The sequence below is a fragment of the Pelomonas sp. KK5 genome (assembly GCF_001984095.1).
Lineage (GTDB): Bacteria > Pseudomonadota > Gammaproteobacteria > Burkholderiales > Burkholderiaceae_C > KK5.
This window is the reverse complement of the sequence record NZ_LYVQ01000023.1, coordinates 1-44,288: the sequence shown is the minus strand read 5'-3', so window position 1 is coordinate 44,288 and position 44,288 is coordinate 1. Positions and strand designations below refer to the sequence as shown.

Genomic DNA, 44,288 nt, shown 5'->3' with positions numbered 1-44,288 from the left:
GTCGCCGGGGTCGAAGGACGTGCAGGCCAGCCGCCGCCAGATCTTCGACGGCCTCGCCGCGCTGGAGCCCACGCTGCGCGCCACCGGCGTGCGCATCGCGCTGGAGCCGCTGCACCCGGTCTACGCCGCCGACCGCAGCCTGCTGAATACGCTGGACCAGGCGCTGGACTGGTGCGAGCACCTGGACCCGCAATGCTTCGGCGTGGCGGTCGATGCGTACCACGTCTGGTGGGACCCGCAGCTGGCCCCGGCCATCGCCCGCGCCGGCCACCGCATCCTCGCCCTGCACGTCTGCGACTGGCTGCGCGAGACCCGCGACCCGCTGCAGGACCGCGGAATGATGGGCGACGGGGTCATCGACCTGCGCGCCCTGCGGGCCACCGTCGAGGCGGCCGGTTATGGCGGCCCGGTCGAGGTGGAGATCTTCTCCAAGCTCGACTGGTGGCAACGCCCGCCCGATGAAGTGCTGGGCGTCTGCCGCGGGCGCCTGCTCGAAGTCTGCTGAAACACGAAACCACGCGAGACAAGACGATGACCAACTCCTCGATCCTTCTCCCCGATGCTGCCGGCAAGCTGACGCCCTACGCGCTGCGCGGCACGCCGTTGCCGGTGCGCGCGCCGACCGCGCCCTTCAACCGCGTGGTCTTCTCCGCCGCCCATGTCGTCGCCGACCCCTTCGCCGAGGGCGACCCCTCGCAGGGCGGCGCCATCGACTGGGACTCGACGCTGGCCTACCGCCGCCACCTGGCCGCCCTGGGCCTGGGCATCGCCGAGGCGATGGACACCGCCCAGCGCGGCATGGGCCTGTCCTGGGCCGACTCGCTGCTGCTGATCCGCCGCACCCGCGAGGAACTCGCCGGCACGCGCGTGCCGATCTTCAACGGCTGCGGCACCGACCACCTGGATCCGGCGAGCGTGCGCACGCTGGACGACGTCGTGCGCGCCTACCTGGAGCAGGTCAACGCGATCCAGTCCGCCGGCGGCCGGCTGATCCTGATGGCCAGCCGCGCGCTGGCCCGCGTGGCCCGCACGCCGGAGGACTACCTGAGCGTCTACCGCCGCGTGCTGGCCGAGGCGCAGGAGCCAGTCGTGCTGCACTGGCTGGGCGAGATGTTCGACCCGGCGCTGGCCGGCTACTGGGGCACCGACGATCTCGACGCCGCCCGCGATATCGCCCTGCAGGTGATCGCCGAGTCGACGCCCAAGGTCGACGGCATCAAGATCTCGCTGCTCGACAAGGCCCGCGAGATCGACATGCGCCGCCGCCTGCCCGCGGCGGTGAGGATGTACACCGGCGACGACTTCAACTACCCGGAGCTGATCGCCGGCGACGAGCAGGACGGCCGCTACTCCCACGCGCTGCTGGGCATCTTCGACGCGATCGCGCCCGCCGCTTCCTTGGCCCTGGGCGAGCTGGCCGCCGGCCGCCGCGAGCGCTTCCTCGAACTGCTCGAGCCGACCGTGCCGCTGTCGCGCCGCATCTTCGGCGCGCCCACCCGCTTCTACAAGACCGGCGTCGTCTTCCTCGCCTACCTGAACGGCCACCAGCCGCACATGGTGATGCTGGCCGGCCACCAGGCGATGCGCTCGCTGCCCTACTTCGTCGACATCTTCAAGCTGGCCGACGCGGCAGGCCTGCTCGCCAAGCCGGATCTCGCGCTGGCGCGCATGCGCGATTTCCTTGCCTTGTACGGCGTGCGTTGAAACACATGGGCACCCTGATTGTTCACCGCGAGGGCCAGGTCTTGCGCCTGCGCCTGCAGAACCCGGCAAAGCGCAACGCGCTGGACCTGGCGATGCTGGCCGCGCTGGACGAGCAACTGGCGCTGGCAGAGCGCGACGGGTCGATCCGCCTCGTGCTGTTGTCCGGCACGCCTGGTGGCGGCTTTTCGTCCGGCGCCGATATCCGCGAGTGGGCCCCGATGGACCCCGACACCTTCGCCGGCGAGTGGATCGCCCACGGCAATGCGATCTTCCGCCGCCTCGAAGCGCTGCGCTGCCCGACCGTCGCCGTGATCGAGGGCGCCTGCTGGGGCGGCGGCCTGGAACTGGCGCTCTGCTGCGACCTGCGCGTGGCAACACCGGCAGCGCGGCTGCGCTTCCCGGAGCTGACGATAGGCGCCATCCCCGGCTGGGAGGGCGGCCCGCGGCTGGCCCGCCTCGCCGGCCGCGGGCGGGTGCTGGAGGCCGTGCTGACGGCCCGCGAGATCGACGCCGGCACGGGGGAGCGCTGGGGCGTGTTGAACGCCGTGTGGCCGGCGGAAGAACTGCCGCAACGCCTCGCCGAGCTGAGCCGGCAGTTGTGCGCCGTGTCCCCGCAGGCGGCCACGCTGGCCAAGGCCCTGATCGTCCAGGACGGCGACGCCGCGGCCCATGCCGCCGCCGCCCGCCGCATCAAGGCCAGCACCGATTCCCGCCTGGGCATCCAGGCCTTCTTCGACAAGAAGACCGCGGTCTTCTGACACGCACCCATTCAAGGAGACGACAGACATGATCCGATCGCTGCCCGCCGAGCCCCGGCGCTTCCAGATGTTCATCAACGGCCGCTTCACCGACGGCGCCGGCACCGAGCTGATGACGCGCCTGAGCCCCGCCCACGGCGTGCCGGTGGCGCAATGGCCGTCCGGCGTGGTGGCCGACAGCGAGGCCGCGATCGCCGCTGCCCGCGCGGCCTTCGACCATGGCCCCTGGCCGCGCATCGGCGCCGCGGGACGCTCGGCGCTGCTGTTCCGCGTCGCCGACCTGATCGAGCAGAAGGCCGAGGAGCTGGGCTATGTGGAGTGCCTCGAAACCGGCAAGCCGCTGGCCCAGGCGATCGGCGAGGTGCGCGGCGCGGTGGATGTGTGGCGCTTCGCCGCCGGCGCCTGCCGCACGATGAGCGGGGAGAGCTTCAACAACCTCGGCGAGCGCGTGCTGGCCCTGGTGCTGCGCCAGCCGCTCGGCGTCATCGGCGTCATCACGCCCTGGAACTTCCCCTTCTTCATCCTGGCCGAGCGCCTGCCCTTCCTGCTCGCGGCGGGCTGCACGGCAGTCATCAAGCCCGCCGAGGCCACCAGCGGCACCACGCTGATGCTGTGCGAGTTGCTGCTGCAGGCGGGCCTGCCGGAGGGCGTGGTCAACGTCGTGAGTGGCCGCGGCGCGGTGGTGGGCCAGGTCCTGCTGGACAGCCCGCAGGTGGACATGGTGTCTTTCACCGGCTCCACCACGATCGGCCGCAAGGCGATCGAGGCTTCGGCGCAGAGCATCAAGAAGCTGGGCCTGGAGCTGGGTGGCAAGAACCCGCACATCGTCTTCGCCGACGCGAAGCTGGACGAGGCGGCCGACGGCGTCGCCTTCGGCATGGCCTTCAATGCCGGACAGTGCTGCGTCGGCGGCAGCCGGCTGCTGGTGCAGCGCTCGGTGGCCGACGCCTTCACCGCGAAGCTGGCCGACAAGATGCGCAGGATCCGCGTCGGCGATCCGCTGGAAGAGGGCACGCAGGTCGGCGCGCTGTTCGACGAGGCCCACATGCGCAAGGTGCTGGGCTATGTGGACGAGAGCCTCGGCGAAGGCGCGCGCCTCGTCTGCGGCGGCAAGCGCACGGCGAGCGAGCAGGGCTTCTTCGTCGCGCCGACGCTGCTGGCCAACGTGCCGGCGGGCTCCCGCCTGCTGCGCGACGAGATCTTCGGCCCGGTGCTGGCGGTGATCCCCTTCGACACCTACGAGGACGCGATCCGCATCGCCAACGACAGCGAGTTCGGCCTCTCCGCCTCCATCTGGACGCAGGACCTCACGCTGGCGCTGCGCGCGGTGCGCGAGGTGCAGGCCGGCCGCGTCTGGGTCAACACCACACTGGACAACGGCCCGGAGACGCCGCTGGGCGGCATGAAGCAATCGGGCCTGGGACGGGATGCAGGATTGACCGGCATCGAGGAATATACGGAACTCAAGACCGCCCACATCAACCTGCAGCCGCGCCAGGCCTGGATCGCATGAACTCCACTGCCACCGCCACTCCCGTGAGTCGACAGCCGGCCGCCGTGCGCAGCGGACCGGCGGCGGACTACGACTACATCGTCATCGGCGCCGGTTCCGCCGGCTGCGCACTGGCCGCGCGGCTGAGCGAGCAGCCCGACGCACGCGTGCTGCTGCTGGAAGCCGGCCCGCCCGACAGCAACCCGTACATCCACATGCCGGTGGGCTTCTACAAGATGACCGCCGGCCCGCTGACCTGGGGCCTCACCACCGCGCCGCAGCAGCACGCGATGGGCCGCGAGATCCCCTACGCCCAGGCGCGCGTGCTGGGCGGTGGCGGCTCCATCAACGCCGAGGTCTACACCCGAGGCGTGCCGCAGGACTACGACGCCTGGGCGGAAGAGTTCGGCTGCGAGGGCTGGCGCTTCAAGGACCTGCTGCCGCTGTTCGTACGCAGCGAGGACAACGACACGCTGGCCGGCGAGTGGCACGGCACCGGCGGCCCGCTGGGCGTGTCGAATCTCGCTCCGCCGCATCCGCTGACCAAGGCCTTCGTCCAGTCCTGCCAGCAGATGGGCATGCCCTACAACCCGGACTTCAACGGCCCCAGCCAGGCGGGCGCCGGCGCCTACCAGACGACCACCCGCGGGGCGAAGCGCTGCTCGGCGGCCGTGGGCTATCTGCGGCCGGCGCTGCAGCGGCCCAACCTCACGCTGCGCACTAACGCGCAGATTCAGCGCATCGTGATCGAGCGCGGCCGCGCCATCGGCGTGGAGCTGGTCGAAAAGGACGGCCAGCCGGTGCTGATCCGCGCGGCCCGCGAAGTGCTGCTCAGCGCCGGCGCCATCGGTTCGCCCAAGCTGATGCTGCTGTCGGGCCTGGGCCCGGCGGATGAGCTGCGCGCGCTGGGCCTGCCGGTCCATGCCGACCTGCCCGGCGTTGGTCGCAACCTGCACGACCACTACGGCGTGGACATCGTCTACGAGCTGAACGGCCCGCACAGCTTCGACAAGTACGCCAAGCCGCACTGGATGGCCTGGGCCGGGCTCGAGTACGCGCTGTTCAAGAAGGGGCCGGTGGCTTCCAACATCGTCGAGGGCGGCGCCTTCTGGTACGCGGACCGGGACGCCGTGACGCCGGACCTGCAGTTCCACTTCCTCGTCGGCGCCGGCGTGGAGGCGGGCGTGCCCAAGATCGGCTCGGGCTCCGGCGTGACGCTGAACTCCTACACGCTGCGCCCGCGCGCCCGCGGCTCGGTGAAGCTGCGCAGTGCCGATGCCGCCGACAAGCCCATCGTCGACCCGAACTTCCTCGGCGACGAGTACGACCTGAAGACCTCGATCGAAGGCCTGCGCCTGAGCCGCGAGATCTTCCGCCAGTCGGCGCTGGGCAGGTACATCCGCAAGGAGCACTTCCCGGGCGAGGCCGTGAAGACCGATGCCGAGCTGGAGCAGTACACCCGCCGCTACGGCCGCACCTCCTACCACCCGGTGGGCACCTGCCGCATGGGCGTGGACGCCGAGGCGGTGGTGGACCCGAGCCTGCGCGTGCGCGGCATCGAGGGCCTGCGCATCTGCGACAGCTCGGTGATGCCGCGGCTGGTCAGCTCCAACACCAATGCGGCCTCGATCATGATCGGCGAGAAGGCCTCGGAGCTGGTGCGGGCCGCGGCGCGGGTGTCCTCAACATGAGCGGGCTGCCGTCGACGATGCGCGCCGCCGTGCTGGTGGCGCCCGGGCGCTTCGAGCTGCGCAGCGTGCCGGTGCCCCGGCCCGGGCCGGACGAGGTGCTGATCCGCGTGCGGCGCTGCGGCCTCTGCGGCACCGACATCCACATCTTCAAGGGCCACTATTCGGCCGACCGCCTGCCGCTAATCCCCGGCCACGAGTTCGCCGGCGAGGTGGCGGCGCTGGGCGAGGGCGTGCGCTCGCTGAAGCTGGGGCAGACGGTCACGGCCGACATCAATATCGGCTGCGGCGCCTGCTTCTACTGCCGCAAGAACGAGGTGCTGAACTGCCCGGACATGGCGCAGGTGGGCATCCATGTGGACGGCGGCCTGGCCGAGTACGTGCGCGTCCCGGCCAGCCATGTGGTGCCGGTGCCGGCGAACACGCCGGTCGAGCTGGCGGCGCTGGCGGAGCCGGTGTCCTGCATCGTCCGTGCGGTGAAGAAGAGCGGCCTGCGGCTCGGCGAATCGGTGCTGATCCTGGGCAGCGGGCCGATCGGCAACCTGCACCTGCAACTGGCCCGCCGTGCCGGCGCAGCGCCGATCATCGTCTCCGAGCCGAACCCGGGCCGCGCGGCCTGGGCGCGCGAGAGCGGGGCCGACATCGTCGTGACTGATCCGGCGCTGCTGCGCCAGGCCGTGCTCGATGCCACCGGCGGCCGCGGCGCCGACCTGGTGATCGAGTCGGTCGGCCTGACGGCGCTGTACGAGCAGGCCTTCGAGCTGGTGCGGCCCGGCGGCCGCGTGCTGGCCTTCGGCCTGGCCGAGCCCTCGGCGCGCGCGCACTACCTGCCCTTCCAGGTCGTGCTGAAGGAGCTGGGCCTGATCGGCAGCGTGGCCGGCATGGGCGACGACATGCACGAGGCGATGACGCTGATCGCGCATGATCGTGTTCGGCTCGGCAACTTCATCGAGACCGTCTACCCGCTGGCACGCATCGCCGAGGCGATGGAGGCCTTCATCAACGACCGCAGCATCAACAAGGTGCAGATCGCCCTATGAACATCCTGTTCCAGAAGACCCACCAGCGTGGCTTCGGCACCTGGCCGCTCAGTGGCGAGGTGCTGACGAAGGCGATAGCCGACGCGCTGGCCGCCGGCTATCGCGCCTTCGACACCGCGCAGATGTACGGCAACGAGGCCGAGGTCGGTGCCGCGCTGGCGGGTGCCGGCGTGCCGCGCGGCGAGCTGTGCATCACCACCAAGATCCACCCGGACAACTTCGCCGAGGAGCGCTTCCTGCCCTCGCTGCGCGAGAGCCTGGACAAGCTGCAGATCGCGCAGGTGGATGTGCTGCTGCTGCACTGGCCACCGGTCGGCGGCGACGTCGCCCCCCCGTTGAAGCTGCTGGAGGAGGCGCACCGGCTGGGCCTGGCGGCGAACATCGGCGTCAGCAATTTCAACGCCGCGATGATGCGCACCGCGCATGCCGCCGTCGCCGTGCCGCTGGTGACGAACCAGGTCGAATTCCATCCGCTGCTGGACCAGCGCAAGCTGCTGGCGGCGGCCGAGGAGACCGGCATCCCGCTGTCCTCCTACTGCTCGGTGGCGCGCGGCGAGATCTTCAAGTACCCGCGGTTCGACGAGATCGGCCAGGGCTACGGCAAGAGCGCCGCGCAGGTGGCCCTGCGCTGGATCCTGCAGACCGGCGTGACGATCAACACCATGTCCACCAAGCCCGACAACATCCGCGCCAACTTCGAGCTGATGGACTTCACGCTGTCCAGCGTGGACATGGCGCGCATCGACGCGCTGCGCAGCGTCGGCTACCGGCTGACGGACACGTGGAACTCGCCCTGGGCACCGTCATTCGATTGAGGAGACAAGCATCGTGAACCCTTCGCAGAAGAACAAGTTCGGCCGCGTGGACCTCGAGGTCAGCGCCTTCTCCTTCGGCACCGCGCCGATCGGCAACATCTTCAGCCCGATCTCCGAGGCCGAATCGGCCGCGATGATCGACACCGCCTGGGACGCCGGCGTGCGCTTCTTCGACACCGCGCCGATGTACGGCCATGGCCTGGCCGAGCTGCGCACCGGCCAGGGCCTGCGCTGGAAGCACCGAGACGACTTCGTGCTCGCCTCCAAGGTCGGCCGCGTGCTGAAGCCCGCCCGCCGGCAGGACATCGACTTCACGCCCTGGGTCGACGCCGCGCCGTTCACGATGCACTTCGACTACAGCTACGACGGCACGATGCGCGCCTTCGAGGACTCGCTGCAGCGCCTGGCGCTGGAGCGCATGGACATCTGCTTCATCCACGACATCGACGTCTTCACCCGCGGCGCCGAGCAGCCCGAGGTGTTCCGCCAGGCGATGGACGGCTGCTGGCGCGCGCTGGAGTCGCTGCGTTCGCAAGGGCTGGTGAAGGCCATCGGCGTCGGCGTCAACGAGTGGCAGGTCTGCCACGAGGCGCTGAAGCAGCGCGACTTCGACTGCTTCCTGCTGGCCGGGCGCTACACGCTGCTGGAGCAGGAGGCGCTGGACGAGTTCCTGCCCCTGTGCGAGCAGCGCGGCGCGGCGGTGGTGGTGGGCGGCGGCTTCAACTCCGGCATCCTCGCCACCGGCGCGAAGCCGGGCGCCAAGTACAACTACGCGCCGGCCCCGGCCGACGTGATGGACAAGGTGGCCCGCATCGAGCGGGTCTGCGCCGAGTACGGCGTGCCCCTGCCGGCGGCGGCGCTGCAGTTCGTGGTGGCGCATCCGGCCGTGCCGTCCTTCATCGCCGGCACCCGCACGGTGGCGCAACTGCAGCAGAACCTCGCCTGGTTCGCTCACCCGATCCCGGCCGAGTTCTGGGCCGCGCTGAAGCACCAGGGCCTGCTCCGCGAGGACGCGCCCGTTCCCATCTGACCCCTAATCCCTCGGGCTCCTAGGGCATTCCCTGAATGCACAGCCCGATCTGCGATCTAATATTAACCATCTAGTGAGTTAACAGAAAACCAGACGGCATCCAGCCGACGCCCGCCCCACGCGCAGTCGGGGAGAAGACGACCCACGGAGACGAAAGCCATGTCCTTCATCAAGACCTTCATCGAACAGGAAACCACCCGTCGCCGCGACTTCCTGCTGGCCAGCGCCTACGGCCTGGTCGGCGCGGCCGCCGCCACCTCGGGCCTGCCCGCGCTGGCGCAGGGGCCGAAGCCGCCCGTCGCCTGGAGCTACCGCGACCGCAACAACCCCTACTGGCACGCCATCGTGTCGGGCGGCGAGTCCTTCATCGAGAGCGTCGGCATGAAGAAGTCGGAGCTGGTGCACCTGCTGAACAACGGCAGCTCCGAGAAGTCGCTCTCGGACATCAAGGCCTTCCTCTCCAAGACCGGCGGCAAGTGCGCCATCGCCTGCGATGCCAACGACGCACCGAACTGCCGCCCGGTGGTCGAGTCCTGCGCCAAGGCCGGCGCCTTCGTCTCGACGATCTGGAACAAGCCGGACGATCTCCATCCCTGGGACTTCGGCGACAACTGGGTCTCGCACATGAGCTGGTCCGACGAAGGCCCGGCCGAGCAGACGGCCCGCACGCTGTTCGCCGCGATGGGCGGCAAGGGCGCGATCGTCGGCGTCGGCGGCATCGCCTCGAACAACCCGGCGATCGAGCGCAAGGCCGGCCTGATGAAGGCGCTGAAGGACTTTCCCGGCATCGAGCTGCTCGACTACCAGCCCGCCGACTGGGCCACCCAGAAGGCCAACGAGGTGATGCAGGGCTTCCTGACCCGCTACGGCAAGAAGATCACCGGCGTGTTCTGCGCCAACGACTCGATGGCCTACGGCGTGCTGGAAGCGCTGCGCGCCGAAGGCCGCAAGCTGCCGGTCGTCGGCTACGACGGCAACCCCGAGGCGACCGACCTCGTCATCAAGGGCGAGATGCTGGCAACGGTCTTCACCAACCCGCACTGGGGCGGCGGCATCAGCGCGGCGCTGGCCTATCACGCAGCCATCGGCACCTTCAAGCCCAGCAAGGAGCCGAAGGCGCATCGCGAGTTCTACGGGCCCTCGATCATCGTGACGCAGAAGGAGGCCGCCGCCTTCAAGGCCAAGTACATCCAGTCCACGCCCAAGTACAACTGGAACGACTTCTGGGGCCCGACCACCGGCCAGATCAAGTACAAGGCGGCTTGAGATGAAGGCCGGCACGCTCGCGGCGCAAGGCGCCATCGCAGGCCGGTCGGCGCCGGTCACCTTCGACCGCGCCGGCTTCCTCGCCCGCTGGGCGCCCACGCTGGTGCTCGCCGCGCTGCTGCTGGGCTTCGGCGCCGCCAACCCGGATTTCCTCAGCCTCGCCAACCTCGCCCGCATCACGATCGCCGCCACGCCGGCGCTGATCGTCGCTTTGGGCGTGACCTTCATCATCATCATGGGCTCCATCGACCTGTCGATGGAAGGCACGGTGGCCAGCACCGCGGTGATCTTCGCGATCGTCTTCAACAAGCTGGGCGGCGAGCTGCTCGGCTGGGGCTGGCTGGCCGTGCCGATCGCGCTGACCGCCGGCGCGGTGATCGGCCTGGTCAACGGCCTCGTGCACGTGAAGCTGAAGATCCCGTCCTTCATGGCCAGCCTGGCGGTGGGCTTCGTCGGTGTCGGCGTGTCGGTGCTGCTGACCGGCGGCGACATCGTCCGCGTCAACGACGAGGTGTTCCGCGCGCTACTGCTGGAGCGGGTGTTCGACTTCCCGCTGATGGTCTACGCGGCGGTGCTCGTCGTGCTGATGGCCTGGTTCATCCAGGAGAAGACGACGCTGGGCCGCAACTTCTATGCGGTCGGCGGCGGCGAGGACCTGGCGCATGCCTCCGGCCTGAACGTGCAGAAGGTGAGGGTGCTCGGCTTCATGCTGGCCGGCGTGTTCTTCGCCATCGGCGCGATCCTGGCCGTGGCGCGCGCGGGCATGGCGGAGGCGCTGACCGGCTCCAACTACATGTTCGTCTCCATCACCTCGGTGGTCGTCGGCGGCACCTCGCTGATGGGCGGGAACGGCGGCGTGTGGAAGACGGTGGTCGGCGTGCTGATCGTCAACGTGATCAACAACGGCATGGTGGTGATCGGCCTGCCGCGCTACCTGCAGGACGGTGTGCTGGGTGTGCTGGTGATCGTGGCGGTGGTGCTGTCCACCAACCGCCGCGGCTTGACTCTCGTGAAGTAACGGAGTGGTGACATGCTTGAATTCCGCAAGGTGGAGAAGACCTTCCCAGGCGTGCGCGCGCTGAAGGGCATCGATTTCAAGATCGAACGCGGGGAGATCGTCGGCCTGGTCGGCGAGAACGGCGCGGGCAAGTCCACGCTGATGAAGGTCATCTACGGCGCCTACCGGCACGACGGCGGCGAGGTGCTGATCGACGGCAAGCCCACCCGCTTCGACAGCCCGCGCGAGGCCATGCAGGCCGGCATCGGCATGGTGTTCCAGGAGCAGTCGCTGATCCCCTGCCTGTCGGTGATGGAGAACATCTTCCTGGGCTTCGAGCAGCAGTTCGTGCGCTTCGGCGTGATCAGCTGGAAGCGCATGGCCGCGGCGGCGCGCCAGCAGCTGGCCAAGGTGCACCTGGACATCGACCCGGCCACGCCCACCTCGCAGCTCTCCTTCGCCCAGCGCCAGATGGTGGAGCTGGCCAAGGTGCTGACGCTGGAGGAGCGGGTGGACGGCGACCTCGTGATCCTGCTGGACGAGCCCACCTCGGTGCTCGCCAAGGAAGAAGTGGCGCTGCTGTTCGAGCGGGTGCGCGAACTGCGCTCGCGAGCCGCCTTCATCTTCATCTCGCACCGGCTCGACGAGGTGATCGAGATCTCCGACCGCATCTATGTGCTGAAGGACGGCGAGGTGGTCGACACGGTCAAGCGCGCCGACGCGGTGATCGAGCAGATCCAGCAGAAGATGGTCGGCCGCGAGGTCAGCAAGGCCTACTACCGCGAGGAGAAGCAGCAGGCGGCCTCGGCCACCGAGGTGCTGGTGGAGGCGCGCGGCCTGACCCAGCGCGGCCACTACGAGGACATCTCCTTCAAGCTGCACAGGGGCGAGGTGCTGAGCCTGGTCGGCGTGGAAGGCTCGGGCGGCGAGGCGATCATGCGCAGCGTGTTCGGCCTGGAGGCGCCCGATGCGGGCACGCTGACCGTCAAGGGCGCCGAAGTGAAGCGCCACAGCGCCGAGGCCGGCGTGGCCCGCGGCATCGGCTACATCCCGCGCGAGCGCAAGGTGGAGGGCATCGTCGGCGGCATGTCGGTGGCGGAGAACATCACGCTGCCGCAGATGGGCCGCTTCAGCCGCGCCGGCGTGCTGCGCACCGGGCGCGAGCAGGTGCTGGCCGAGCACTGGATCAAGCGGCTCGAGATCAAGACGCCTTCGGCCGATGCGCCGGCCGGCAAGCTGTCCGGCGGCAACCAGCAGAAGGTCGTGCTCTCCAAATGGCGCAGCAGCGGTGCCGACGTGATCCTGCTGGACCACCCGACCCGCGGCGTCGACATCGGCGCCAAGGAGAACATCTACGAGGTGATCCGCGACATGTGCAGCGACGGCTGCGGCGTGCTGCTGATGGCCGACACGCTGGAGGAGGCGATCGGCCTCTCGCACACGATCGCCGTCGTCAAGGACGGCCGCATCGTGCGCTGGTTCGACTGCAAGCCCGGGGCGAAGCCTTCGCCCTACGACCTTGTCCACCACATGACCTGATGCAAGAAGGAACGGCCATGAACTTCGACCGCCTCCGCCCCCATTTCCCCTGGATCACGCTGGTACTGCTGACCCTCGCCGTCAGCGCCATCAACCCGACCTTCCTCGCGCCGGCCAGCCTGCTGCAGATGGTGGCCGACGTGTCCACCCTGTTCGTGATGGCGCTGGGCATCACGCTGGTGATCTACATCGGCGGCATCGATCTCTCGGTGCAGTCGGTGGCGAACATGACGACGGTGCTGGCAACCCTTGCGCTGCCGGTGCTGGGCGCCTGGTCGCTGCCGGCCGTGCTGCTGGTCGGCGCCGTGATGGGCTTGGCCTCGGGCATCGCGTCCACGCGGCTGAAGGTGCCGTCCTTCATCGCCACGCTGGCGATCGGCGGGGTGGCGCTGTCGGTCGGGCAGTACGCCTCGGGCCAGCGCGCGCTGTTCATGGATGCGGAGATGCGCGACCGCGAGTTCGGCTGGATCATCGGCAGCACGGCCGGCGTGCCCAACGAGATCCTGATCGCCGGCGCGCTGCTGGCAGTGCTGCTGTTCATCGAGCGGCGCACGACACTCGGCCGGGCGCTGAAGGCGATCGGCGCGGGCGAGCCGGCGGCGGCCGCCGCGGGCCTGCCGGTGGGGCGCTACAAGATCGCGGTCTATGCGATCTCCGGGCTCATCGCGGCCTTCGCCGGCCTGCTGTTCTCGGTCAAGCTGGCCGGCGGCGCGCCGAATATCGCCGAAGGCTTCCTGCTGCCCGCCATCGTCGCGGTGCTGATCGGCGGCACACCGCTTACCGGCGGCGTCGGCGGCGTGCTCAACACCTTGATCGGCGCGCTGATCGTGGCGGTGATCCGTACCGGCATGGTCTATCTCGAAGTGCCGCCGCAGGCGCAGCAGATCGTCTTCGGCGGCGTGCTGATCGTGGCGATCGCGCTGACGATCGACCGCAGCAAGCTGGCGATGGTGAAGTAACAAGATGCCCTTGCTCTTCGACGAGATCGAGCCGGGCCTGGCCTTCACCAGCCCCGGCATCGTCGTCACCGAATCGCACATCGTGCAGTTCGCGGGCCTGTCGGGCGATTTCTTCGAGGTCCATATGGACGACCAGTTCGCGCGCAGCGTCGGCTTCCCGCGCCGCGTCGCCCATGGCCTCCTGTGCCTCGCGCTGATCGACGGGCTGAAGAACCGCGCCGCCACGCGGCTCGCGGCCATCGCATCGCTGGAGTGGAACTACGCCTTCCGTGCGCCCGTCTTCATCGGCGACCGGCTGGAGGCCCAGCTGACCGTCATCGACAAGCGGCCCACGCGCCGGCCCGACCGCGGCGTCGTGCGGCTGAAGGTCGAAGCGCGCCAGCAGGACGGCGTGCTGGTGCAGGAGGGCATCAATACGCTGATGGTGCGCAGCGCGGTCTGATAATCTCGAATCACCACGCTGAGCAAGAAGAACGACGACATGGGCGAAAAGACGACCCCCCGCGTACGCGACGCCGAGGCCACCAAGGCCGACATCCTGGCCGCGGCCCGCATCGAGTTCGCCAAGGCGGGCCTCTCCGGCGCGCGAGTGGACAAGATCGCGGAGCAGTCCGGCGCCAACAAGCGGATGATCTACTACTACTTCGAGGGCAAGGAGCAGCTGTTCGCCGCCGTCATCGAAGACGCCTACACCAACATCCGCGGCCGCGAGCAGGCGCTGCATTTCGACGAGCTGGAGCCGATCGAGGCCATCGACCAGCTGGTGCGCTTCACCTGGGAGTACTACCTCGCGGTGCCCGAGTTCATCACGCTGGTGAACAGCGAGAACCTGCACCTGGCCAAGCACGTCAGTGGCAACAAGACGCTGCGCAAGCTGCAGAAGAACTATGTGGACACGGTGGCGGGCATCCTGGAGCGCGGCGTCGCCGCCGGCGTGTTCCGCCCGGGGCTCGACGCGACGCAGCTCTGCATCACCATCGCCGCGATCGGCTTCTACTACCTGAACAACCGCCACACCGGTGCCGCGCTGTTCGGCTTCTCGTTCACGAGCAAGGACGCGTTGGCCAGGCGGCTGGAGTTCAACCTGGACACGATCCGGCGCCTGGTGCTGGTCAAGCCGGGGCCCTGAAGTGGCGACCGAGGTGCTGCGCGAGATGGTCGGGCAGTGCCTGCGGGAGATCCTTGCGCAACTGGACGCGCTGCCCGACGCCGAGGCGGTCCATCGGCTGCGCATCGGCATCCGCCGCTTGCGCAGCGCGCTGAAGCTGTTCGGCGATGGCGGGCCGCAGCTTGCCGGCTGGGACGAGGCGCTGGCTGCGCAGGCGCGCATGCTGGGCCGCGCGCGTGATCGCGACGTGCTGGAACAGGAGCTGCTGCCGCAGCTGAAGGCGCTCGGCTGCCCGCCGCTGGCGCTGCCGCCGCTGCGCGAGGAACCGGGCGCCGGCCTGCGCTCGCGCAAGTTCGCCCGGCTGCTGCGGGACCTGCTCGGCTTTGCCAACACACCATCCATGGAAGCCGGGAGCGAGCTCGTGCGGGCCCGCCTGAAGAAGTTCGAGCGCCGCCTGCGCCGCGAGGCCGCCGGCTTCGCCACCGCCGACGAGCCGGCCCGCCACCGCCTGCGCAAGCGCCTCAAGCGGCTGCGCTACGGCATCGAGCTGGCCGGCGTGCGCAAGCGGCGCCTCGCCGGGATGAAGACGCTGCAGGACGCCCTCGGCCGCTACAACGACATGCACCAGGCCCTGCTGCTGTTCCGCTCGCTGCAACCGCAGCCCGGTGCCTGGTTCGCCACGGGCTGGGCGACGGCGCGCCGCGAGGAACTGCTGCGGGACGCGCTGCGAGCCGTCGAGGATTGGCGTTAGGGCAGGGCCTTGCGGATCACCTTCGCCAGCCGCGCGAAGGCCGGGACGATCTCTTCTTCCGTCACCGCGCCGTAGCCCAGTACCAGGCCCTTGCGCGGCGCCGGCTCCCGGATCGAGTACATCGACAGCGGCCGTGTCGCGATGCCGGCGCGCAGCGCCTCGCGCACGACCGCCGCGTCGTCGACATGCGGCGGCAGGCCCAGCACCAGGTGCAGGCCGGCATCGCCGCCGAGGATGGGCAGCTCCGCCTCGTCGAAGTGCCGGCGTATCGCGCCGATCAGCGCCGCGCGCCGCGCGCTGTAGACGCCGCGCATGCGCCGGATGTGGCTGGCGTAGTGGCCTTCGGCGATGAAGCTGGCCAGCACGCTCTGGGGCAAGGTCTGTCCCTCGCGGAACAGCTCGCTCAGCGCGCGGGCGAAGCCCTCGGCCAGTTCCACCGGCAGCACCAGGTAGGCGATGCGCAGCGAGGGGAACAGCGTCTTTGAAAACGTGCCCAGGTAGATCGTGTGGCCCGCGGCGTCCAGGCCCTGCAGCGCGGGCAGCGGCCGGGCGTCGTAGCGGAACTCGCTGTCGTAGTCGTCCTCGATCATCCAGACGCCCTGCGCCGCCGCGTAGTCCAGCAGCTGCCTGCGTCGGCCGTGGCTCATCAGCGCCCCGACCGGGTACTGGTGCGAGGGCGAGACGAACATCAGCCGTGGCGGCTCGCGCAGCTGCTTCGGCGTGGGCGCCGCGCCCTCCTCGTCCACGTCGATCGGCACCAGCTTCAGCCCGGCGTTGCGGAACACGCTGCGGGCGCCCCAGTAGCCCGGGTCTTCCAGCCACACCGCGTCACCGGGATCGGCGAGCAGCTGCGCGATCAGCTGCAGCGACTGCTGCGTGCCGCTGGTGACGACGACCTGGCCGGGTGCGCAGTCCACGCCGCGCGTGCCCTTCAGGTAGTCGGCGATCGCCTGGCGCAGCGTGGCATCGCCGCCGGCCGTGGCATAGCTCATCTGCTCGGGCGTCGGCCGGCGCCAGGCGCGGGCCTGCAGCCGGTTCCAGACGGCGGTGGGGAACAGCCGCACCTCCGGCACGCCGGGCACGAAGGCGCCCCATTGCTGGGGGCTGGCACTGGCGCCAGCCAGCAGCTGGCGGCCGCGGCCGGACAGCGTGGCCGCGCGCCGCTGCCGCGCGACCGCGGGCGCGAGCCGTGGCGCCTGCGGGGCCACGTAGGTGCCACGCCCGACCCCGGCGCGCACGAAGCCTTCCAGGGCCAGCTGCTCGTAGACGTGGACGATGGTGTTGCGGGCGATGCCCAGCGCCTCCGCCAGCGCACGCGTCGGCGGCAGCCGCGTGCCGGCGGCCAGCGCACCGTCGCGGATGCCCTTCTGGATCACCGCGTAGAGCTGGCGGTGCTGCGCCTGGCCGCTGGCCGGGTCGAAGTGGGCCTGGACATAGTCCGGCAGGGCGATTGGTTCCATGAAATCGTATTAATTGGTTCCAATGATGGAGCCAATTGAACCATAGACTGGATCGCATCGAATGACCGTCCCTGCGAGACCCGCCATGAACACCCCCACCAATGCCTCCCTCGACGCCCGCCGCGTCGCCGCCACGCCGCGCGGCGTCGGCATCGGCTTTCCCGACGTCTATGCCCAGCGCGCGCTGAACTCCGAACTGTGGGATGTGGAGGGCCGCCGCTTCATCGATTTCGGCTCGGGCATCGCCGTGCTGAACACCGGCCACTGCCACCCGCGCATCGTTGCGGCGATCCGCGCCCAGCTCGACTGCTTCACGCACACCGCCTACCAGGTCGTGCCTTATGAGAGCGCCGTCGCGCTCGCCGAGCGGCTCAACCGGCTGACGCCCGGCACCCACGCCAAGAAGACGGCGTTCTTCACCACCGGCGCCGAGGCCGTCGAGAACGCGATCAAGATCGCCCGCAACCACACCAGGCGCTCCGGCGTCATCGCGCTGGGCGGCGGCTTCCACGGCCGCACCTTCATGGGCATGGCGCTGACCGGCAAGGTCGCGCCCTACAAGATCGGCTTCGGCCCCTTCCCGGCCAGCGTCTATCACGTGCCGGCGCCGATCGCGCTGCACGGCGTGTCGGTCGAGGACTCGCTGGCGGCCATCGAGCAGCTGTTCAAGTGCGACATCGAGCCCACGCAGGTGGCGGCCATCATCGTCGAGCCGGTGCAGGGCGAGGGCGGCTTCTACCAGCAGCCGATCGAGTTCATGCGCGCGCTGCGCAGGCTGTGCGACCAGCACGGCATCCTGCTGATCGCCGACGAGATCCAGACCGGCTTCGCCCGCACCGGCAAGTGGTTCGCGATGGACCACTACGACGTCGTGCCCGACCTGATGACGATGGCCAAGAGCCTGGCCGGCGGCACGCCGCTGTCGGCCGTCTGTGGCCGCGCCGAGATCATGGATGCGCCGGCACCCGGCGGCCTGGGCGGCACCTACGCGGCGAACGCGCTGGCCGTGGCCGCCGCCCATGCGGTGCTGGACGTGATCGAAGACGAGAAGCTGAGCGAGCGTGCCGAGCGCCTCGGCTCCACGCTGAAGGCGCATCTCAACGAGCTGCGCGCCAGCGTGCCGCAGATCCGGGATGTGCGCGGCCCCGGTTCGATGGTGGCCGTCGAGTTCGCCAAGGCCGACGGCACGCCGGATGCGGACTTCACCAAGCGTGTCCAGACCCGTGCCAAGGAGATGGGCCTGCTGCTGCTGACCTGCGGCACCTACGGCAACGTCGTGCGCTTCCTGTTCCCGCTGACGATCCAGGACGCCGTGTTCGAGGAAGGCCTGGCCATCCTGGCCAAGGCGATGAAGGAGTGATCGCGATGAGCCTCGTCCTGAAAGACCCGAGCCTGCTGCGCCAGCAGGCCTATATCGCCGGCGCCTGGGTGGATGCCGACGAGCACGGCGCCGTCGCCGTCGTCCGCAACCCCGCCACGGACGAGCAGATCGGCACCGTGCCGATGTGCGGCGCCGCCGAGACCGTGCGCGCCATTGCCGCGGCCGACAAGGCGCAGAAGCAATGGGCCAAGGTCCCGGCCAAGGAGCGCGCCGCGATCCTGCGCCGCCTGAACGACCTGATGCTGGCCAACGCCGACGACCTCGCGCTGATCCTCACCACCGAGCAGGGCAAGCCGCTGGCCGAGGCCAAGGGCGAGATCGTCTACGCCGCCTCCTTCGTCGAGTGGTTCGCCGACGAGGCCCGCCGCGTCTACGGCGACACCATTCCCTCGCCGGGCAACGACCGCCGCATCCAGGCGATCAAGCAGCCGATCGGGACCACCGCGGCGATCACGCCCTGGAACTTCCCCATCGCGATGATCACCCGCAAGGTCGCCCCCGCGCTGGCGGCGGGCTGCTCGATGGTGCTGAAGCCCGCGCTGCAGACGCCGTACTCGGCGCTGGCCTTCGCCGAGCTGGCCGAGCGTGCCGGTGTCCCGAAGGGCCTGTTCTCGGTGATCCCCGGCTCGGCCAGCGCGATCGGCGGCGAGATGACCCGCAGCCCCATCGTGCGCAAGCTGTCATTCACCGGCTCGACCGAGGTGGGCCGCACGCTGATGCGCCAGTGCGCCGACACGATCAAGAAGCTCTCGCTGGAACTGGGCGGCAACGCGCCCTTCATCGTGTTCGACGACGCCGACCTGGACGCGGCGGTGGACGGCGCGATGATCTCCAAGTTCCGCAACGCCGGCCAGACCTGCGTCTGCGCCAACCGCATCTATGTGCAGCGCGGCGTGTACGACGCCTTTGCCGCGAAGCTGGTCGCCAGGGTCGAGGCCTTGAAGGTGGGTGAGGGCATCGAGCCCGGCGTCACGCAAGGCCCGCTGATCGACATGAAGGCCGTCGCCAAGGTCGAGGAGCATGTGGCCGATGCGGTGAACCATGGGGGTCAGGTCTTGACTGGCGGCAAGCGCCACGCGCGCGGCGGCCAGTTCTTCGAGCCGACCGTGGTGGCCGGGGCGACTGCGGACATGCTGGTGGCGAAGGAAGAGACCTTCGGCCCGCTGGCGCCGCTGTTCGCCTTCGACACCGAGGAGGAGGTGCTGGCCCTGGCCAACGACACCGAGTTCGGCCTGGCCGCCTATTTCTACAGCCGCGACATCGGCCGCGTGACGCGCGTGTCCGAGGGGCTTGAGTCGGGCATGGTCGGGGTCAACACCGGCCTGATCTCGACGGCCGAGGCACCCTTCGGCGGCGTCAAGCAGTCGGGCCTGGGGCGCGAGGGCTCGAAGTACGGTCTCGATGACTTCCTGGAGATCAAGTACGTGTGCCTGGGCGGCGTGGACCGCTGAGGACCGCGGCAACGACACCGTCGAGGGAAGAGGTTAGGGCTGGCAGGGTCTGCTAAGCTCGTTCGGGTTCGGCACTCGTCGAGGCTATGCACGCATGCGCTTTGCTGGCGCTTCCTTTCTTGTCGGTCTTGCCGTCCTGCTTTGCGCAGGCATCTGTCGGGCTGAGACCATCCCCTTGCGCCTCGTGGCCCTGCCCGACAACCGGCACCTGTACTTCACCCACCTGCTCGAAGAGTCGCTGCGTGCCGCGGGCCATGAGCCGGTGCTGACCATCGTCGCCAACGTCCCCCAGCCGCGCATCTGGGAGATGGTGGCCAGCAACCAGCTCTCGCTGATCTGGGGCGTGCAGAGCCGCGCCCGCGACGCCGCCTATGCATCGGTTGCGAATGCGCTGACCAACGGACTGGCCGGCCAGCGCATCCTGCTGGTCCGCAAGGGGCAGGAGCAGGCCTACGCGGGCGTGCGCACGCTGGACGACTTTCGCCGGCTCGGCAAGGTCGGCGGCCTGGGCGCGGGCTGGTTCGACGTGGACGCCTGGCGCTCCAACGGCCTGCCGCTCTACGTCAAGCCCGGCGACTGGCGCCAGATGTTCGCAATGGTCGCCAGCGGCGAGCGCGGCATCGACTACATCGCCCGCGGCGCCAGCGAGATCGTCAACGAGGTGCGGGCCCATCCGGGCCTGGCGATCGAGCAGAACCTGGTGTTGGTGCACGACCATGACATGCGTTTCTACCTGTCGCCGGAGGCGGCGCGCTACAAGCCGGTCATCGAGGAGGCACTCGCGCAGGCGGATCGCAGCGGGCTGAAGAAGCGGCTGATCGAGCGGTACCTGATGCCGGATGCGCGGGGCTTGAGTCTGGACAGGCGGGTGCGACTGAAACTGGACAGTCAGGCGCACTGAGCGACCATCAAAGCGTGGAACACCAGAAACGCAGTGCGTATTACCAGCTCTTTGCGCGCGACTGCTGCTGCTCCCGCGCCAGCGCAATGAAGGCCAGCACCACGTCGCGGATCTGCGAGCCGCGGCGCCAGACCAGGCCCACGTCGATGCTGGGCAGCGCGTCGCGCAGCGTGCGCACCTCGATGCGGTCGGCATCCAGCGTCCAGGGCCGGTAGAGGAAGTCCGGCAGGATCGCGATGCCCGCGCCGCGGCCGACCAGCGAGCGCACCGCTTCCAGCGACGACGTGCGCAGCAGCACCTCGGGCTTGAGCCCGTGGCGCGACCACACGCCCCGCAGCACCGCCTCCACCCGCGCCACCTCCAGCACCACCTGCGGCTCCTTCGCGCACTCGGCCAGCGAGAGCTCCGATGAAGCCGCCAGCGGATGCGTGCCCGCCAGCCAGACACGGTGCGTCGAATGGGTCAACGGCTCCACGACGAGCGCCTGCGGGTCGCCCAGCTCGTTGGAGATCATGATCGCCAGGTCCACCTCGCCGTTGACCAGCAGGTGCTCGAGGAACTGCGGCGCGTCCTCGGTCACGGCCACCTTCACCTGCGGGTGCGCGCGCTGGAAGCGGGTCAGCAGGTCGGCCAGGTAGTAGCCGGCGACCAGGCTGGTCACGCCGATCGTCAGGCTGCCCTTGAGCTGGTGCTCGTCCCCGTCCTCGCTGCCGATCTGGCCCGCCTCGTTGACGGCATCCACCACCTTCAGCGCGCTGGCCTTGAAGCGGTAGCCGTCCTGCGTCAGCGACATGCCCTTGGGCGTGCGCTCGAACAGCTTGCGGCCGACGGCCTCCTCCAGTTCCTGGATGCTCTTGGTGACGGCCGACTGCGCGATGTTCAGCAGCCGTGCCGCCGCCGCCACCGATGCGGTATCCGCCACAGCGAGGAAATATCGGAACTGCTTGAGGGTGAAGCGGCGGAGCATGGAAGAGTCAGCTCAGGGTCAGCGAGATTCGAGGGCTAACCCTTAAATTCAGCGCATGCAAAGGCCGGAATCGCTGGTAAACCCGATCTAGGGTTGGGCACGATATCACTTTAGTAGATAGCAAGGCCCTCAAATATTGAACTATGCGGTGCTGGCGGGCCGGGCCTAGAGTCCCGTCATCGAACCGACACACGACGACATGGCCCCCGAACCCACCGAGACCTTCGCGACCCAGATGCTGATCGACCAGCAACTGGTGGCCGGCGAAGGCGTGGCCGAGGCCATCGTCAACCCGGCCACCGGCGAGCTGCTGTGCGAAGTGGCCGAGGCCTCGCCCGAGCAACTGCAGCGCGCGGTCTCGGCCGCCAGCCGCGCCTTCGCCGGCTGGTCCCGCACGACGCCTGCCGAGCGCGGCCGCCTGCTGCTGAAGCTGGCCGACGTGATCGAAGGGAAGGCCGAGGACTTCGCGCGGCTGGAGTCGCTGAACTGCGGCAAGCCGCTGGCGCCGGTGCTGCATGAGGAACTGCCCGCCATCGTCGACTGCCTGCGCTACTTCGCCGGCGCGGCCCGCGCGTTGACGGCGCCCGTGGCCGGCGAGTACCAGGCCGGCTTCACCAGCATGATCCGGCGCGACCCGATCGGCGTGGTCGGCGCCATCGTGCCGTGGAACTATCCGCTGATGATGGCCGTCTGGAAGCTGGCGCCCGCGCTGGCGGCCGGCAACACGGTGGTGCTGAAGCCGAGCGAGCAGACGCCGCTGTCGGCGCTGCTGCTGGCCAGTCTCGCGGCGGACCTGCTGCCCAAGGGCGTGCTGAACGTCGTCTGCGGCCGCGGCACCAGCGTCGGCCAGCAGATGCTGGAACATCCGCATGTGCGCATGGTCGCGCTGACCGGCGATCTCTCCACCGGCCGCAAGGTGCTGCAGGCAGCCGCCGGCTCGCTGAAGCGCACGCACATGGAGCTGGGCGGCAAGGCGCCGGTGCTGGTGTTCGACGATGCGGATCTCGAGGCCGTCGTCGCCGGCATCCGCAGCGCGGGCTACTACAACGCCGGCCAGGACTGCACGGCGGCCTGCCGCGTCTACGCCGGCCCCAAGGTCTACGAGAGGCTGGTGGCCGACCTGTCGTCGGCAATAGCCTCGCTGAAGATGGGCGTGCCGCAGGACGAGGGCATCGAGCTCGGCCCGCTGATCTCCGACCGGCAGCGCAACCGCGTGGCCAGCTTCGTCGAGCGCGCGCAGATGCAGGGCCACATGGAAGTGACCACCGGCGGGAAGCTGCGCCACGGGCCCGGCTTCTTCTACGAACCCACCGTGATCGCCGGCGCGCGCCAGGAGGACGAGATCGTCCAGCGCGAGGTCTTCGGCCCGGTGGTCTCGATCACGCGCTTCACGCACACCGAGCAGGTGATCGACTGGGCCAACGATTCCGACTACGGCCTCGCGTCGAGCGTGTGGACGCAGGACGTGGGCCGCGCGATGGCGGTGTCGCGCCAGCTGCAGTACGGCTGCACCTGGGTCAACGCCCACGGCCTCTTCGTCAACGAGATGCCGCACGGCGGCATGAAGTTCTCCGGCTATGGCAAGGACATGTCCGTGCTCTCGCTGGAGGACTACACGGTCGCCCGCCACGTGATGGTGAGGCTGTCATGAGCAGCCGCGCCCGCGCCGGCCCCAGCTAGTGGACTGTCAGTCCAGCTAACTCGTTACCTCAACACCCCTTCTCCGGAATCCGCCATGAAGCTGAAGCTGCTGGGCGCGCTCGCGCTCGCCCTGGGCCTGACCACGTCCGTCGTCGTGCAGGCCCAGGAAGAAAAAGTCCTGAACGTCTACAACTGGTCCGACTACATCGCCCCCGACACGCTGGCGAACTTCGAGAAAGAGACCGGCATCAAGGTCCGCTACGACAACTTCGACAACCAGGAGATCGTCCACGCCAAGCTGGTGGCGGGCAAGACCGGCTACGACGTCGTCGTGTCCTCGGCCTTCTGGGCCAAGCTGCAGGCCGACGGCGGCCTGCTGCGCAAGCTCGACAAGAGCCAGATGCCCAACATCAAGTACCTGGATCCGTCGGTGCAGGCGCAACTCGCCAAGCTGGACCCGGGCAACCAGTACGGCGTCGACTGGCTGTGGGGCTACACGACGGTGGGCATCAACGTCGAGAAGGTGAAGGCCGCGCTCGGCAGCACGCCGATGCCCGAGAACGCCTGGGACCTGTTCTTCAAGCCCGAGTACATCAGCAAGCTCAAGAGCTGCGGTGTCAGCGTGCTGGACTCGTCGACCGAACTGGTGCCGGCCGCGCTGCACTACCTCGGCAAGCCGGCCTACAGCCGCAATATGGGCGACTACCAGGGCGTGGCGCCGCTGCTGAAGGCGATCCGCCCCTACGTGACGCTGTTCAGCTCCTCGGGCTACATCAACGACATGGCCAACGGCTCGATCTGCCTGGCCCTGGGCTGGAGCGGCGACATCAACATCGCCCGCCAGCGCGCCATCGACGGCAAGACCGGCCAGACCATCGAAGCGCTGATCCCCAGCACCGGCGGCATCCTGTTCTTCGACCTGATGGTGAGCCCGGTCGACGCGCCGCACCCGCAGAACGCCGAGAAGTTCATCAACTACGTGATGCGCCCCGAGGTGCAGGCCGCGCTGACCAACAAGGTCTTCTACGCCAACCCGAACGCCGAGTCGAAGAAGTTCGTGAAGCCCGCGGTGGCCAGCAACCCGACGGTGTTCCTGAGCGACGAGGCGATGAAGAAGATGGTCATGCCCGAGGCGATCAACAACGACATCCGCCGGACCATGACCCGCATCTACACGAGCTTCAAGACCGGTCTGTGACCCACCGTTCGTCCTGAGCCTGTCGAAGGACCGGCGACAAGCGAAGAGGCTTCGACAGGCTCAGCGCGAACGGAGTCCTGGAGGTTCACCTTGAGCCTGCCCACCGTTTCAGCCCGAACGGAGTTTTGGAACCCAAACATGAAGAACACCCCTCACACCGCCGACGCCTACCTCCGCATCGAGAACGTCGTCAAGGACTTCGGCGGCGGCGCCATCGCCGTCAACAACGTCTCCATCGACATCGCCCAGGGCGAGATCTTCGCGCTGCTCGGCTCCTCCGGCTGCGGCAAGACGACGCTCCTGCGCATGCTCGGCGGCTTCGAGACGCCCAGCTCCGGCCGCATCGTGCTGAACGGCCAGGACCTGGCCGGCCTGCCGCCCTACGAGCGGCCGATCAACATGATGTTCCAGTCCTATGCGCTGTTCCCGCACCTCACGGTCTGGGAGAACATCGCCTTCGGCCTGAAGCGCGACGCCATGCCCAAGGACCAGGTGGCCGAGCGCGTCGACTCGATGCTCAAGCTCGTGCAGCTCGCCAAGTTCGCCAGGCGCAAGCCGCACCAGCTCTCCGGCGGCCAGCAGCAGCGCGTGGCCCTCGCGCGCAGCCTGGCCAAGCGCCCGCAGCTTCTCCTGCTCGACGAACCGCTCGGCGCCCTGGACAAGAAGCTGCGCGAGGAGACGCAGCTCGAGCTGGTCAAGATCATCCACGACGTCGGCGTGACCTGCGTGATGGTGACGCACGACCAGGAAGAGGCGATGACCATGGCCAGCCGCATCGCGGTGATGAGCGAGGGCCGCATCCTGCAGGTCGGCACGCCCGGCGAGATCTACGAGGCGCCGGCCACGCGCTTCGTCGCCGACTTCATCGGCAACGTCAACCTGATGGAAGGCAGGCTGGTCAAGGACGCCGCCGACCACGCGCTGATCCAGTGCGCCGACTGCCGGCATCTCGTCAGCCACGGCATCAGCGCGACGGAGGGCATGAGCGTGAACGTCGCGCTGCGGCCCGAGAAAGTGCGCCTGTCTCGCCAGCGACCCGAAGGTGAAACCAACCTCGCCCAGGGCACCGTCAAGGATCGCAGTTACTTCGGCGCCTTCACCGTCTATCACGTCGAGCTGCCCAGCGGCCAGCTGCTGAAGGTCAGCCAGATCAACGGCGAGCGCCAGCGCGACGATGAACTGCGCGCCGGCGACACCGCCTGGGCCCACTGGGCCGACAACGCGCATGTGGTGCTGACGCAATGAGCGCGACGACCATGACGCTCCGCTCCCCGCTCAGCGGCCGCCGCTTCGTCATCGGCGTGCCCTTCCTGTGGCTGGCGCTGTTCTTCGCGCTGCCCTTCCTCATCGTGCTGAAGATCAGCGTGTCCGAGATGGACACGGTGGTCTTCAAGGACCTGTTCAGCTTCCAGGACCATGTGCTGCAGCTGGCGCTGCGCTTCGGCAACTACATCACCGCCGCGCAGGACCCGCTGTACTACACCGCCTATTTCGCCAGCGTGAAGTACGCGGCGGTCACGACGGCGCTGTGCCTCGCCATCGGCTACCCCTTCGCCTACTTCATGGCCCGCGCCGAGCGCAGCGTGCAGCCGGTGCTGCTGATGCTGGTGATGCTGCCGTTCTGGACCTCGTTCCTGCTGCGCGTCTACGCCTGGAAGGCGCTGCTGGGCGAACACGGCTGGGTGGCCGACACGCTGATCGCGCTGCACGTGGACCAGCTGCTCGCCAGCGTCGGCCTGATCGCCACGCCCGGCAACCTGATGAACACGCCGTTCTCGCTGAGCCTGGGCATGGTGTACACCTACCTGCCCTTCATGGTGCTGCCGCTGTACGGCAACCTGTCGAAGCTGGACGTGCGCTTCCTCGAAGCCGCCGCCGATCTCGGCGCCCGCCCGTGGACGACCTTCTGGAAGGTCACCGTGCCGCTGTCCAAGGACGGCATCGTGGCCGGCTCGCTGCTGGTGTTCATCCCCTGCATCGGCGAGTTCGTCATCCCCGAGCTGCTCGGAGGCCCGCAGACGCTGATGATCGGCCGCGTGCTCTGGGACGAGTTCTTCTCGAACAACGACTGGCCGATGGCCTCCACCGTCGCCGTCGCGCTGATCCTGATCATCATCGTGCCGCTGGCGCTGTTCAACAAATACCAGGCGCAGGCGCAGGAGAAGCGGTGAGATGAAGCCCCTCGCCCAGTCTTGCCCTGCTGAACGCGGGCAATCCCGGTCGGTCCCCCGAGGGGACGGCGATGCTTGCGGCATCGAGCCGCAAGCACATCGCCAGTGCGGGCCTGCTTGGGGCGGCCCGGCGCGGACGGCCCGGAATACACCGCAGCGCAACGTAAAACCGATATGAAATCCAACGTCCTTTTCAGCCGCGCGTGGCTGGCCGGCAGCTACGCCTTCCTCTACCTGCCCATCGTCGCGCTGGTCATCTTCTCGTTCAACGACTCGGCGATCCCGAGCCTGTGGCGCGGCTTCACCTTCAAGTGGTACGCGGCGCTGGCGAACGACGGCGAGATGCTGGCCGGCTTCTGGCTCTCGCTGCGCATCGCGCTGGCGACCGCCTTCGGTTCGGTGATCCTCGGCACCTTCGCGGCCTTTGCGCTGGTCAAGTACAAGCGCTTCTCCGGCCGCACGCTGTTCGCCGGCATGGTCAACGCGCCGCTGGTGATGCCCGAGGTGATCCTCGGCCTCTCGCTGCTCCTGATGCTGGTCTCGCTGCAGCGCCTGCTCGGCTTCCCCGAGCGCGGCCTGATGACGATCTGGCTGGGCCACCTGCTGCTGGGCATGGCCTATGCGACGGTGGTCGTGCAGTCGCGGCTGCAGGGCCTGCCGCCTTCGCTGGAAGAAGCGGCGATGGACCTCGGCGCCAAGCCCGCGCAGGTGTTCCGCCTGGTCACGCTGCCGATGATCGCGCAGAGCCTGCTCTCCGCCTGGCTGCTGACCTTCACGATCTCGCTGGACGACGTGGTGATCTCCGCCTTTCTCTCCGGCCCCGGCGCCACGACGATGCCGCTGGTGATCTTCTCCCGCGCGCGGCTGGGCCTGAACCCGAGCGTCAACGCGATGGCGACGGTGATCATCACCGTGGTCAGCCTCGGCGTGATCGCCGCGAGTTACTGGACCGTGCGTGCCGAGCGACGACGGCAGCAAGAGGTCAACGCCGCCCAACGTAGCGGCTCCTGATTCACACCAACCCGAAGCTTCCATGAACAAACTGAAGATCGGCGTGCTGGCCGCCAGCATCGCCTGGGCATGGCCGTCCCTGTCGTTTGCCGAGACGACGCCCAACGAGGCCCTGGCCGCCGAGTTGCGCGAGCTGAAGGCCCGCATGGCGGACCTGGAGAAGCGCCTCGCCGAGACGGAGGCGAAGCCGGCCGCCGGCATGACGCCGGACCAGCAATCGGAATTCAACCGCATCGCGCTGAAGGCCGAGGCGCTGGAAGACAGCCGCGACTTCATGGGCCTGAAGGGCCTGAAGTTCAGCGGCTACATCGACCCGTCCTTCGTCTGGAACCGCGACCAGGACCGGGCCGGCTTCCAGTTCCTCAACGCCATCGGCCAGGGCGGCTACAGCTACGACAACGGCTACTTCGCTACCGCGATGCTGGACCTCCTGAAGGAGACGGACAGCGGCACCCGCTGGCACCTGACGCTGGCCCCGAACCGCGGCGCCGGCGCGCTGCTGGACGGCAACTCGATCGTGCAGGAAGCCAGCGTCTCGCTGCCGCTGACCGACCTGCAGACGCGCCTGATCGCCGGCCAGATCCCCGACTGGAGCGGCTACGAGTTCGTGCCCGCCACGCAGAACAAGCTGGTCACGCACAACCTGCTGTTCGACTTCACGCTGCCGATCGCCTACACCGGCATCGGCCTGGACGTGCTGCGCGGCAAGTGGGAGACCAAGGTGATGCTGGCGAACATGAACAGCACCATCCGCGCGCCGCGCGACAAGGCACCGGTGCTGGCCTACCGCGTCGACTACTCGAAGGGCGAGTTCAACGGCTTCGGCTTCGCCGGCGTGCATGGCAAGACGACGAACTTCGCGTCGGCCGATCTGAGCGATTCGCGCGTCGACACTTTTGAACTCGACGGCTACTTCATCCGCGGCGCCTGGACCGTGCAGGGGCAGTTGAGCGTCGGCCGCCAGAAGGGCGCCGCGATCACGCCCGATCCCGATACCGGCGCCGCGCGTGATGCGAAGTGGTGGGGCGCCTCGGCGCTCGCGGCCTACAACTTCACGCCGGTGCTGGCCGGCATCGTGCGTGCCGACTACATCAACAACCACAAGAACGGCGGCGGCCTGCTGGGCTACGGCGTCGCCGATGATCGCAACGGCATCGGCCCGACCGCCGATGCGCCCGAGCGCGGCGCCAACCGCGCGGCCTTGAGCCTGGGCCTGCTCTACAACTTCAACCTCAACACGTCCTTCAAGCTGGAGTTCCGCAACGACTTCGCCAGCCAGCCGGTCTTCCTCGACGTGCGCACCGGCGCCTACCGCAAGCACAACCAGCTGCTGGGCGGCTCGATGGTGGTGAGCTTCTGATGAACGCGGCTCTCTCGCTAACTCCGATTCCCGACGTGCTGCCGCCGGTGGCGGCGGACGGCACGGTGCCCGGTGTCTGCATCGCCGGCCGCTGGTCCGCCGGCGCCGGGCGCGCGCTGACGGTGGTCAATCCAATCGATGGCCAGGCGCTGGTCCGCGTGGCCGGCGGCGACAGCGATGCGGTGGATGCGGCCGTGCGCGCTGCAGCGGCCGCCGCCGAGGGCTGGCGCAACACTGCGCCGCAGGCCCGTGGCGCCGTGCTGGAGGCGATCGCCCGCGCGGTCCATGCGCAGCGCGCGGCCCTGGTCGAGCTGCAGATGCTGGCCAGCGGCAAGCCCCGCGCCGAGGCCGAGATGGATGTCAACGACGTCGTCTCCACCTTCGACTACTACGCCTCGCTGTGCCGCAGCGGCAAGGGCCTGGATGCGGTGCCGGTGGAGCTGCCCGATGCCGCCTTCGTGGCCGAGGTGAGCTACCAGCCCTGCGGCGTCGTGGGCCTGATCGTGCCCTGGAACTTCCCGATGGTGACGACCGCCTGGAAGCTGGCGCCCGCGCTGGCGGCCGGCTGCACGGCCGTGCTCAAGCCCTCGGACGTGACGCCGCTGGCCGAGCTGGCACTGCTGCAGCTGATCCTGCAATGCGGGCTGCCGGCGGGCGTGGTGAACCTGGTCTGCGGCGGCGCCGACGTGGGCGTGGCGCTGACCCAGCATGCCGGCGTGGCCAAGATCTCGTTCACCGGCAGCACGGCGGCGGGCACGTCCATCATGCGGGCGGCGGCCAACCGCATCCAGCGCGTGACGCTGGAGCTGGGCGGCAAGTCCGCGCTGATCGTGCTGGACGATGCGGACCTCGACGAGGCCGTGTCGCTGGCCATCGGCGGCGCCTTCTTCAACGCCGGCCAGATGTGCTCGGCCACCTCGCGCATCCTGGTGCACGAGCGCCTGTATGCCGAGTTCGCGCAGCGCTTCGTCGCGGCCGCGAAGGCGCTGCGCATCGGCGACCCGCGCGACCCGGCCACGACGCTGGGCCCGCTGATCAGCCGCCAGCACCGCGAGCGCGTGCAGCGCCATGTGGAGCTCGGCCGCAACGCCGCGCCGGTGCTGTTCGAAGGCGAAGTGTCCGGCGACGGCTTCCACATGGGCCCGGTGATCTTCGGCGAGGTGCCGACCAGCGCCACGCTCTGGCGCGAGGAGATCTTCGGCCCGGTCGCCTGCCTGCGCGCCTTCGCCACCGAGGACGAGGCGATCCGCATCGCCAACGATTCCGACTACGGCCTGGTCGCCACCATCGCCGCCGGCGACGAGGCCCGCGCTGCGCTGCTCGCGGACCGCCTGCAGGTCGGCACCGTCTGGATCAACACGCCGCAGCTGATCTTCCCGCAGACCGGCTGGGGCGGCTTCAAGAAGAGCGGCATCGGCCGCGAGCTGGGCCCCTGGGGACTGAAGTCCTTCCAGGAGGTCCGGCACACGATCACTCAACAACAAGGCAATCAAGCACCATGACCAAGACCGTCAACGACATCCAGTCGATCAACTTCGCCTCCGGCGTCTTCACCCCGCTGGACTACGGCATGGACGAGAGCGAGGCGCGCGTCGCCAGCGGCGCCGTCAGCCGCAAGTTCAACGTGGCCCTGTGGCAGGGCAAGGTCGGCGCGGTCGACTTCCCCGCCACCGAGACCACCGAGGTCTGCTGGCTGACCGAAGGCCGCGTCGCGCTGACCGACGAGGCTGGCGGCCGCCGCGAGTTCTCCGCCGGCGAGGGCTACCTGCTGCCCAAGGGCTTCGCCGGCCGCTGGGAAACGCTGGCCGACGCGAAAAAGATCGCCGTCATCCTCGAAGATTGAAGCTGTCATGACGCATCCCGCCTTCGCCAACACCCGCTTCTTCCCGTTCTGGCTGGACAGCCCCGCGGCGCCCGCCGTCGAGCCCGAGCTGCGCGGTGAACGACGAGCGGGCGTGGTGGTCATCGGCGGCGGCTTCACCGGCCTGTGGGCGGCGATCCAGGCCAAGGAGGCCGATCCGCGGCAAGAGGTCGTGCTGATCGAGGCCGGCAAGGTGGCGCACGGCGCCTCGGGCCGGCCCTGCGGGATCATCTCCACGTCCATCATGCACGGCCTGGCCAACGCGGCCCGCGTGTTTCCGAAGGACATCGACCAGCTCGAGGAACTGGGCCGCCTCAACCTCGACGGCTTCCAGCGCGACCTGGAGCGCTTCGGCATCGATGCCGATGTCGAGTGGAACGGCGAGCTGACCGCGGCGATCGAGCCGGGCCATGTGGACGTGCTGCGCGAGGACTATGAGCTGCACCTCGAACACGGCCATGACATGCTGCTGCTCGACGCCGGCGAGGCCCGCGCGCAGATCGACTCCCCGCTGTTCCACGGCGCGCTGTGGGGCCGCCAGCGCAGCGGCACCATCCACCCGGCCAAGCTGGCCTGGGGGCTGAAGGCGGCGGCGCTGAAGGTCGGCGTGAAGCTCTACGAGAACTCGCCGCTGGAGCGCATCGTCGAGGAGGGGCAGGACCTGGTCCTGCACACGCCGGTGGGCGTGGTGCGGACCGCGCGCGCCTTCTTCGCCACCGGCTGCGCCAAGGTCGGCATCGGCGACATCAACCGCCGCGTGATGAACGTGCAGGACCACATCATGGCCACCGAGCCGCTGACGGCGGAGCAGTTGGCCCGCGTCGGCTGGCAGAACCGCCAGGGCTTCTACGACACCCGCACGCAGCTCAACTACGGGCGGCTCACCAAGGACAACCGCATCATCTTCGGCGGCTCCGTCACCTACCACTACGGCGAGCACACCGATCCGGACGAGAACCGCCGGCCCGAGACCTACGCCGGCCTGGTGGACGCCTTCTTCAAGACCTTCCCGCAACTCCACGACGTGAAGTTCTCGCACGCCTGGGGCGGCCCGATCGACTACTGCTCGCGCGGCTCCGTCTTCGTGACGCGTTACTTCGGCGGCAAGGCGGTGTTCGTGGCCGGCTACACCGGCTTCGGCGTGGCGGCCAGCCGCTTCGGCGCGACGATGGGCCTGAACACGCTGTTCGGCCGCAAGGACGCGCCCGAGCAGAAGCTGGACATCGCGAGGAAGGGTACGGCCTGGATCCCGCCCGGCATCCTGCGCTGGCTGGGCGCCAAGATCACCTTCATCGCCTTCGACGGTGCCGACGCGGAGGGCGGCTGGAAGCGCGCCTGGATCAAGTCGGTCAAGGCCCTCGGCTTTCCGATGTAACTGGATATTGACTTCATGAAAAACCAACCCCTCGGCGGCAACACCATGCCGCGCTTCGGCGGCATCGCCTCGATGATGCGGCTGCCGCAGGCCCGGACGCCCAAGGGCCTCGATGTCGGCTTCATCGGCATCCCCTTCGACATCGGCACGTCCAACCGCCCCGGCGCGCGCTTCGGCCCGCGCCAGATCCGCTGCGAGTCCTCGCTGATCCGCCCGTACAACATGGCGACCGGCGCCGCGCCCTTCGACGCGCTGCAGGTGGCCGACCTCGGCGACGTGGCGATCAACACCTACTCGCTGCCGAAGTCGATGGACATCATCACGGCCTTCTACGACGAGGTGCTGGAGGCCGGCTGCAAGCCGCTGACGATGGGCGGTGACCACACGATCGCGCTGCCGATCCTGCGTGCGCTGGCGAAGAAGCACGGCCCGGTGGCGCTGGTCCACGTCGACGCCCACGCCGACATCAACGAGGACATGTTCGGCGAGAAGATCGCCCACGGCACGCCGTTCCGCCGCGCCGTCGAGGAGAACCTGCTGGATTGCAGGAAGGTCTTCCAGATCGGCCTGCGCGGCACCGGCTACGCGAGCGACGACTTCGACTGGCCGCGTGAACAGGGCTTCACGATCGTGCAGGCGCACGAGGTGTGGTGGCAGTCGCTGGCGCCGACGATGGCAAAGGTGCGCGAGACGATCGGCGACACGCCCTGCTACCTCAGCTTCGACATCGACGGCATCGATCCCTCCTACGCCGGCGGCACCGGCACGCCCGAGATCGGCGGCCTCACCGTGCCGCAGGCGCTGGAGATCATCCGCGGCTGCTGGGGGTTGAACCTGGTGGGCGGCGACCTGGTCGAGGTGGCGCCGGCCTACGACACGACGGGCAACACCGCGCTGCTGGGCGCCAACCTGCTGTACGAGATGCTCTGCGTGATGCCCGGCGTACCCCGCCGCTGACTGCGCACAATGGCGGGCATGCGCTCGCTGCTTGCCCTCTGTTTCATGATCCTGGCCGGCCCCGCCTGGGGCTGGGGCTCCGCCGGCCACCGCGAGACCGGCGCGCTGGCGGAGGCCGCGCTGCGCGGCACGCCGGCCGCCGCCCAGGTGCGCCGCATCCTCGGCGGCGAGAGCCTGGCCAGCGCGGCGATCTGGGCGGATTGCGTCAAGGATCCGCAGCGCGACCCGGCCTGCAGCGTCTTCGGTGTCGCGGAGATGGCGGCCTTCGAGCAGCGCAACCCGGGCCATCGGCGCTGGCACTACACCGACATCGCGATCCAGCAGGATCGCTACGACGAGCGCTTCACCGGTGCCCGGCCCGACGATGTCGTGCATGCGCTGCAGGCCGCGATCGCGCGGCTGCAGCACCGCCCGGTACCGGCCCCGTTCAAGTTCGCCGACGGCCCGGCCGGCGAGCACGAGGCGTTGCGCCTGCTGGCCCATCTGGTCGGTGACCTGCACCAGCCGCTGCACGTCGGCGCCATCTACCTGAGCCCGGGTGGCCGCGCGCTGGACCCCGATCGCAGCGGCGACGACCCGGACACGCACACCGCCGGCGGCAACCTGCTGATCTTCGACGGCGGCCAGCAGAACCTGCACGCGTTGTGGGACGCGGCGCCGCCGCGACCTTCCCGCGTGGCATCTCCGCGGCGCCCGCAGGGGCCGCTGCAGGCCTGGCCCGTCGACTGGGCCGGCGAGACGCTGCTACTCGCGCGCCTTGCCTTCGAGCCGCTGCGTTTCGAGGCGAAGACAGGCAAGACCTGGCCCCTGGTCTTCACCGATCGCCGGGCCTATGAACGCCAGCGGCTGCAGGCGCAGGCCCGCCAGGTGGCGCTTGCCGGCCTGCGCATGGCCGAGCTGCTGAAGGCAATCTGGTCGCGCTGACCGGCCGGAGGTGGCTCAGCCGCCGCGCAAGGTCTGCGAGGGCAGCTCGGCGAACTGCCGCTTGTAGTCCGCCGAGAAGTGGCCGAAGTGCCAGAAGCCCCAGCGGGCCGCCACGTCGTAGACGCTGGCATCCGAGGCCTCGGCCGCGCGGCGCAGGTCGCGGCGCACGGCATTGAGCCGTATCGCCTTGATGTAGCGCGCCGGGCTCAGGCCCAGCACGTCCTGGAAGCAGTAGGTCAGCTTGCGCGGGCTGGCGCCGACATGGCGGCAGACTTCAGCCAGCGAAGGCGGATCGTCCGGCGTGGCCATCATCAGCTCGCAGGCGCGGTCCACCAGGCGCTTGCGCTGGTCGGGGCGGCGCAGGTCGTCGGCGTCGAAGCGGCTGGCGCCGTCCAGCGCCGAGAGCGTGTGCAGCAGCAGTTCGTCGCGCAGCGGCGCCACCGCTTCGGCGGGGCGGCGCAGCACGGTGTCGGCCACCTGGCGCAGCAGCGCGTGCAGCGGGGCCAGCACGGCGCCGGCGGCGCTCAGCGCCAGCATGCCGCCGCCGTCCAGCAGCGGCTCCAGCACCGGCATCATCGACAGCGCCGCCGCCTGCAGCAGCGGCGCGTCGACGACCAGCCCGGCCAGCGTGCACTGCGCCGGCGTGCAGAAGTCGAGCTCGGCGCCGTGCACGGCGATCAGCGTCTCCGGCCCGCCGCGGGTGCCGTTGATGCAGAGTTCGCCGGCGCCCGCGAGCACCGTGCCGATGCCGATCGCGCCGGGCGGCAGGCTGCCGCGCTGGCGCACGCGGCGGCTGGTGCTCTCGATGAAGAGCTGCACGCCGGGCCAGCGGATGTCGGTGAAGCTGCCCTGGAAGGCGCCGCCGTCGAGCTGCTCGTAGCGCATGTCCCAGTCCACGAGCTGGGACGTGTGCTCGTCCACGTCGCTGACCGCGAACTGGCGGACCTGCGGGGTGGATGAAGCGGGCAGGGCATGCATGGGAGCTCGATTCTCGATCGGTCCTTGGCCCTGCCGCAAGCGGTGATTGCCGCTCAGCCCAGCAGCGGCGAACGGCGCTTCGTGTAGCCGCTGGCCTGCTCGTAGGCGTGGCCCAGCTGCAGCAGCGAGAAGTCCTGCAGCGCCGGTGCCAGGACCTGCAGGCCGATCGGCAGGCCCATCGCGCCGCCGAAGCCGGCCGGCACGCCCAGGGCCGGCACGCCGGCCAGTGTGCCGCCGACGACCACCTCCATCCAGCGGTGGTAGGTGTCCATCGCCCTGCCGGCGACCGTCTTCGGCCAGTGCTCGGTCGCCTCGAAGGGGAAGACCTGGGCCGAGGGCAGCACCAGGTAGTCGTACTTCTGGAACAGCGTGTTGACGGCCTGGTACCAGGCGGAGCGGTCCACGCTGGCCTGCCAGACCTCGGGGCCGGTCAGCTTCAGGCCGTTCTCGACCTCCCAGATCGCCTCGGGCTTCATCTGCGCGCGGTTCTTCGGGTCGGCGTAGAGGCCGCTGGCGATGCCGGCGATGGTGAACTGGCGCAGCACCAGCCAGGTCTTCCACAGGCGCTCGGGCGCGAACTCGGGTACCACCTCCTCGACGGTGCAGCCGATCGCCTCGAAATGCTTCAGCGCCGCGCGGCAGGTGTCCATCACGCCAGGCTCGGTGGGCAGGTAGCCCTTCCAGTCGCCGATCCAGCCGATGCGGGCGCCCTTGAAGTCGCGGGCCAGCGGCTTCGTGAACTGCTGCGGATCCTGGGCCAGCGATATCGGCGCCCTGGCGTCGAAGCCGGCCTGGATGGACAGCAGCATCGCCAGGTCCTGGATGCTGCGGGCCATCGGGCCTTCGTAGCCCATCTGCTGGAAGAACAGCTCGGCGCTCGGGCCGTAGGGCACGCGGCCCTGCGAGGGGCGCAGGCCGAAGACGTTGTTCCAGCCGGCCGGGTTGCGCAGCGAGCCCATCATGTCGCTGCCGTCGGCCACCGGCTGCATGCGCAGCGCCAGCGAGACGGCGGCGCCGCCGCTGCTGCCACCGGCGCTCTTCGTCGGGTCGAAGGCGTTGCCGGTGATGCCGAAGACATTGTTGTAGGTATGCGAGCCCAGGCCGAACTCCGGCGCATTGCTCTTGCCCACGAAGATCGCGCCGGCCTTGCGCTGGCGCTCGACGACGATGGAGTCGTACTTGGGCACGTAGTCCTTCAGGATCGGCGAGCCCTGGGTGGTGCGGATGCCCTTGGTGTAGGCCAGGTCCTTCGGCGCCATCGGGAAGCCGTGCAACCAGCCCAGGCGCTGGCCCCGGGCCAGTTGCGCGTCGCGCTCGGCCGCCTCGGCCAGCAGCGTCTCACGCGGCTGCAGCGACACGAGGGCGTTGACCTTCGGGTTCATCCGGTCGATCTGCGCCAGGTAGGCGTTCATCACCTCCACGCAGGAGACCTGCTTCGACTGGATCGCCTGGGACAGCTGCACGCCGCCCCACTCGACGATCTCCCCGCCAGGGGCCGGCGTGACGCTCGCGGCCTGCGCGCCGAGCGCAGGCAGGGCGGCCAGGGCGGTGCCCAGCTTCAGGAAGTCGCGGCGGTCGGGAACCTTGTTCTTGTCTTCTTCGCGTTGCAGCATGCGGCTTGTCTCCGGTGGGGATGCCGGCAAAGTATGGGCAGAGGCGGCCGGGCCCTTTATCCGGATTTGGCAAACCCGCGGCCGGAGGAACCCTGATGGCCAGCCATGCTGCGAGGGCATAGCAGCTAGTCGCACATCAGGCGAACACCGGGGTGCAGGCTGGCGCGCTGCCTCCACAATTGCTCTCACCCACAACTCGGCAGAAGACGGAGACGGACGATGAGGACGACAACAAGCAGGATCACGCGTCGGGCGATGCTGGCGGCGGCAGCCGCCCTGGCCGCGGGCGGCGCCTGGGCCCAGGGCGACACGGTCAAGATCGGCGTCATCCTGCCGATGACCGGCCCCTCCGCCTCCACCGGCAAGCAGATCGACGCCGCCATCAAGCTCTGGGTGGCGCAGAACGGCAACAAGGCCGGCGGCAAGAAGGTGGAGGTGATCGTCAAGGACGACGCCGGCGTGGCGGACACCACGCGCCGGCTGGCGCAGGAACTGGTCGTCAACGAGAAGGTCGTGGCGCTGGCCGGCTTCGGCCTGACGCCGCTGGCGCTGGCCACCGCGCCGATCGCCACGCAGAGCAAGACGCCGATGGTCATCATGGCCGCGGCCACCTCGTCGATCACCGAGGCCTCGCCCTACGTGGTGCGCACCAGCTTCACGCTGCCCCAGGCCACGCTGGGCCTGGCCGACTGGGCGGCCAAGAACAAGATCCGGAAGGTCGTGAGCCTGGTCACCGACTACGGCCCCGGCAACGACGCCGAGAAGTACTTCGCTGAGCGCTTCACGCTGGACGGCGGCACGGTGATCGAGAAGCTGCGCACCCCGCTGCGCGGCGCGGACTTCGCCCCGGTGCTGCAGAAGGTGCGCGATGCGCAGCCCGATGCGCTGTTCGTCTTCCTGCCCTCGGGCCAGGGTGCGGCCTTCATGAAGCAGTTCGCCGAACGCGGGCTGGACAAGTCCGGCATCAAGCTGATCGCCACCGGCGACGTCACCGACGACGACCAGCTCGCCGACATCGGCGACGTGGCGCTGGGCGTGGTCACCTCGCACCACTACTCGGCCGCCCACAACAGCCTGGCCAACAAGAAGTTCGTGGAGGCCTTCCAGGCGGCCAACAAGTTCCGCCCGAACTTCATGGCGGTGGCCGGCTACGACGGCATGCGGCTGATCTACATGGGCCTGGCCAACAGCAAGGGCGCCGGCGGCGACGCGCTGCTGGCCGGCATGAAGGGTCAGGTCTTCGAGAGCCCGCGCGGCCCGGTGCTGATCGACGCGCAGACCCGCGAGATCGTGCAGGACATCTACACGCGCAAGGTGGAGCGGGTGAACGGCCAGCTCTACAACGTCGAGTTCGACACGCAGAAGGCGGTCAAGGATCCCGCAAAGGTGAAGTGACGTCGAGCGATCGCGGGCCGCGGTATCTGGGCCGAGCGCCGGGCCGCCCCAAGCCGGCCCGTCTGGCGATGTGCGAGCGGCTGCTCCATGCCCCGAGCATCGCCGTCCCCACGGGGGACCGGCCAGACCCGCCCGCGTTCAGCGCGGCGGGACTGGGCGAGGGGCTCCAAGTTCGATCCGCGGGTCGAACTTGGCCCGGTGGATGCTGAAGAAGGCCTTCACGTTGCGGACGTTGGCGTCCTGCGTCAGCAGGGTCTTCGTCAGCGCGTGATAGGCCGGCATGTCGGCCACCTGGATCACCAGCACGAAGTCCGGCCCCGGCGAGACGCGCCAGCACTGCTGCACCGCGCGCTCGGCCTGCACGCGGGCCTCGAAGGCGTCGAGATGCTCGGCGCCCTGGCGGTCCAGGGTGATCTCGACGATGGCGGAGAGGCCGGCGCCCAGCCGGTCGGGCGAGAGGATGGCCACCCGCCGTTCGATCACGCCCAGCTGAACGAGACGCTTGACCCGGCGCAGGCAGGTGGCCGGCGAGACATGGGCCCGCTCGGCGAGATCCTGGTTGCTCAGCGAGGCATCCTGCTGCAGCTGCTCCAGCAGGCGCAGGTCGGTGGCATCCAGATCGGGGGGTGAGGATGTGGCTGATTCGTTCACAAATTGGCGATCAATGAAATATTCATCCAACTGAAGGAGTTGATGAAATATTAATTCATCTGAGCGTGAATTTTGGATGAATGTGTTTTGGCTTGATGACTACGATGCGCGCCATTCACTCCCTAACAAGGCAGGCAAACCATGTGCGGCATCGTCGGCGCAGTCAGTCAGCGCAACATCGTCCCGATCCTGATCGAAGGCCTGAAGCGGCTCGAATACCGCGGCTATGACTCCTGCGGCGTGGCCGTCCACCAGGACGGGCGCCTGCAGCGCGCCCGCAGCACCTCGCGCGTGGCCGAGCTGATGGGCCAGGCCGAGCAGGACGGCATCGTCTCCGGCACCGGCATCGCCCACACCCGCTGGGCCACCCACGGCGCGCCGGCGGTGCACAACGCCCACCCGCACTTCTCGGCCGGCCCCGGCGCCACGGCCGATGCCGTCGGCCGCATCGCGCTGGTCCACAACGGCATCATCGAGAACCACGACGAACTGCGCGCGGAGCTGAAGACCCGCGGCTATGCCTTCTCCAGCCAGACCGACACCGAGGTCATCGCCCACCTGATCGACCGCTACTACGAGGGCGACCTGCTGGAAGCCGTGCAGCAGGCGCTGCCGCGGCTCAAGGGCGCCTACGCGGTGGCGGTGTTCTGCCGCGACGAGCCGCATCGCGTGGTGGCCGCGCGCGAGGGCTCGCCGCTGGTGCTGGGCGTGGGCGAGCAGGGCGACGAGCACTTCGTCGCATCCGATGCGATGGCCCTGGCCGGCGTCACCGAGCAGATCTGCTACCTGGAAGAGGGCGACGTGGTCGACCTGCAGCTGGGCCGTTTCTGGATCTGCCACCTGTCAGCTGAATCGGGCCGTTATGAGCCGGTGCAGCGCGAAGTCAAACGCGTGCAGATCCACAGCGGCGCGGCCGAGCTGGGCCCGTACCGCCACTACATGCAGAAGGAGATCTTCGAGCAGCCGGTGGCCATCGCGAACACGCTGGATGCGGTCGGCGGCATCAGCCCGGAGCTCTTCGGCGACGGCGCCTACCGCGTCTTCAACGAGATCGACAAGGTCCTCATCCTGGCCTGCGGCACCAGCTCCTACTCGGGCCTCACGGCCAAGTACTGGCTCGAATCGATCGCCAAGATCCCCACCAGCGTGGAGATCGCCAGCGAGTACCGCTACCGCGAGAGCGTGCCCGACCCGAAGACGCTGGTCGTCACCATCAGCCAGAGCGGCGAGACGGCCGACACGCTGGCTGCGCTGAAGCACGCCCGCGCCCAGGGCATGACGCACACGCTGACCATCTGCAACGTGGCCACCAGCGCGATGGTGCGCGAGTGCGAGCTGGCCTACATCACCCGCGCCGGCGCCGAGATCGGCGTGGCCTCCACCAAGGCCTTCACGACGCAGCTCGTCGGCCTGTTCCTGCTGACGCTGGCGCTGGCCCAGACGCGCGGCCGCCTGAGCGAGGCCGACGAGGCGGCGCACCTGAAGGCGCTGCGCCACCTGCCGGTGGCGGTGCAGGGCGTGCTGGCGCTGGAGCCGCAGGTGATGGCCTGGAGCGAGGAATTCGCCCGCAAGGAGAACGCGCTCTTCCTCGGCCGCGGCCTGCACTACCCGATCGCGCTGGAAGGCGCGCTGAAGCTCAAGGAGATCACCTACATCCACGCGGAGGCCTACCCCGCCGGCGAGCTCAAGCACGGCCCGCTGGCGCTGGTGACCGCCGAGATGCCGGTGGTGACGGTGGCCCCGAACGACACCCTGCTGGAAAAGCTCAAGAGCAATATGCAGGAAGTGCGCGCCCGTGGCGGCCAGCTCTACGTGTTCGCCGACGGCGACACGCGGATCGAGAGCGAGCCCGGCCTGCACGTGATCCGCATGCCCGAGCACTACGGCGCGCTGAGCCCGATCCTGCACGTGGTGCCGCTGCAGTTACTTGCGTATCACACGGCCTGCGCGCGCGGGACGGACGTGGACAAGCCGCGCAACCTGGCGAAGAGCGTCACGGTGGAGTGACGGGATCGGATCGCTCAGTCGCGACCCTTGTCCTTGCCGTGGCCCTTGCCATGGCCCTTGCCGTGCCCGTGGTCGCGGTCGTCGTCGCCGTGGCGGCCTTCGTCCCGGCGGCTGTAGCGCTCCTGGTACCAGTCCTCGCGCACGAAGTAGACGGGGACGCCGCAAGCCCGGTACTCGCGGCAATGCTTGTCCCAGTGCTTCTGGTGGCCCGGCGGCACGCGCAGGTAGATCGGCTGCGGCCGCACGGCGGCCCGCTGCACCCAGACGGGCTCGGCCAGGATGACCGGCGGCGGCGCCGCGTTGCCGAGGTCGATGCGGCCGTAGAAGCCGGGCTGGCCGACCTGGATGGAGACACCGACATCGGCAGCCTGGGCGGCGCCGGCAAGCAGCGCAACGGCCAGCAGGGGGAGGAACTTGTTCATGGGGGCCTTCATTCTGAAAAATCGCGCGGGCCGCGTGAGGTTGAAATCATAGTCGCGGCCGGGTCTTCATTCCTGCAGGGCGTCCGCCCCGCGCGCCCAGACGCCGGCCGCGGCCTCGAACATCGACGCGGTCCCCGCCAGCGCGGCCGGGTCCCGGGCCAGCGCCAGCCAGGCCAGCGTGTCGTGATGCTCGCCGGGGATCAGGTCCGTCGAACGCTGGGCCACCAGCCAGGCGTGCAGCCGGGCGTATAGCGCGGGATGGTGCTCGCGCGTCCAGGCCAGGCCGACCAGGTCGCCATAGCCTTCCTCCAGGCGGGTCGAGTGCATGTCGAGCCAGGCCTGCCTCAGTTCCGGCGCCAGCTCGGGCGGCGGCTTGGCCGCGACGAAGCCGGCCGGCATGCTGTGCCAGGCGCCATCCAGGTAGCGGCGGCAGTGGCCCAGTTCGTGCGCGGCCATCAGCTCCAGCGTGGCGTCGGCCAGCGCCGGCTCCAGCGCATCCACCTGCCGCTGCCCTTCTGGGTTGCCACGCATCGACAGGACCAGCTTGCAGCGCCCGCCGACGAAACCCAGCGCCAGCGGCGCCGCGCCCGGCGCATCCTGCGGCTGCACCACGATGTCCAGCGGCAGCTTCAGGTCCTGGCGCGCATGGGTGATCACGGGCCAGGCGCCCTGCAGCCAGCGGGTCTCCAGCGGCGTCAGGTCGGCGGCGTGGGCGGCCGCTGTCAGCATGGAAATGCACAGCCCGAGGGCGGTCGGGATCAGCAGGCGGTACGGCAGCACGGCGGGAACTCCTTCGTTGCTGCATCTTTCGGCCTGTCGGCCCCGAAGTCGCTAGGGGGGCGCCCGGTCCAGCGTGAACTATGGAAGCGAAACCGCGCCGGAAACGTAAGCGGAGCTCAGCCCGCGTAGCCGAGCGGCAGCGCCGTCGTGAACTTGATCTCCTCCATCGCGAAGCTGGACGACACGTCGAAGAGCTGGGTGCCGGCGATCAGGCGCTTGTAGACCTTGTCGTAGGCGGCGATGTCGGGCACGACGACGCGCAGCAGGTAGTCCACCTCGCCGCTCATCCGGTAGAACTCGACGATTTCCGGGATCGCCGCGACGGTGGCGTTGAAGCGCTCGAACCAGTCCTGCGAGTGGGTGCTCGTACGCACCGAGACGAAGACGGTGACACCGACATTGACCTTCTCGCGGTCCACCAGCGCCACCGTCCCGGTGATCACGCCGGCATCCTTGAGCCGCTGGATGCGCCGCCAGCAGGGCGTGGCCGACAGGCCCACCGCGGCGGCCAGCTCGGCCACCTGGGTGGTGGCGTCGGCCTGGAGGAGTTCGAGCAATTTACGATCAATGGCATCCAGTTTCATCAAGATTCTCGTAGAGGAAATGAGATTCCAAAATTCTGTGCAGACAAGCTGAATTTTGCACCTGCATGCTCCACCCGGCTGCTGACAATTCCGGCCCATGGAGCTTTATCTCGACTGCAATGCCACGACGCCGGTGCTGCCGGCCGCCCGTGATGCCGCCCTGGCGGCAATGGCCGACACCTTCGGCAACCCGAGCAGCGTGCACGCCAGCGGCCTGAAGGCGCGTGAGCTGCTGGATGGCGTGCGCGCCGCCGCCCGCCGCGTGCTGGGTGCGTCCGCCGGCCGGCTGATGTTCACCAGCGGGGCCACCGAAGGCATCCAGACGGCCGTGCTGTCGGCCCTGTGCGCGCTGCGCGAGCGGCCCGGTCGCCGGCTCGCGCTGTACGGCGCCACCGAGCACAAGGCCGTGCCCGAGGCGCTGCGGCACTGGGACGCGGTGCTGGGCCTGGGCCTGGAGATCGCGCCGATCCCGGTCGACGCCTCGGGCCGGCACGACCTCGCCTGGCTGCGCGAGCGCCTGCCCGCGGCCGGCCTCGTCTGCACGATGGCCGCCAACAACGAGACCGGGGCGATCAGCGATCTCGACGGCATCGCCGCATTGATGGACGCGCATCCCGCGGCGCTGTGGCTGGTGGACGGCGTGCAGGCGCTGGGCAAGCTGAACCTGAAGCTGGACACGCGCCGCATCGACTACGCCCCGTTCTCCGGACACAAGCTCTATGCGCCGAAGGGCATCGGCCTGCTCTATGTGCGTGAAGGCGCGCCGTTCACGCCGCTGATGTGCGGCGGCGGGCAGGAAGGTGGGCAGCGCTCGGGTACTGAGAACATGGCGGGCATCGCCGCGCTGGGCGCCGTGTTGGCGGCACTGGAGGCCGGCGAGGTGTTCGCCTCGGGCGCCGCCATGCAGCAGCACCGCGAGCGCCTGGCCGGTGCGGTGGGCCAGGCCTTTCCTGGTGTCGTGTTCAATGCCCCGCTCGACCCGGCGCTGAGCCTGCCGACGACGCTGAACTTCTCCGTGCCCGGCGTCGACTCGCGGCGCCTGCAGGACCTGTTCGATGCGGCTGGCCTGCGCATCAGCGGCGGCTCGGCCTGCGGCGCGGCCAAGGCGCTGCCGAGCTACGTCCTGATCGCCACGGGCGTGCCCGAGGCGCAGGCTGCCGCGGCGGTGCGCCTGTCCTTCGGCGCGCTCGATGGCGATGCGACGATCGCGGCCGCCTGCGAGCGGCTGCGGGCCTGCGGCGAGGCGCTGCGCGAACTGCAGGCGCTCGCCGCCGAACTGGAACTCGACGCGGCCGGTGCCCGCCAGCTGGCGCCCGCCCCGCGTCTGATCGACGTGCGCGACGCCGACGAGGTCGCCGAAGCACCGACGCCGGTCGCCGAGACGATTCCGCTGGCCGAGCTGGAGCAGCAGCTGCCGCGCCTGCTGGCGCTGCCGGCCGAACTGCCGCTGCTGTTCCTGTGCCGCAGCGGCCGGCGCAGCCTGCAGGCCGCAGCGCTGCTGCGGCGCAGCGGCCGCCAGCGCTGCTTCAGCCTGGCCGGCGGCCTGGCCTCGCTGGCACCCTGAGTCCCCGATCCCGTCGGCGGCTCCCCCGCGCGGGAGCGGCCGGCTCACGCCCCTACGAGACGCTTCCACGAGACGCACATGCAACACCACTCCCTGCTGATCCTCGGCTCCGGCCCCGCCGGCTACACCGCAGCCATCTATGCCGCGCGCGCCAACCTGAAGCCCGTGCTGATCACGGGCATGGCGCAAGGGGGTCAGTTGATGACGACCACCGAGGTGGACAACTGGCCGGCCGACGTGATGGGCGTGCAGGGCCCGGAGCTGATGCAGCGCTTCCAGGAACACGCCGAGCGCTTCCAGACCCAGATCATCTTCGACCACATCAACGAGGTCGATTTCGCAAAGCGCCCGTTCAAGCTGACCGGCGACAGCGGCAGCTACACCTGCGACGCGCTGATCATCGCCACCGGCGCCTCCGCCAAGTACCTGGGCCTGGACAGCGAACAGGCCTTCATGGGCCGCGGCGTCAGCGCTTGCGCCACCTGCGAC

At 69.3% G+C, this 44,288-nt stretch carries 41 protein-coding genes; 33 read left to right on the top strand and 8 right to left on the bottom strand.

Annotation, left to right across the window (positions count from 1 at the left end; translation table 11 throughout):
• The 15 genes from B0W88_RS05430 to B0W88_RS05360 all read left to right on the top strand — a co-directional run.
• Positions 1–505 (top strand): sugar phosphate isomerase/epimerase (locus B0W88_RS05430; RefSeq protein WP_144006621.1); only part of this gene is annotated, 505 nt, incomplete at its 5' end.
• 26 nt (positions 506–531) lie between these two features.
• The gene (locus B0W88_RS05425) at positions 532–1,704 is read left to right on the top strand and encodes a dihydrodipicolinate synthase family protein (RefSeq protein ID WP_077033635.1); all 1,173 of its coding nucleotides are present in this window, start codon (positions 532–534) and stop codon (positions 1,702–1,704) included.
• A gap of 5 nt (positions 1,705–1,709) precedes the next feature.
• Positions 1,710–2,462 (top strand): enoyl-CoA hydratase/isomerase family protein, encoded by a 753-nt coding sequence (locus B0W88_RS05420; protein WP_077033634.1) that lies wholly within the window; start codon positions 1,710–1,712, stop codon positions 2,460–2,462.
• A 28-nt stretch (positions 2,463–2,490) separates the two neighbouring features.
• On the top strand, positions 2,491–3,975 hold the full coding sequence (locus B0W88_RS05415) for an aldehyde dehydrogenase family protein (RefSeq protein WP_077033633.1): 1,485 nt from the start codon (positions 2,491–2,493) through the stop codon (positions 3,973–3,975).
• Between the two features lie 23 nt (positions 3,976–3,998).
• Entirely contained in the window at positions 3,999–5,645 is a 1,647-nt protein-coding gene (locus tag B0W88_RS05410; protein WP_233151629.1) for a GMC family oxidoreductase, read from the top strand.
• Positions 5,642–6,682 (top strand): zinc-binding dehydrogenase, encoded by a 1,041-nt coding sequence (locus B0W88_RS05405; RefSeq protein ID WP_077033632.1) that lies wholly within the window; start codon positions 5,642–5,644, stop codon positions 6,680–6,682. Before B0W88_RS05410 ends, B0W88_RS05405 begins: the two co-directional genes overlap by 4 nt.
• On the top strand, positions 6,679–7,497 hold the full coding sequence (locus B0W88_RS05400) for an aldo/keto reductase (protein ID WP_077033631.1): 819 nt from the start codon (positions 6,679–6,681) through the stop codon (positions 7,495–7,497). The genes B0W88_RS05405 and B0W88_RS05400 overlap by 4 nt, the downstream gene beginning before the upstream one ends.
• A gap of 13 nt (positions 7,498–7,510) precedes the next feature.
• Positions 7,511–8,527, top strand: a complete 1,017-nt coding sequence (locus B0W88_RS05395; RefSeq protein ID WP_077033630.1) for an aldo/keto reductase — start codon at positions 7,511–7,513, stop codon at positions 8,525–8,527.
• A gap of 159 nt (positions 8,528–8,686) precedes the next feature.
• Positions 8,687–9,793 carry a sugar ABC transporter substrate-binding protein gene (locus B0W88_RS05390; protein ID WP_077033629.1) on the top strand — a complete coding sequence of 369 codons (1,107 nt, stop codon included), beginning with the start codon at positions 8,687–8,689 and terminating at the stop codon, positions 9,791–9,793.
• Position 9,794: 1 nt separating this feature from the next.
• Entirely contained in the window at positions 9,795–10,811 is a 1,017-nt protein-coding gene (locus B0W88_RS05385) for an ABC transporter permease (RefSeq protein WP_083748597.1), read from the top strand.
• Between the two features lie 12 nt (positions 10,812–10,823).
• On the top strand, positions 10,824–12,329 hold the full coding sequence (locus B0W88_RS05380; protein ID WP_077033628.1) for a sugar ABC transporter ATP-binding protein: 1,506 nt from the start codon (positions 10,824–10,826) through the stop codon (positions 12,327–12,329).
• 17 nt (positions 12,330–12,346) lie between these two features.
• Complete coding sequence (locus tag B0W88_RS05375; RefSeq protein ID WP_077033627.1) at positions 12,347–13,288, top strand: ABC transporter permease; 942 nt, start codon at positions 12,347–12,349, stop codon at positions 13,286–13,288.
• A gap of 4 nt (positions 13,289–13,292) precedes the next feature.
• Positions 13,293–13,730 (top strand): MaoC/PaaZ C-terminal domain-containing protein, encoded by a 438-nt coding sequence (locus B0W88_RS05370; RefSeq protein WP_077033626.1) that lies wholly within the window; start codon positions 13,293–13,295, stop codon positions 13,728–13,730.
• Positions 13,731–13,769: 39 nt separating this feature from the next.
• Complete coding sequence (locus B0W88_RS05365; RefSeq protein WP_077033625.1) at positions 13,770–14,417, top strand: TetR family transcriptional regulator; 648 nt, start codon at positions 13,770–13,772, stop codon at positions 14,415–14,417.
• 1 nt (position 14,418) lies between these two features.
• A complete protein-coding gene (locus B0W88_RS05360; RefSeq protein WP_077033624.1) occupies positions 14,419–15,147 on the top strand; it encodes a CHAD domain-containing protein in 729 nt (242 codons plus the stop codon).
• Here the strand turns inward: B0W88_RS05360 and B0W88_RS05355 are convergent.
• On the bottom strand, positions 15,144–16,607 hold the full coding sequence (locus tag B0W88_RS05355; RefSeq protein ID WP_077033623.1) for a PLP-dependent aminotransferase family protein: 1,464 nt from the start codon (positions 16,605–16,607) through the stop codon (positions 15,144–15,146). The genes B0W88_RS05360 and B0W88_RS05355 overlap by 4 nt on opposite strands.
• 85 nt (positions 16,608–16,692) lie before the next feature.
• Here B0W88_RS05355 and gabT point away from each other — a divergent pair, with 85 nt between their 5' ends.
• The 3 genes from gabT to B0W88_RS05340 all read left to right on the top strand — a co-directional run bounded on the left by gabT (position 16,693) and on the right by B0W88_RS05340 (position 20,340).
• On the top strand, positions 16,693–17,967 hold the full coding sequence (gene gabT / locus B0W88_RS05350) for a 4-aminobutyrate--2-oxoglutarate transaminase (RefSeq protein ID WP_077033622.1): 1,275 nt from the start codon (positions 16,693–16,695) through the stop codon (positions 17,965–17,967).
• 5 nt (positions 17,968–17,972) lie between these two features.
• Positions 17,973–19,439 carry an NAD-dependent succinate-semialdehyde dehydrogenase gene (locus B0W88_RS05345; RefSeq protein ID WP_077033621.1) on the top strand — a complete coding sequence of 489 codons (1,467 nt, stop codon included), beginning with the start codon at positions 17,973–17,975 and terminating at the stop codon, positions 19,437–19,439.
• A 175-nt stretch (positions 19,440–19,614) separates the two neighbouring features.
• Complete coding sequence (locus B0W88_RS05340; RefSeq protein WP_083748596.1) at positions 19,615–20,340, top strand: hypothetical protein; 726 nt, start codon at positions 19,615–19,617, stop codon at positions 20,338–20,340.
• A gap of 40 nt (positions 20,341–20,380) precedes the next feature.
• On the opposite strand, the gene B0W88_RS05335 is transcribed toward B0W88_RS05340, so the two are convergent.
• Complete coding sequence (locus B0W88_RS05335) at positions 20,381–21,307, bottom strand: LysR substrate-binding domain-containing protein (protein WP_077033620.1); 927 nt, start codon at positions 21,305–21,307, stop codon at positions 20,381–20,383.
• Positions 21,308–21,542: 235 nt separating this feature from the next.
• Between B0W88_RS05335 and B0W88_RS05330 the strand changes: the two genes are divergently transcribed.
• From B0W88_RS05330 to B0W88_RS05280, 11 genes are all read left to right on the top strand, one after another.
• The gene (locus B0W88_RS05330) at positions 21,543–22,958 is read left to right on the top strand and encodes a gamma-aminobutyraldehyde dehydrogenase (RefSeq protein ID WP_198937779.1); all 1,416 of its coding nucleotides are present in this window, start codon (positions 21,543–21,545) and stop codon (positions 22,956–22,958) included.
• Positions 22,959–23,042: 84 nt separating this feature from the next.
• Entirely contained in the window at positions 23,043–24,146 is a 1,104-nt protein-coding gene (locus B0W88_RS05325) for a polyamine ABC transporter substrate-binding protein (RefSeq protein WP_077033618.1), read from the top strand.
• 138 nt (positions 24,147–24,284) lie between these two features.
• A complete protein-coding gene (locus B0W88_RS05320) occupies positions 24,285–25,391 on the top strand; it encodes an ABC transporter ATP-binding protein (RefSeq protein WP_077033617.1) in 1,107 nt (368 codons plus the stop codon).
• Between the two features lie 11 nt (positions 25,392–25,402).
• On the top strand, positions 25,403–26,317 hold the full coding sequence (locus B0W88_RS05315; protein ID WP_233151628.1) for an ABC transporter permease: 915 nt from the start codon (positions 25,403–25,405) through the stop codon (positions 26,315–26,317).
• Between the two features lie 174 nt (positions 26,318–26,491).
• Positions 26,492–27,328, top strand: a complete 837-nt coding sequence (locus tag B0W88_RS05310) for an ABC transporter permease (RefSeq protein ID WP_077033615.1) — start codon at positions 26,492–26,494, stop codon at positions 27,326–27,328.
• Between the two features lie 22 nt (positions 27,329–27,350).
• Positions 27,351–28,688, top strand: a complete 1,338-nt coding sequence (locus tag B0W88_RS05305; RefSeq protein WP_077033614.1) for a DUF3138 family protein — start codon at positions 27,351–27,353, stop codon at positions 28,686–28,688.
• Entirely contained in the window at positions 28,688–30,190 is a 1,503-nt protein-coding gene (locus B0W88_RS05300) for an aldehyde dehydrogenase family protein (protein ID WP_144006619.1), read from the top strand. Before B0W88_RS05305 ends, B0W88_RS05300 begins: the two co-directional genes overlap by 1 nt.
• Complete coding sequence (locus B0W88_RS05295; RefSeq protein WP_077033613.1) at positions 30,187–30,531, top strand: cupin domain-containing protein; 345 nt, start codon at positions 30,187–30,189, stop codon at positions 30,529–30,531. The genes B0W88_RS05300 and B0W88_RS05295 overlap by 4 nt, the downstream gene beginning before the upstream one ends.
• 7 nt (positions 30,532–30,538) lie before the next feature.
• Positions 30,539–31,924 carry an FAD-binding oxidoreductase gene (locus tag B0W88_RS05290; RefSeq protein WP_077033612.1) on the top strand — a complete coding sequence of 462 codons (1,386 nt, stop codon included), beginning with the start codon at positions 30,539–30,541 and terminating at the stop codon, positions 31,922–31,924.
• A gap of 15 nt (positions 31,925–31,939) precedes the next feature.
• Complete coding sequence (gene speB / locus B0W88_RS05285; RefSeq protein WP_077033611.1) at positions 31,940–32,881, top strand: agmatinase; 942 nt, start codon at positions 31,940–31,942, stop codon at positions 32,879–32,881.
• An 18-nt stretch (positions 32,882–32,899) separates the two neighbouring features.
• The gene (locus tag B0W88_RS05280; RefSeq protein WP_158080803.1) at positions 32,900–33,805 is read left to right on the top strand and encodes a S1/P1 nuclease; all 906 of its coding nucleotides are present in this window, start codon (positions 32,900–32,902) and stop codon (positions 33,803–33,805) included.
• A gap of 15 nt (positions 33,806–33,820) precedes the next feature.
• Here the strand turns inward: B0W88_RS05280 and B0W88_RS05275 are convergent, their stop codons facing one another.
• Together B0W88_RS05275 and B0W88_RS05270 are read right to left on the bottom strand one after the other, a co-directional pair.
• Positions 33,821–34,783 (bottom strand): helix-turn-helix domain-containing protein, encoded by a 963-nt coding sequence (locus tag B0W88_RS05275; protein ID WP_077033609.1) that lies wholly within the window; start codon positions 34,781–34,783, stop codon positions 33,821–33,823.
• 53 nt (positions 34,784–34,836) lie between these two features.
• The gene (locus tag B0W88_RS05270) at positions 34,837–36,396 is read right to left on the bottom strand and encodes an amidase (protein ID WP_083748595.1); all 1,560 of its coding nucleotides are present in this window, start codon (positions 36,394–36,396) and stop codon (positions 34,837–34,839) included.
• 219 nt (positions 36,397–36,615) lie between these two features.
• Between B0W88_RS05270 and B0W88_RS05265 the strand changes: the two genes are divergently transcribed.
• Positions 36,616–37,791, top strand: coding sequence for an ABC transporter substrate-binding protein (locus B0W88_RS05265; protein ID WP_198937778.1), 1,176 nt, complete (start codon positions 36,616–36,618; stop codon positions 37,789–37,791).
• A 138-nt stretch (positions 37,792–37,929) separates the two neighbouring features.
• Here the strand turns inward: B0W88_RS05265 and B0W88_RS05260 are convergent, their stop codons facing one another.
• Positions 37,930–38,442, bottom strand: coding sequence for an Lrp/AsnC family transcriptional regulator (locus B0W88_RS05260; protein ID WP_077033608.1), 513 nt, complete (start codon positions 38,440–38,442; stop codon positions 37,930–37,932).
• 141 nt (positions 38,443–38,583) lie between these two features.
• Between B0W88_RS05260 and glmS the strand changes: the two genes are divergently transcribed.
• On the top strand, positions 38,584–40,449 hold the full coding sequence (gene glmS / locus B0W88_RS05255; RefSeq protein ID WP_077033607.1) for a glutamine--fructose-6-phosphate transaminase (isomerizing): 1,866 nt from the start codon (positions 38,584–38,586) through the stop codon (positions 40,447–40,449).
• Positions 40,450–40,463: 14 nt separating this feature from the next.
• Here the strand turns inward: glmS and B0W88_RS05250 are convergent, their stop codons facing one another.
• The 3 genes from B0W88_RS05250 to B0W88_RS05240 form a co-directional block, all read right to left on the bottom strand.
• Positions 40,464–40,871 carry a hypothetical protein gene (locus tag B0W88_RS05250; protein WP_077033606.1) on the bottom strand — a complete coding sequence of 136 codons (408 nt, stop codon included), beginning with the start codon at positions 40,869–40,871 and terminating at the stop codon, positions 40,464–40,466.
• A 66-nt stretch (positions 40,872–40,937) separates the two neighbouring features.
• Complete coding sequence (locus B0W88_RS05245; protein ID WP_083748594.1) at positions 40,938–41,651, bottom strand: hypothetical protein; 714 nt, start codon at positions 41,649–41,651, stop codon at positions 40,938–40,940.
• Positions 41,652–41,767: 116 nt separating this feature from the next.
• Positions 41,768–42,229 carry an Lrp/AsnC family transcriptional regulator gene (locus tag B0W88_RS05240; RefSeq protein ID WP_077033636.1) on the bottom strand — a complete coding sequence of 154 codons (462 nt, stop codon included), beginning with the start codon at positions 42,227–42,229 and terminating at the stop codon, positions 41,768–41,770.
• A 103-nt stretch (positions 42,230–42,332) separates the two neighbouring features.
• On the opposite strand from B0W88_RS05240, the gene B0W88_RS05235 reads away from it, so the two are divergent.
• Together B0W88_RS05235 and B0W88_RS05230 are read left to right on the top strand one after the other, a co-directional pair.
• Positions 42,333–43,799, top strand: coding sequence for an aminotransferase class V-fold PLP-dependent enzyme (locus B0W88_RS05235; protein WP_077033605.1), 1,467 nt, complete (start codon positions 42,333–42,335; stop codon positions 43,797–43,799).
• A 78-nt stretch (positions 43,800–43,877) separates the two neighbouring features.
• Positions 43,878–44,288, top strand: a 411-nt coding sequence (locus tag B0W88_RS05230) for an FAD-dependent oxidoreductase (RefSeq protein WP_158080802.1), incomplete at its 3' end; no start/stop codon positions are given.

What these genes read in the sequence shown, in the direction of transcription:
- B0W88_RS05425 (WP_077033635.1), top strand. Translation starts at nt 532, where the DNA reads ATGACCAACTCCTCGATCCTTCTCCCCGATGCTGCCGGCAAGCTGACG.
- B0W88_RS05320 (WP_077033617.1), top strand. Translation starts at nt 24,285, where the DNA reads ATGAAGAACACCCCTCACACCGCCGACGCCTACCTCCGCATCGAGAAC.
- B0W88_RS05390 (WP_077033629.1), top strand. Translation starts at nt 8,687, where the DNA reads ATGTCCTTCATCAAGACCTTCATCGAACAGGAAACCACCCGTCGCCGC.
- B0W88_RS05310 (WP_077033615.1), top strand. Translation starts at nt 26,492, where the DNA reads ATGAAATCCAACGTCCTTTTCAGCCGCGCGTGGCTGGCCGGCAGCTAC.
- B0W88_RS05335 (WP_077033620.1), bottom strand. Translation starts at nt 21,307, where the DNA reads ATGCTCCGCCGCTTCACCCTCAAGCAGTTCCGATATTTCCTCGCTGTG.
- B0W88_RS05355 (WP_077033623.1), bottom strand. Translation starts at nt 16,607, where the DNA reads ATGGAACCAATCGCCCTGCCGGACTATGTCCAGGCCCACTTCGACCCG.
- B0W88_RS05370 (WP_077033626.1), top strand. Translation starts at nt 13,293, where the DNA reads ATGCCCTTGCTCTTCGACGAGATCGAGCCGGGCCTGGCCTTCACCAGC.
- B0W88_RS05385 (WP_083748597.1), top strand. Translation starts at nt 9,795, where the DNA reads ATGAAGGCCGGCACGCTCGCGGCGCAAGGCGCCATCGCAGGCCGGTCG.
- B0W88_RS05325 (WP_077033618.1), top strand. Translation starts at nt 23,043, where the DNA reads ATGAAGCTGAAGCTGCTGGGCGCGCTCGCGCTCGCCCTGGGCCTGACC.
- B0W88_RS05420 (WP_077033634.1), top strand. Translation starts at nt 1,710, where the DNA reads ATGGGCACCCTGATTGTTCACCGCGAGGGCCAGGTCTTGCGCCTGCGC.
- B0W88_RS05345 (WP_077033621.1), top strand. Translation starts at nt 17,973, where the DNA reads ATGAGCCTCGTCCTGAAAGACCCGAGCCTGCTGCGCCAGCAGGCCTAT.
- B0W88_RS05405 (WP_077033632.1), top strand. Translation starts at nt 5,642, where the DNA reads ATGAGCGGGCTGCCGTCGACGATGCGCGCCGCCGTGCTGGTGGCGCCC.
- B0W88_RS05295 (WP_077033613.1), top strand. Translation starts at nt 30,187, where the DNA reads ATGACCAAGACCGTCAACGACATCCAGTCGATCAACTTCGCCTCCGGC.
- B0W88_RS05375 (WP_077033627.1), top strand. Translation starts at nt 12,347, where the DNA reads ATGAACTTCGACCGCCTCCGCCCCCATTTCCCCTGGATCACGCTGGTA.
- B0W88_RS05315 (WP_233151628.1), top strand. Translation starts at nt 25,403, where the DNA reads ATGACGCTCCGCTCCCCGCTCAGCGGCCGCCGCTTCGTCATCGGCGTG.
- glmS (WP_077033607.1), top strand. Translation starts at nt 38,584, where the DNA reads ATGTGCGGCATCGTCGGCGCAGTCAGTCAGCGCAACATCGTCCCGATC.
- gabT (WP_077033622.1), top strand. Translation starts at nt 16,693, where the DNA reads ATGAACACCCCCACCAATGCCTCCCTCGACGCCCGCCGCGTCGCCGCC.
- B0W88_RS05365 (WP_077033625.1), top strand. Translation starts at nt 13,770, where the DNA reads ATGGGCGAAAAGACGACCCCCCGCGTACGCGACGCCGAGGCCACCAAG.
- B0W88_RS05270 (WP_083748595.1), bottom strand. Translation starts at nt 36,396, where the DNA reads ATGCTGCAACGCGAAGAAGACAAGAACAAGGTTCCCGACCGCCGCGAC.
- B0W88_RS05275 (WP_077033609.1), bottom strand. Translation starts at nt 34,783, where the DNA reads ATGCATGCCCTGCCCGCTTCATCCACCCCGCAGGTCCGCCAGTTCGCG.
- B0W88_RS05400 (WP_077033631.1), top strand. Translation starts at nt 6,679, where the DNA reads ATGAACATCCTGTTCCAGAAGACCCACCAGCGTGGCTTCGGCACCTGG.
- B0W88_RS05265 (WP_198937778.1), top strand. Translation starts at nt 36,616, where the DNA reads ATGAGGACGACAACAAGCAGGATCACGCGTCGGGCGATGCTGGCGGCG.
- B0W88_RS05290 (WP_077033612.1), top strand. Translation starts at nt 30,539, where the DNA reads ATGACGCATCCCGCCTTCGCCAACACCCGCTTCTTCCCGTTCTGGCTG.
- B0W88_RS05280 (WP_158080803.1), top strand. Translation starts at nt 32,900, where the DNA reads ATGCGCTCGCTGCTTGCCCTCTGTTTCATGATCCTGGCCGGCCCCGCC.
- B0W88_RS05250 (WP_077033606.1), bottom strand. Translation starts at nt 40,871, where the DNA reads ATGAACAAGTTCCTCCCCCTGCTGGCCGTTGCGCTGCTTGCCGGCGCC.
- B0W88_RS05415 (WP_077033633.1), top strand. Translation starts at nt 2,491, where the DNA reads ATGATCCGATCGCTGCCCGCCGAGCCCCGGCGCTTCCAGATGTTCATC.
- B0W88_RS05330 (WP_198937779.1), top strand. Translation starts at nt 21,543, where the DNA reads ATGCTGATCGACCAGCAACTGGTGGCCGGCGAAGGCGTGGCCGAGGCC.
- B0W88_RS05300 (WP_144006619.1), top strand. Translation starts at nt 28,688, where the DNA reads ATGAACGCGGCTCTCTCGCTAACTCCGATTCCCGACGTGCTGCCGCCG.
- B0W88_RS05235 (WP_077033605.1), top strand. Translation starts at nt 42,333, where the DNA reads ATGGAGCTTTATCTCGACTGCAATGCCACGACGCCGGTGCTGCCGGCC.
- B0W88_RS05305 (WP_077033614.1), top strand. Translation starts at nt 27,351, where the DNA reads ATGAACAAACTGAAGATCGGCGTGCTGGCCGCCAGCATCGCCTGGGCA.
- B0W88_RS05380 (WP_077033628.1), top strand. Translation starts at nt 10,824, where the DNA reads ATGCTTGAATTCCGCAAGGTGGAGAAGACCTTCCCAGGCGTGCGCGCG.
- speB (WP_077033611.1), top strand. Translation starts at nt 31,940, where the DNA reads ATGAAAAACCAACCCCTCGGCGGCAACACCATGCCGCGCTTCGGCGGC.